Source organism: Streptomyces sp. NPDC058470 (genome assembly GCF_042721055.1).
GTDB lineage: Bacteria > Actinomycetota > Actinomycetes > Streptomycetales > Streptomycetaceae > Streptomyces.
In genome coordinates, this window is the sequence record NZ_JBHXMF010000029.1 from 55,779 (window position 1) to 113,449 (window position 57,671).

Sequence of the window (57,671 nt, forward strand, 5' to 3'; positions counted from 1 at the left end):
GTTCGGCGCGCTCACGCACATCGGCCAGGACGAGACGATCGCCGGTGAGGCCGTGGGCGACGAGCTGAACAAGCGGGGCAGGAAAAAGGCCCTGTGCATCCTGCACGAGCAGGGCAACGTCGGCCACGAGCAGCGCTGCGCGGGCATCAAGAAGACCTTCGACGGCACCGTGGAGAACCTCTACGTCACGGGCACGAGCATGCCCGACGTGCAGTCCTCCATCGGCGCCAAGCTCCAGGCCGACAGTTCCATCGACACGGTCGTCACGCTCGGCGCCCCGTACGCGGACACCGCGGTCAAGGCCAAGGCGGACGCGGGCAGCAAGGCCGAGATCGACACCTTCGACCTGAACGCGAAGGTCGCGATGGAGCTCAAGGACGGCACGCTCGGCTTCGCCGTCGACCAGCAGCCCTACCTCCAGGGGTACGAGGCCGTGGACCTGCTCTGGCTCTACAGGTACAACGCCGACGTGCTCGGTGGCGGCGAGCCGGTCCTCACCGGACCGCAGATCATCACCAAGGACATGGCCGCCGCACTGGAGAAGTACACCGAGCGGGGCACCCGGTGACCGCCACAGCACCTGCGCCTTCGCCCGGTGCCAAGTCCGATGAGCGCCTCCTCAAGACCTCGCCGCTGCGCAAGCTCCTGGGCCGGCCGGAACTCGGCTCGGTGGTCGGCGCGATCGCGGTCTTCCTCTTCTTCGCGATCTTCGCGGACAGCTTCGTACGGGCCGCCAGCCTCAGCACGGTCCTGTACGCCTCCTCGACCATCGGCATCATGGCCGTACCCGTCGCGCTGCTGATGATCGGCGGCGAGTTCGACCTGTCCGCCGGCGTCATGGTGACGTCCTCCGCGCTGATCTCCTCGATGTTCAGCTACCAGATGACCGCCAACGTCTGGGTCGGCGTCCTGGTCTCGCTGGTCGTCACACTGGCGATCGGCGTCTTCAACGGCGTCATGCTGACCCGCACCGACCCGCCCAGCTTCATCATCACGCTCGGCACCTTCCTGATGCTGACCGGCATGAACCTCGGCTTCACCAAGCTGATCAGCGGCACGGTCTCGACCAAGTCGATCTCCGACATGCAGGGTTTCTCCTCCGCCAGGGACGTCTTCGCCTCGACGCTCACCATCGGCGACGTCGACTTCAAGATCACCATCCTGTGGTGGCTGGGCCTGATCGTCGTCGCCACCTGGATCCTGCTGCGCACCCGCATCGGCAACTGGATCTTCGCCGTCGGCGGTGGCGAGGAAGCGGCCCGCGCGGTCGGCGTACCGGTCGACAAAACAAAAATCGGCCTCTACATGGGCGTCGCCTTCGGCGCCTGGATCTCCGGCCAGCACCTGCTGTTCTCGTTCGACGTAGTGCAGTCCGGCGAGGGCGTCGGCAACGAACTGACGTACATCATCGCGGCCGTCATCGGCGGCTGTCTGATCACCGGCGGCTACGGCTCCGCGGTCGGCGCGGCGGTCGGTGCCCTGATCTTCGGCATGGTCAGCAAGGGCATCGTGTTCGCCGAGTGGAACCCGGACTGGTTCAAGTTCTTCCTGGGAGTGATGTTGCTCCTGGCGACCCTGCTCAACCACTGGGTCCGCAAGCGCGCGGAGGCGACGAAATGACGACGGACGCGAAGATGACGAAGGACGCGGCCGCCCCGGAAGGTGCGGCACTCGTCGAGCTCGACGACGTCAGTAAGTACTACGGCAACATCCGCGCCCTCGAAGGCGTCTCACTGGAAGTCCACGCAGGCGAGATCTCCTGCGTCCTCGGCGACAACGGCGCGGGCAAGTCGACCCTCATCAAGATCATCGCGGGTCTGCACCAGCACGACGCGGGCACCCTGCGCATCGAGGGCGAGGAGACCCGCCTGTTGTCCCCGCGCGATGCCCTGGACCGCGGTATCGCCACGGTCTACCAGGACCTCGCCGTCGTCCCCCTGATGCCGGTCTGGCGGAACTTCTTCCTCGGCTCCGAGCCGTCCAAGGGCGTCGCCCCCTTCAAGCGCATGGACATCGAGTTCATGCGCCGGACCACCCACGCGGAACTCCTGCGTATGGGTATCGACCTCCGCGACGTCGACCAGCCCATCGGCACCCTCTCCGGCGGTGAACGCCAGTGCGTGGCGATCGCCCGCGCCGTCCACTTCGGCGCCAAGGTCCTCGTCCTCGACGAGCCCACCGCCGCCCTCGGCGTCAAGCAGTCCGGTGTGGTCCTCAAATATGTGGCCGCAGCACGGGATGCCGGGTTGGGCGTTGTCTTGATCACCCACAACCCGCATCACGCATACCTGGTGGGCGACCGCTTCGTGCTGTTGAAGAGGGGCACGATGTCCGGCAGCCATCTGCGCGACGAGATCACCCTGGACGAGCTGACCCGCCAGATGGCGGGCGGGAGTGAGCTGGACGACCTGCGTCACGAGCTGGAACGGGCGACGTGAGGAGGGCGCCCCGTAGGGGCGCGGGGCTGTGACATGTGCGGCCCCGCCGCGGGGCGCGACCAGCCACAGCGAGCCCGCGGTGTCCGCACCGGCCCGAAGCCCCTGCGGATTCCCCAAGCCCCTGCGTATTACGGATCGGCCCGGCGCACCGCCGGTCTCCCACCGTGCAGGCCAGCGCGTGCGTAGGGCACAATCGGCGCGATGAGCACCTACCGCGACCTCGCACACCGCGGCTCCGCGCGGGCCACCGTCCTGCGGACCGTGGGCACACGCGAGCGCCGTTCCCACCTGACTGCCCCGCGCGTCCCCACCGTCGGTATCGACATCGGCGGCACGAAGGTGATGGCGGGTGTCGTCGACGCCGACGGCAACATCCTGGAGAAGATCCGCGCCGAGACGCCGGACAAGTCCAAGAGCCCCAGGGTCGTCGAGGACACCATCGTCGAACTGGTCCTGGACCTCTCCGACCGGCACGACGTCCACGCGGTCGGCATCGGCGCGGCCGGCTGGGTCGACGCCGACCGCAACCGCATCCTGTTCGCCCCGCATCTGTCGTGGCGCAACGAGCCCCTTCGGGACCGCATCTCCAGCCGCCTCGCCGTCCCCGTCCTGGTCGACAACGACGCCAACGCCGCCGCCTGGGCCGAGTGGCGCTTCGGTGCGGGCCGCGGCGAGGACCACCTCGTCATGATCACGCTGGGCACCGGCATCGGCGGCTCGATACTGGAGGACGGCCAGGTCAAGCGCGGCAAGTTCGGCGTGGCGGGCGAGTTCGGCCATATGCAGGTCGTGCCCGGCGGCCATCGCTGCCCGTGCGGCAACCGCGGCTGCTGGGAGCAGTACAGCTCCGGCAACGCGCTGGTCCGCGAGGCCCGCGAACTCGCCGCCGCCGACTCCCCGGTGGCGTACGGCCTCATCGAGCGGGTCAAGGGCAGCATCCCCGACATCACCGGGCCGCTGATCACCGAACTGGCCCGCGAGGGCGACGCCATGTGTGTCGAGCTGCTCCAGGACATCGGACAGTGGCTGGGCGTCGGCATCGCCAACCTGGCGGCAGCCCTGGACCCCTCCTGCTTCGTGATCGGCGGCGGTGTCAGCGCGGCCGACGACCTGCTGATCGTCCCCGCGCGCGACGCGTTCCGCAGGCACCTCACCGGCCGCGGCTACCGCCCCGAGGCCCGCATCGCCCGCGCCCAGCTCGGTCCCGAGGCCGGCATGGTCGGCGCCGCCGACCTCGCCCGGCTCGTCGCCCGCCGCTTCCGCCGCGCCAACCGCCGCCGAGTGGAGCGCTACGAGCGGTACGAGCGCTTTGTGGAGTCCCGCCGTACGTCCCAGGAGTCGCTGTGACGGCCTCGCTGCCGCGCCAGGCGTCCCCGCCGGACGAGCCCGAACGGCCGCCCGAGAACCCGCGCCGCAAGTTCCGCCGCCGCGCCATCACCCTGCTGATCATCGGGCTGCTCATCGGCGTCCCGGCCGGCTATCTGGTGATCTCCGCCAACCAGAGCCGCGACGCCGGTAAGGAGAAGGAGGACAAGTACTCGGCGACCGGCCTCACCGCGGGCTGGCCGTCGCGCGTCCAGCGCCGCGTCTACCAGGTGACCATCCCGGGGGGCGCGACCGACATCGCCTACTACGAGACGAACAACTGGAAGACGAGCCGCCTGTACGTCCAGTTCGGCACCGACAGCGCGGGCCTGGACAGGTTCCTGGGCTACGTCGGCACCAGCCGCGCCGCCCTGCAGAAGGACGACTTCACCATCAGCGCCCACGACCAGGAGGTCGTCGGCTGGAAGTTCACCGGCGCCGGCCCGTGGTCGGGCCTCGTCCACACGCAGAAGGACCCGGCACCCACCCAGGACATCGTCGTGAACCTGTCCAACCCCGAGCGCCCCATGGTGTACCTGGTCTCGCGCACCACTCCCTGACCGGTGCCGCTGCCTGCCGGCGTCGCCGCCGAGGCCGATTGTCAGAGCCCGCCCGTACAGTCGAAGACAACTGATCGGACTGACGGGCTGGAGGTGACCGGGCGTATGGGGGACAGGATGGATGCGGTGGCCGAGAGGGTGGTCCCGGTGCGCCTCGCCGCGGTCTTCCTGCCCGCGCCGCTGCCGCGTGAGGGGCGGATCGCCTTCTGGGATCCGGACGCCGAGCCGCAGCCGCCCGAGGGACCCGCCGACGAACGGGGACCGTCTTCCGGCGAGAGCGTCGAGCGAGGCCCGTCCTTCGGTGAGCGTGTTGAGCGGGGACCGTCCGCGGAGCCGACCGAGCTGACGGTGGTACGGCGGCATGGTTCCGGAGTCCGCAGAGGCACCGTCCCCGCCGTGTGCCTGCCGATCGACGAGGCCCTGCCGCTGCTGGCCGGGGCGCGTCGCGACCCCGCCGCGCATCCCGCCACGGCCTGCTGGGGCGCGGCCGCGCTGCACGCGCTGCGGCTCGTCGCACGCGGGAGGCTGCTGCCGGGCCTGACCGCAGACGGCTTCGACGCCTGGCGCGCGGGCCCACTGGACCCGGACGACATCGCGCACCTGAGGGCGGTCGCCGCGGCCCTGCCGTACGAAGGACACGCCGTCCCCCTCCCCGGCAAGGGCCCGCTCCGGCTGCCGGAACCGGAAGCGCTGATGCGGTCCTTCCTGGACGCTGTCGCCGACACACTGCCGCGCACCCCGGCCGCGCGGTTCACCTCAGGCAAACCCTTCGCCGCGATCGCGCCGCAGCGGCTGCCCCGCGCCCATGACTGGGCCGCGGAGGTCGCCGCGGGCATGGACGCGGGCGTGCGGATCTCGCTCCGCCTGGACCTGTCGGCTTACCAGCTCTTCGACGACGGCGAGGGAGCGCGCCGCGCGGGTGCGGCCGTCGTGCAGGTGCACAGCCTCGCCGACCCCACCCTTGTCGTCGACGCCGCCGCGCTGTGGTCGGGCGACGCCGACGCGACGTTCGGTCCCCGCGCGCGCGTGGACGCCGCCCTGGCCGTCCGTCGCGCGGCCCGTGTCTGGCCGCCCCTGGATCGGCTGTCCGAGCAGGACGTGCCCGACGTACTCGCGCTCTCCGAAGAGGAGTTGTCCGACCTGCTCGGCATCGCGGCGAACCGGCTCGGTGCGGCCGGAGTTGCCGTGCACTGGCCCCGGGACCTCGCCCACGACCTGAGCGCGGCGGCGGTGGTGCGCCCGGCGCCCGGGTCGGCCACGGACGGCACCGGGTTCTTCGAGAGCGAGGAACTGCTCCAGTTCCGCTGGCAGTTGGCGCTCGGCGGTGACCCGCTCACCGAGGCCGAGATGGACACCCTGGCCGAGGCCCACCGTCCCGTCGTACGGCTGCGTGACCAGTGGGTGCTCGTCGACCCGGCCCTCGTCCGCAAGGCCCGCAAACGCGAACTGGGCCTGCTCGACCCGGTCGACGCGCTCTCCGTCGCGCTCAGCGGCAGCGCCGACGTCGACGGCGAGACCGTCGAGGCGGTGCCGGTCGGTGCACTGGCCGCGCTGCGCGACCGGCTGACGGCGGGCGTGACCCCCGTCGAGCCACCACCCGGTCTCCAGGCCAAGCTCCGGGACTACCAACTCCGCGGGCTCGCCTGGCTGGACCTCATGACCTCCCTCGGTCTCGGCGGCTGCCTTGCCGACGACATGGGGCTCGGAAAGACCGTCACCCTCATCGCACTGCACCTGCGCCGGGCCCGCCCCGAGCCGACCCTGGTCGTCTGCCCGGCCTCGCTGCTGGGCAACTGGCAGCGGGAGATCACCCGTTTTGCGCCCGGTGTCCCCGTCCGCCGCTTCCACGGACCCGACCGCACCCTGGAAGACCTCGACGGCGGCTTCGTCCTCACCACCTACGGCACGATGCGGTCGGCCGCGGCGCACCTCGCCCAGCAGACCTGGGGCATGGTCGTCGCCGACGAGGCACAGCACGTCAAGAACCCTTACTCGGCGACGGCGAAGGCGCTCCGGACGATCCCGGCCCCCGCGCGCGTGGCGCTGACCGGCACCCCCGTGGAGAACAACCTCTCCGAACTCTGGGCCCTGCTCGACTGGACCACCCCCGGTCTGCTCGGCCCCCTCAAGTCCTTCCGCGCCCGGCACGCGCGCGCCGTGGAGAACGGCGAGGACGAGGAGGCGGTGCACCGCCTGGCCCGGCTGATCCGCCCGTTCCTGCTCCGCCGCAAGAAGTCGGACCCCGGAATCGTCCCCGAACTCCCGCCCAAGACGGAGACGGACCACCCGGTCCCGCTGACCCGCGAACAGGCCTCCCTGTACGAGGCGGTGGTCCGCGAGTCCCTGCTCGCCATCGAGACCGCCGACGGCATCGCCCGACGAGGCCTGGTCCTGAAACTCCTCACCTCCCTCAAGCAGATCTGCAACCACCCGGCGCTCTACCTGAAGGAGGACGCTCGGGCGGCCGGCCACGGACCCTCCGCCCGGTCCGGCAAACTCGCCCTGCTCGACGAGCTGTTGGACACGCTGCTCGCCGAGGACGGCTCGGCACTCGTCTTCACGCAGTACGTCGGCATGGCTCGTCTCATCACCGCACACCTCGCCGCGCGCGCGGTCCCCGTGGAGCTCCTCCACGGCGGAACCGCGATCCCCGAGCGCGAGCACATGGTGGACCGTTTCCAGAGCGGTTCGACCCCGGTCCTGGTGCTCTCCCTCAAGGCCGCCGGTACCGGCCTGAACCTCACCCGGGCGGGCCACGTCGTCCACTTCGACCGTTGGTGGAACCCGGCCGTCGAGGAACAGGCCACCGACCGCGCCTACCGCATCGGTCAGACCCAGCCCGTCCAGGTCCACCGTCTCATCACCGAGGGCACCGTGGAGGACCGCATCGCCGAGATGCTCGAAGCGAAGCGGGCCCTCGCGGACGCGATCCTCGGATCCGGCGAGGCGTCCCTCACCGAGCTGACCGACCGCGAGCTGTCGGACCTGGTGTCCCTTCGGAGGTCCGCGTGAACGACGGCGTGGAGGAGACCCCTCCGGTGACCGAGGGTTCGGGCCCCGACCAGTCATGCCCTGCATCGGGGACGCGCCCCGCTGACGTGGCCCGTCGGGCGCTACGGGCCGCGCGGGAGCGCGAGGCCAGGGGAGACGAGGGGGCTGACGACTCAGCCCAGTCAGCTCATTCGGATCAGTCCGATCAGTCGGCTGAGCAGGTCGCTGCCGACGCGCCTCCCCAGAGGGCGTCCTCCCCGGGAGCGCGACCGGGCGACGTGGCACGTGAGGCGCTGCGACGGGCGGCCGCGGAGAGGTCCGCCTCCGGTACCGGAGCGGTTCAGGGTGCCCGCGCCGGTGCGGCTGAGGTGTTCGACGCTGCCGTGGACCCCAGCCAGGCACAGTCTCCTGCCGAGACCGGGACACCGGCCGAGATGTCGGCCGGGACACCGGTCGAGACGGAGGCGGAGACGTCGGGCATCCCGACGGGCAGTCCCGCCGCAGGGGGCTCGCGCCCGGGGGACATCGCGCGCGAGGCGTTGCGCGCCGCGCGGGGTGAGGCGAGGCAGGCGCGCACGGACGCCGGAACCAAGCGGGGAACGGACCCTGGAAACAGGGGGGTTGAGGCGGGGCGCCGGTCCACCGACCCGACGCGCGCCGCTTCCGGGGCCCGGCGGAACACCCGGAGCCAGAACCGGCCCACCCAGCCTCAAGACGTACGCGATCTGCTCGCCGCAGCCTTCCACCTGCCCTCCGACACAGCACCACGCGACGCGGCCGACCCCTCCGCCCCCGCTGACGCCGGGGCTGTGGGACGTCGGCCTGCACTCACGGACGACTGGCTCGACGGGGCCTCAAGTGCGGGCCCGGCGCGGCGCGGAGGCGGTGGTGAGGCAGTTCCTGGCTCGGGCTCGGTGCAGGCCGGGGACGCGCCCGAGGCGTCCAGGGATGCGTATTCCGCGCGAGCTGCTGCCGCGGGTGAGTCGATCCAGGACTTGCGGGCGCCACGGTCTGAAGACCCGCGCGACCCGACCTCGGATTCGCCTTGGGCGCCGCCCGAGGGGGTGGCGGTGGTGGTCCGGGGCGCGCACCCCGGGCCCGCACGCGAGGCGACCCCGGACTCGCACCCCGCCGCCCAGCCGGATTCCGCAGCCGTCGCCTCCCCGGAGGCCACGCCCCGGCGCGGAGCGCCCCAGACCCAGCGCCCCGCGCACCCCATGCCCGCAGAGCCACCTGCGACCATGGCCGCCCGGCTCCCGCGTTCCATGGGATCCCCTGGGCGCGACGGTGAGTTGCGCCGTACCTTCGAGGCCTTTCCGGCGCGGGCGTCAGGGGATGACGGCTTCGCGGAGACGTGGTGGGGAAACGCGTGGGTGAGGGCGTTGGAGGAGGGGGCGCTCGATGCGGCGCGGCTCGCTCGGGGGCGGGCGTATGCCGGGCGCGGGCACGTGGACGCGGTCACCGTCACACCGGGGCTGGTGCTCGCCTACGTGCACGGGAGCCGTCCGCGGCCCTATCGCGTACAGGTCGCCCTGGGGACACTGTCCGACGCCGACTGGGACAGATTCCTCGACACGGTCGCCGAGCGGCCCGGGGACATCGCCGCGCTGCTCGACAAGGAGATGCCCAAGTCGCTCGCCGAGTGCGGGGTCGCCCTGCTTCCCGGCCCCGGCGAGCTCGAACCGCACTGCAGCTGCCCCGACTTCGGGCACCCCTGCAAGCACGCGGCTGCCCTCTGCTACCAAACCGCACGGCTGCTGGACGAAGACCCCTTCGTGCTCCTCCTCCTGCGCGGCCGAGGCGAACGCGAACTGCTCGACGCGCTGTCCCGCCGCAACGCGACCCGGATCGCCCGCGCCGCCCAGGACCAGGAACCGGCCCCCGTCCCCGGCATCCGCGCCCGCGACGCCCTCGCGCGGCGTGTACTGCCACCCCTCCCGGCGCCGCTCCCACCGCCCACGCACCCCGAGCAGCCACCGACCTATCCGGACGCGCCGGGCGGCCCGGACCCGTTCGCGCTGGACCAGTTGGCCACCGACGCGGCCGCCCGCGCGCACGCGCTGCTCACCGCGGGCCGCGATCCGGTCGCGGGGCTGACGCTCTGGCAGGACGCGGTGCGCCTCGCCGCCGCCCGGCCCGGTTCCGGCCTCACCGCCGCGACCCGCACCCTGTACGCCTCGCTCGCCGCTGCCGCGGGACGCACCCGGGCCGACCTCGCCCGTGCGGTCGCCGCCTGGCGGCAGGGCGGTTTCGAAGGGCTCGCCGTCCTCGAAGAGCCCTGGGACCCACCGGCGGGCCGCTTCGACCGGGCCCGCCCGCTGCTCCTCGCCGCCGACCTCCCCGCCTTCCGCCCCTGGCGCAACCACCTCACCCACCCGCGAGGCCACGCCCAACTCCGCCTCGGCCACAGCGGCCTCTGGTACGCCTACGAATCCGAACCGGGCCAGGACGACTGGTGGCCCCGTGGCACCCCCGACCTCGACCCGGTGGGCGCGCTCACTGGCCTCGGCGCATCGGGCGACCTCTGACACGGGCGTCGGCGCTCGCCCGCCGTCCGCTGCCGACCAGTTGATGCTCCGGAACACCGACTGCCCGGAATTCTCGACGAGTTGGGCCACCGGCTCGTACCCTGGCGCTCATGTGCCTCAGTGACCACCGCCCCGCCCCGCGGTCCTGCGCGTGTTCCTCGCGCGGTTGTTGTTGCTGATCCTCACCACGGACACGGTCCGTGCCTTGGCCGTCGCGTCCCCGCTGCCGACGCCGCAACCCCTCTTGTAGTTAAGGCACCCCCTGGAGTGCCGCTCCCTCGCACGCTCACGGCGCGGCGCACCTCACCGTGCCCCGCGCCTTCGCCTCCCGCCCGAACGGCCCGAAAGGCAGGCCCCTCCATGCCCCAGTCGTCTCCCACGCCCGACTCCGAATCCGCCTACGACCGCCGCAGACTCCGTCAGTGGCTGGCGGGAGACGCGCGGGCCGACGGGGTGGCCCGTCGCGACATGCTCAGGCTGCTCGCCGCGGCCGGGCTCACCACGGCCGTGTCCACGGCCTTCGGCGCACCCGCAGCGGCCGCCACGGCTGCCAACGCGACATCGGTGTCTCCCTCCGCGACGGTTCCCGGGATCGTGAAACCCCTCCCGGACGAGTGGTTCACGGCCCGCGGCACGAACGCCGAGACCAGGTTCGCGTCCCTCGCCGGCACCGGCTACCACACCCCCAACGACCACTTCTTCGTACGCAATCACACCTCCACCCCCGTCCTGGACGCCAAGGCATGGAGCCTCACCCTCTGGGGAGACGGGCTCGCGCGCGAGCCCGTCGAGTTCACCCTCGCCGACCTCAAGCGGCTCCCCGCCACCACCCGTACCGCGTTCGTGGAGTGCGCGGGCAACGGCCGCAGCTTCTTCACGACGCAGCAGGGGCAGCCGGTCAGCGGCACCGCGTGGACGCTCGGCGCGATCGGCACGGCGCGCTGGAAAGGCGTACGGCTGGCCGAGGTACTGCGCAGGGCCGGACTCACGGACCGCGCCGTGGACGTCCTGCCCCGGGGCCTGGACGCCGAGTACGTCACCGCGGACGGCACGAACCTGGGTCATGTCCGCCGTCCGCTGCCGCTGTCGAAGGCACTGGACGACGTACTGCTCGCGTACGAGATGAACGGCGAACCGCTGCCGGTCGACCACGGTCACCCGGTGCGCGTCCTTGTGCCCTCCTGGGTGGGCATCGCCTCGATCAAGTGGGTCGGCGACATCGAGGTGTCCGCCCAGCCGCTCTACTCGCCGTGGAACACCGACTTCTACCGGCTGTTCGGCGCCGCGTACCCCGAGGGCGGCAGCGTGCCCCTCACCCGCCAGACCCTCAAGAGCGCCTTCGAGCTCGCCTGGAACGCGAGCCTCCCGGCCGGCACGGACCATCGGCTCACCGGCCGTTCCTGGTCGGGTGCCGGTGGCGTCCGCCGTGTCGACGTGAGCACCGACGGCGGGACGAACTGGCGACGTGCCCGGCTGTACGACGCCCCGAGCCGCGCGGGCTGGGTCCGCTGGTCCACCGACTGGCGTCCGAAGACTCCAGGGACGTACACCCTGCTGGCCCGGGCGACCGACACCACGGGCCGCACCCAGCCGGAGACGACCGTCCTCAACACCCAGGGTTACCTCTTCGACGCGGTGGTCCGACACCCCGTCCAGGTGTCCTGAGTGCATGTCCCGCATGTGGCGGACCCGTGTGGGCGGCGCGCACAGCCAGGGGCCTGTGTCCGCCCCCACAGGGACGGAAGTTGGCGTGGAACGGTGAGTGAGACGACGAGCCCTGCCCTCTCGTTTGTACAGGTGAGGGCTTCTTGGTCCCGGTGCATCGATAGTGTTCGTGATCGGAGTGTGGCAGAAGAGCACGATGCAGAACCCCCGTTGGCTCGCCCCGGCCGGGGGTTCGGTCGCGTGCTGAGTCGGGCCCGGCCGCATCTACGTCCCCCCGGAATTGGCACTGTTGTTGCCCTCATGTGCTGCCGCGGCGCGGCGAGGTGTTCCACCGGGCGGCGTGACGGGGCCTGGGCGTGGACGCATCCGCATCAACCGGATCCGACCGGTCGCGGTGGCGACCAGTGCGGCGCGGCGCTGACCGTCGGGGACTACGACGCCGTCGGCGACTACGACGCCGACGGCAAGGTCGTCGTCTTCGCCTTCTGCCCTGGCAGCTACGCCATGGGGGTCGTCGACGGCGCCACCTGCACCGTCAAGAACACCGCCCCGCAGGAGCTCACCGGCGCCGTTTCACAGCCCCTGTGAGCGGGGTCCTGGCGTGACCGCGCAGATCAACCGGCCGGTGAAGGCGACCGCGGGCCTGAACAGCGTTGCTTCCCTCACGACCGAGGGCCATGACCAGGGCGACCCCGAATATCCCAAAGTCGCTCTCGGTGATCCCGTGCTGCACGGCCTCTGACGGGCGGGGCCGCTCCGCCGTCGGGGTTCTTGTGGGGCGCATGTGATGCCCCATAAGGTGAATTGCTCTATGTGGCACGTGAGTTCGAGGTCGTCGGCCAGGGGAGAGTCGTGGAGATCAAAAAGGTAGTGATCCGCGAAGAGGAGCGCACGAACCGCAAGCCCGCCGTCATGGAGAAGCGCCCGCCGACCCGCTGACCGGGCGGGAACGTGAGCGTGAGGTGGATATCAAGGGGACGGTGACGGGGGAGAGTGGTGTGCGCGTACATCTGGTGACCATGCCGTGGCACCCGATCGATCTGCCCTCTCTCCAAGTGGGCTTGCTGCACCAGCTGTTGCGGCAGGTCCGCCCGGACGACGATGTGCGTGAGTTCCACGGCTCGCTGCGCTGGGCGGAGTTCCTCCTCGAGCGGTCCGGCGGGCGGCTGCGCCCCGGTGACTACGAGACGATCGGCAGCGATTCGATCTTCGACGGCCTCGGTGACTGGGTCTTCTCGGGTGTGCTGTACGAGGATGAGAACTGGGGCGTCGCCAGGCTGAAGGAGTACGCCGCACGTCGCGGTCTCTGCATCGACACCGCCGCCGACATGCGGGTCCACGCGGCCGAGTTCATCGACGAGTGCGCGAGAGAGGTGCTCGCCCAGGAACCGGACGTCGTCGGGTTCACCACCACGTTCATGCAGAACGTACCCTCGCTCGCGCTGGCCAGGGAGCTCAAGCGCCACCGTCCCGGGCTCACCGTGGTCTTCGGCGGCAGCAACTGCGACGGCCCGATGGGGCACGCCCTGCACCGCAACCATCCCTTCGTCGACCACGTGGTGCGCGGCGAGGGCGAGTACGCCTTCCCGGCGCTCCTGCGCCACCTGGACGCCGACACGCCACCTGCCGACGTACCGGGTCTGTGCTGGTGGGAAGGGCAGACGGACGGCCGGGTCTCGCGGGCGAACACCGAGTCCCGGCGCACCGTGGCGCCCTCCGACATCCCCGCGCCCGACTACGATCAGTGGCAGGCAGCCCTCGACGCCTCCCCCGTCCTCGAATACGTCTACCCGAAGCTGGTGGTCGAGGGGGCACGCGGCTGCTGGTGGGGCGAGAAACACCACTGCACCTTCTGCGGGCTCAACGGCTCCTCCATGGCGTTCCGCGCCAAGTCGGGCGAGCAGCTGTGGAGCGAGATCGACCACCTCGTACGGCGGCACCGCATCCTCGACGTCGTCACTGTCGACAACATCATCGACATGGCGTATTTCAAGGACTTCCTGCCTCTCGCCGCCGAGAGCGGCTGGGACCTGCGGATGCACTACGAGGTCAAGTCCAACCTCAATCGTGAACAGATCGCCCTCCTCGGGCGGGCCGGAGCCGTGCTCATCCAGCCCGGCATCGAAAGCCTGAGCAACCGGGTCCTCGACCTCATGGACAAGGGCGTCAGCGGCGCCCGCAACGTCCGCACACTCCGTGAGTGCGAGAACCACGCGCTGACCGTCACCTGGAACTACCTGTACGGCTTCCCGGGCGAGACCGCCGAGGACTACGCCCCGGTCGTCGACCAACTGCCCGCGCTCGTCCACCTGCAGCCCCCGGGCGGCGCCCACCGCATCCAACTGGAGCGGTTCAGCCCGAACTTCACGGACCCGGGGTTCGGCTTCGGCAACCGGCGCCCAGCCGAGATGTATCACCATGTCTACGAGCTGCCCGAGTCCGAACTCACCGACCTTGTCTACCTGTTCGCGACGGACGACGCGGGCATCGGCGGAGAGACCGAGAGCCGGCTCAAGCGGGCCGTCGCGGCATGGCGCGACGGCCATCACGGATCGAGCCTGGTGATGGAGGAAGCGGAACCGGAGGACGGCATGGACGTACTGCTCGTACACGACCGGCGCCACGGCTGGCCCCGCCGCACCCACCGGCTGACCGGCTGGCAGGCGCAAGCGCTGCGCCGCCTCGAGGACGGGCGGACGGAGCCCGCGCTGCGCCGGCTGCTCACCGGCGACGGACACGACATCCCGGCCGAGGAGCTGAACGGGTGGATCCAGCAGGCTCAGGCGACGGGGCTGGTGTTCCGCGACGGGCGGACGTACGTGTCCCTGCCTACGTGGGACGTACCGGACCGCATCGACCCCGACCCGGCTCCGCAGTTCACGGGCCGTCAGGAGGCGGCCGGATGACCGGGCTTCCCGAGACCGTCCCCCACCGCTTGATCGGCCGACAGGTCCACGTGGACGTGCCGCTGCGCCTGGGCGGGGCGGGACGCGAGACGGTGGTGGCGGTCCAGTTCCTGCGCGAGTGCCAGAGCCAACAGCTCCGTCCGCACTGGGAGATCGCCTACGAAGACCGGCCGCGAGGCGACGACGCGCCCGACACGCATGACACCCCGTACTTACGGATGCTGCACCACCTCCCGCCGCCCGTCGAACGGCCCGACGAACCAGGTGAGTTGAGCGCCTGGCGCGCCTCGCACGCCGCCTTCCCCGCCGGTATGCTCTACCACCGCCGCGGCCCGGACTTCATCACCGTCATGGACCGCAGAGAGCGGCCCGCCTCGGCGAGGTTCACCCTCGACCACCCGGATCTGGTCGCCACCTTCGCCAGGGTCCAGGAGCCCACGCCGCTAGGTGAACTCGACGCCGTGCAACGGGAGGCCGTCGACCTGCTCGCGGCCGAGCGGCTCGCTCTCGTCGCCGACGGTTGGGCGGTGGCCCTGCCGCCGCGGCTGCGCCGTTGGCCCGTTCCCTGCACGGGGATCTGAGGGGTGGGCGCGTCACGGGCCGACGGGACGGTCCTCCTGCGTCGCCACCGTCCCTTCGTGCTGCTGTGCGGCGAGCAGGTCGCCAGCTCTGTCGGGCGGCAGATCACCGCTCTCGCACTGACCCTGCTGGCAGTGACCGACCTCGGCGCGGGGCCGTTCGGGGCGGCCGCGCTGCTGGCGCTGACCTATCTGCCCGGCGCCGTGCTGAGCCCGCTGGCCGGAGCGATCGTCGACCGGATCAGGCTGCGCCGCCTCCTCGTGTGGGTGACCAGCCTGCAGACCCTGGTCGTCGGCTCGATCCCGTTGGCCGGCGCGGTGGGGCATGTCACCCTGGCGCACCTGTACGTGGTCGCAGGCGTCTCGGGCACCCTGACCTTCACGCTCACGGTCGCGCTCCAGGCAGCGCTGCCGCGCGTCGTCGGCGCGGAGCGGCTCCTCGCCGCCAACTCGGCGCTGACCGCGGCCCGTACGAGCGGACAGGTCGGCGGCCCTGCGCTCGGCGGTGTCATGGTCGGGCTCCTCGGAGCCGACGCGGCGCTCCTCGCGGGCAGTGTGGCCTACGCGATCGAGGCGCTCCTCCTGTTCGCGCTTCCCGTCGCGCTGAACGCCCTGACAGGCTCGCGGGAGCCCGCCCACGCGAAGTCCCTGGCCGGCTCACTGCGTACGGGACTCGCGGTGGTGCGTGCCGAGCGCCGGCTGCGCCGCATGGTCCTGGCGGGCGCCGGACTCAACCTCGGCAGCGGCGCGGCGGCCGCCCTCTACGTCTTCTACGCGACCCGTGATCTCGCCCTGCCTGCCTGGCAGTTGGGCGCGACGTACGCGGCCTACAGCGCGGCCACCCTGGCGGGCGCCCTGCTCGCAGGACGCTTCGCCAGGACCTCGGGGCTGTGGCGGGCCACGCAGATCTTCGGGCTCGCGGCAGGCACTGCCGTGTTCCTGATCCCAGCCGCGTCGCTGGGCCTCGCCTTCCCCGTGCTGCTCGCGTACCAGGTCTGCTACGGCCTCTCCGGCACCGTATGGATGATCTCCATGACGACCACGCAGCAACTGGTCACCCCTGACGGCATGCAGGGCCGCGTCGCGGGACTCGTGCAGGCGGTGCTGCTCACGACAGTGCCGGTCGGAGCCCTTGCGGGCGGTGCGCTGGCCGCCTGGCTCGGCAACGTGCCCATGCTCATGGGTGCGGCGGCCATAACCCTGCTCTCCGCGACGACCCTTTGGGCACCCATGGGGGCGGGCGGCACGGTGCCGGAGCGGGCCCTGGACGCGGAGGCGCAGAGCCGCCGCTAGTCACTCACGACGGCCTCCCGTTCGACCCTGTCCGGTACGCCGCCTGCTCCGAAGACCTGTCGTCGCCCTGCGGGGGAGGTGGTGCTGGGGGATGCGCGACCGGGCCAGGAACTGGGAAGTCGTGAGACGGCCCGGGAGGTCTTCCACCTGGTCAAACTGCTACAGCCAGGACCCCGCTCACAGGGATTGTGGAGCTGTAGAACCCCCGCTGGCCCGCCTCCGTCCGGCGGGGCTCCGTGATGTGAGGGGGCATGGTCCGTTAGCTGACTGGAAGGGAACGGCTGGCCCCGGGTGCTCGCTGAAGGCCCGGCCGACGCCGGGACGGCGAAAATCTTGGTGTGCGGGGCCGACGGGACCGGGTACCGTCTTGGTCATGTTCTTTCAGACGCCGATTTACGAGTGAGCGGGTGACGGGCCCCTGCTGACGTCCTTCGATGTCGCCGCGCCCGTCCCTCACCGATGAATCCGTAGATCACTTCATATCTTTGCCGGGAGAACCCGTGACCGTGAGCAAGAACATCAACAACCCCGTGGGCATGGGCGGCGGCAAGCGCAAGAAGCTGTCCCGCGCCGAACGGCAGAACCACGGTCCGCACCGCAACCTCGACCGCCAGGGTGCTGCCGACCAGAAGGCAGAGCTGGTGCGCAAGATGCGCGAGAAGGTCGGCGCAGCCGAGGACGCTGGGCAGACGAGCGACGACGCCGCACAGAGCTGACGCACCGCCGTCGCAGGGCGGCACCGCATGGGGTAGGGCCCGGACCGCGACGCGCGGTCCGGGCCCTCCTGCCGTACTGGGCGCCACCGGTCCCGCTCAGCTCTCGGCCGAGCACCCGCCGAACCCGACCCTTCGGGAGGAACTGGCCGGGCTGCAACCCGACACACTTCCGTACCTGCGCACGGTTCGCCGACGACAGCAAGAACGACGAGGACGCAGCAGGGACGGAGCTGCAGGCCACCCGCATCACCCTGTGTCTGCCGGCCCCACCGAATAGGACAGCTCACCGCGCAATCCAGGATTTGGACGGCCGCCTGCCCCGGCTCGTCGAACGCTGCGCCCCGCACCTGCTGACTGTGGTGGGCATCGGCACGGACATGGCCGTCACCTTGCTGATCACGGTGGGGGCCAACCCGGAACGCTTGGACAGTGCGGCGTCCTTCGCTGTGCTGTGCGGGGTCGGTCCCGCCGAGTGTTCCTCCGGACGCCGGCAGTACCGTCGCCTCAACCGCGGCGGCGACCGGCAGGCCAACGCTGCGCTCCATCGCATCGTGTTCACGCGTCTGCGGGTCGACCCGCAGACGCAGGACTCCTGGACGCGCTGCCCGGGGGAGCGGCGGCGGTGTGGCCACGGGTTGTACGGGTTGGCAGGGTGACAATGCCGAATACGACGACCGCCGCTTCGCCCGGGTGGCCGAGGCCGTGGGCGCGGCTCCGTGGTGGCGTCGCCTCAGGGGCGACGCCGTACGAAGCCCAGGTAGGCGAAGCCTTCGCCCTCACGGGGCGCCCGGGTCCAGGACCGGGTGGTGAACATGGGGAGGCTGCCCTGGGACAGGGCGAAACAGGGAAGCGAAATGCCCAGTTCGGCGTGCAGGGTCTCCAACAGGCATGTCTCTCGGTCAAGATGGGTGTCCGGTGAGCCGACAAAACGCGCGGGATCCAGGGTGTTGGGTATCGCACCCGAGCGCCGGATGTCGTTGCCCCGCACCGTGAACGCATAGAGTTCCACGCCGCGTTCGGCCACCGAGACATGGAATGCGGCCGGGTGATCAGCCGAGTGCCGCTGCGGCTCACGCCACACCACCACGGCGCGACCCGACGCGGAGGCGGCCGCGGCGGGGGACTGGAACAGGTGGTTGATGCCCTGGTGGGACTGGCCGTCGAAGGCGAAGGCCCACCCCTCGCTGCAGCGGCCGGCCATGACCGCGGCCCGGTCCTCCCAGAGCTCGACGCCCTCCCGCTCGTGGTTCTGCCTCAACGGCCGGTACGCCCTGGCTGCGTGCACGGGCGCACTCAGTTCGGCACCCTCGTCGCCTATCAGAGCGGGTAGGTCGGCGGGGTCGGCGCCCTCGACCCAGACGCAGCGGTACGCGTCGAACGGTCGCCCATGTATCCCGGTCGTCACCAGCCAGGTGAGACCCGGCGGGTCGAGATCGGGCGCCGGCTCGGGAGCGGGCCCGGACTCGCCTGCGCGCGGGGTCGCGAGGATCTCTCGCCCGCGCTGCGGGGTGATCAGCGACCCCAGAACCGGATCGGCGAGCAGGCCAAGGGGCGCGAGCAGCAAAGGCCCAGGTGGTGTCCACTGGGTAAGCGCGACACGCAGCATTCGCCACGCGGCATCGGTCGCTCCCCATCGGGCCGACTCCCGGGCCTCGTTGACGGCCCGGCCCCAATCACCCGGCGGCTCATAGCGATGGGTGCCGTCGCGCAGCGCGCTCAACAGGGCCTCGGCGATTTCCCGGTCGACCCCACGGGCGGCCATCATCCCCAGCCAGTGGTCGTCTCCGCCCAGTCGCCGTGCGCCGGAGGCCGGTTCGATGGCCGACACCGTAAGGAGCTCGGGTAGATAGCGGGGGTCAGCCACAAAGGAGCCGTAGTCCCGCTGAGCGCGGGGAGCCGCCAGATGCTGCAACTGGTTCAGCAGAATGGCGCTGTTCGGTCGTCCGAAGGACCGCGCCTCCTCGAGCAAGGGCAGGGCCTCCTCATGCTGTCCGCGCAGGGCGAGGAGGCGGGCCTCCTCGACCCGGGCGTCCTGGGCGCGCGTGGTGGCGTTCTCGAAGTCCGGCCGCCCCGCCCGGTCGCCGTGGAAGCTCCGGTACATGGCCTCCATGTAGGCACGGAACGACGGGTAGCGGTTCGGGTATTCACCGCTCCAGCCCTTGTAGATGTAGAGCGGCCACTCGCCGTGCTCGTCGCGGTCGCCCGGGTCGAGCAGAGCTAGCGTCATATCGGAGTCCGTCTCCAGGCGCAGCGATCGCTGCCACATGCCGGCGAGCAGGACTTCCTGCTCGCCCGGGTCGTCGCCCAGATTCTCTTCGTACATCTCGGTCAACCCGTACGGGTCCCGGGACCAGTCGATGTCCGCGATCCCACCGAGCTGATAGACCCCGGCCGTCTGCTCCACGCGCCATCCGTCGCTCGCGGCCAGGAACTGGCGGTAGGAGGGCGGCAGTCGCTTCCCCAGCCGCTTCTCGACCGTGGTGATCGCGGTCTCGTCCGCCCCGGGCCTGCCCAGCCTGACGGGACCCGGACCGGCGTCCCCGTCCTCCTGGTGCTCGGCGCGGGGAACCCACTCCTCCTGCCAACGGCCGAGGAAGTCATGCCAGTTGAAAGACTCGTCACTCATGACCGAGATCGTGCACCCCACCACTGACATTGATACTCGTAGCCGGGTTCCGGTGGTCGTGGCTCCACCACTGACTGACGCCCTGCTGGGCTGTCCTCGCGTTGTTCTGTCCGGCTGCCGGGACCCGTTCTTCATGGCTCCGGCCAGGTGGAACATGACCTGATAGGAGCTTGGTCAGAAGCCCCCTCAATGTCCTGTCCGCCCCACCCGGCCGGGCGCCACCTCCGGCTAGGAAGGCACCTTCAGCATGACAGCAGCGGGCACGACGGACACAGCGCACGAGACCGTGTACGGCGGAGTGGACTCCCACAAGGACACGATCCACGTGGCGGTCGTCACCGACCAGGGCAGCCACGTCACCGACACCGAGTTCCCCACCACGACCGCCGGCTTCGCCGCGGCCGTCGCTTTCCTGAACGCCCACGGCATCGTGGCCGCTGTCGGATTGGAGGGAACCTCCTCCTACGGCCTCGGGTTCACCCGCGCCGCCCGCCACGCGGGCCTGACGGTGGTGGAGGTCAACCGGCCCGACAGGGCAGAACGCCGCCGGATCGGCAAGTCCGACCCGATCGACGCCTACGCGGCCGCCCGCGCCGTCCTGTCCGGACGGGCGGCAGCCGCGCCGAAGGACGACACCGTCAGCGGCATACGCGCCCTCCACAACGCGGCCCGGTCCGCGATCAAGGCCCGCACCGCCACGCTGAACCAGATCGGGCACATCCTCATCACCGCCCCGGACAGCATCCGCGCCAAATACCGTGCCCTGCACGGAAAGGCACAGACCGACGCCCTCGCCCGCCTGCGTCCCACAGGCGACCAGCTGCATACCGCCGTGCTGACCGCGCTGAAGAGCCTCGCCCGGCGCGTCCAGGCCCTCACCACCGAGCACAATGCACTCACCGCGGCACTGGACGCAGCCGTCACCCAGGAGAATCCGGGCCTGCGCGCCGCCTACGGTGTCGGCCCCGACACAGGCGCCCAGCTCCTGATCACCGCCGGCGGCAACCCCGACCGCCTGCGCACCGAGGCATCCCTGGCAGCCCTGTGCGGCGCCGCCCCCGTCCCCGCCTCCAGCGGCAAAACCAACCGCCACCGTCTCTCCCGGGGCGGCGACCGCGCCGCCAACGCCGCTCTCTACCGGATAACCCTCGTACGGATGGCGAGCGATGGCCGCACCCGCGACTACGTGGCCCGGCAGACCGAAGCCGGACGGACCAAGAAGGAGATCATCCGACTCCTCAAACGCGCCATCGCCCGGGAAGTCTTCCGCTGTCTCACCACAGCGGTGGCCGTCCCCGCCATCGCCGACCTGCGACCCGCGCGCCAGGCCAAGAACATCACCCTCACCGCCGCCGCCCACCACTTCAACGTCTGGCCCGCAGTCATCTCCTGCATCGAACGCGGCACCCGCCGCGACGACACCCTCGCCAATGCCTACCGCGACTGGCTAACCGCCGCTTGACAGCCAATAGGAGCATCAACGAGTCACTCAGAAGACATACGCCGTCCGTTCTTGACGGCGGTCGGTCGGGGACGGTGCGTTGTCGGTGCCGGGCTGGCGGGGCGTGCCCGATAGGGGCCCGCCGATCGTTGTGGCGTCCTCACGATTCTGACCACCCGGTTGGCCCGGTACCGGCAACGCGACGCGCCGTCGGACCGGAAGGGGAACGGGCATGTCCAGTTCGACCATGTCCAGTACGCCACCTGTGCCGCAGACCCGTCGTCGTCGCCCGGCGGGGGAGGTGGTCCTGGGAGCGGATACGCAATCGGGCCAGGAAATGGGGAGCCGGCAGGTCTTCCACCTGCTCGGACAGCTGCAGCCAGGACCCCGCTCAAAGGGGCCGTGGAAGGAAGTGATCGGCGTGTCCGAACCGATGAGGATCGCCGGAGACATCGGGCGGCGGTTGGCAGCGCGGTGCGAGGAGTTGGGGGTCAGCAGGGAGCAGGTGGCCGCGCTTGCGGGTACAGCTCCGGATTACCTGAGGTACGTGGAGGAGCAGCCGACCGCGGCCCCGAGTACGGGCTTGCTGATCCGGCTGGCCGACGCACTGGCGACCACTGTTGCCCAACTGCGCGGCAGTAATGTCGACTTGCCGCCCGACATCGGGCAGGCGGCCTACCACCCAGAGTTGACGGAGCAGGGTCCCGGGGAGTGCTGGATCCGGCTGTCCACGCACGGTGTGGGACGCGTCTCGGTGTCCACACCCGGCGGACCCGCCATCGTCCCGGTCAACTACACGGTCGTGGACGGCGCGGTCGCCTTCAGGATCGCGCCCGGTGCCACGCCCGCCCTGGCTGCCGGAACCGAGGCCGCGTTGGTGGACCACATCGACGAGGCGCTGAGCCAGGGCTGGAGCGTTCTCGTCCTCGGCCGTGCCGAGTACGGGTCTGACCCCGCCGCCCGGCACCTCGTCGACACGGCCCGCTCCGCGCCGTGGGCGGGCGGCGATCGCGAACTGTGGGTGCGCATCGCCCCGGAGCGGGTCAGCGGACGCCGTATCAGCGTCCGCTGACCCGCTCCGGGGTCGTGGGTCCGTGGTGCCTGGGTCAGTCGTGCGGGACGACGGCGACCGGGGCGGCAGCGTGGTGCATCACCGCGTGGGCCACCGGGCCGAGGTGCGTACCGATCTCCGAGTCCCGGTTGCGGCGGCCGATGACCAGTAGACCGGCGCCGGAAGCGGCCTCCACCAGGTGGTGAGCGACTCCGCCGGTCAAAGACTTCTCCGTCACCTCGACTTCGGGGAACTTCTCCCGCCACGGGCGCAGCACGTCGGTCAGACCGATCACCTCCTGTGCGGCCAGTTCGCCGCCCAGGCCCGGAGTGACGGCGCCGGAGGTGTAGCCGAAGCCGGTGTCCATGCCGTAGTAGGCCGGCGGGGACCAGCCGTGAATGACACGAAGCGCCGATGCTCGACGGGCGGCGGCGTCGAAGGCGAACTCGATCAGCGCGTCGGCGGGCCGCCGCAGGTCCAGGCCGAGCACGACTTCGCCGAACGGGGGCTCCGCAGGGCGAGGGACGGAGGCGTTCGGCTCCTCGGCCCGTACCAGGACCACCGGGTGGCTTGCGCGGGCAACCACCGAGAGCGCCACCGAGCCGACCAGGAAACCGCCGATGCCGCTCAGCCCCCGCGATCCTATGACCAGCAGTTCGGCGTCGTCGTCGGCCGCCAGCAGCACCGGAACCGGCTGCCCGTTGACCTGGTCGGCGCTGACCCGCAGGTCGAGGTAGCGGTGACGCAGATCCTCCTCGGCCTCGCGCGGCACGCGCTCCGCCCAGTGGCGCTGCAGCCCCGGCCCAACCGACTGCGCGTAGGCAGTGGGGTAGTTGTACGACTGCATTTCCCATGCGTATACGAGGCGGCAGGGCAGATCACGGAGCAGGGACTCACGGGCCGCCCAGTCCGCCGCGGCCAGGCTTTCGCGCGAGCCGTCCAAGCCTACGGTGATGATGCGGGACATGCTGCCAACTTCCTTGTGGAGTGGGTGTGTTGCGGTTGGCAGCGAGGGAGGCCGAGCTGTCCGGCCCGGCCCCGGTGCGACCGCGCGGTGCCGTTGCTCTCTGCCAGAGGTGTGTCCGGGGGACCGGATTACCGGTCCCCCGTGTACGGGCGGCCGGGGTCAGCGGAGCCAGGAGTGGTCGCGGACCACAGGGAGGCTCGCCCAGGTCCTGCCGAGTCCCCAGGTAACGCCGGCGCCCGCGACCGCGAGGGCGATCAATACGACGGCGTACAGGACGTGGTAGTCGATGAGCGGGTTGCTGGACATGCTGGGCGAGCCGTCGGCGAGGTACTTGGCAGGCGGCCATTCGGCGATCCACATGAACGCCATCAGGGCTGTGCCGGCGACCGCGGCGAGCCGCAGTGCGATGCCGCTGACCAGCGCGACGCCGACGGCGAGCAGGCCGAGCATGAACAGCCAGTTCGCCCAGCCCGCTCCGGCCCAGGAGCGGAAGGTGGATTGCATGGGTCCGACGGCGACGCCGCTGAGGAAGCCCTGGGTGGGTGAGCCGCCGTCAATCCAGCTCTTGCCGGATGCGGTGGCGTAGCCGAGGCCGAAGGTCTTGTCGAGGAAGGCCCACAGGAAGACGAACCCGGTCACGATCCGCAGCCCCGCGAAGACCCGGGTGAAGGTCGCCGTGGCCGTCGTGTCGGTCGCGGTCTCGCCGGACCTCTGGGCCGTCCCGGCCCTGCGTCGCGACGGGAGGTGGAACCCCGTGTGCCGGCCGGAAGTTTCGTGTACAGCCATGATGTTCATCCCTGTCTGGGGTCTGGTAGGCGTAGCAGGTGTCGGTCCGCGTGCCGTCGTCGTCCTGCGCTCAATGTCCTGCCCGGACCGGTCGGACCGCAGGGGCCCACAGGTACCGTCACAGGGGCCGAACGTCCCTACCCCTCCCCACTCCGGAGCCGCACGGGTGCCGGAGAGGGTCCTGCCGTCCTGTGCCGCCGCCTACCCGTTCCGGGCGGACCCACTGCCTGGGCGGGAGGTGGGGGCCGTTCGGCCCCTGCCGTGGGCGGGGACACCGAGCGATGCTGGATCAACGGCAGGGCGGTTCGTCGCGTCGAGGTCACACCAGGCCACAGCGACAGCCCTGCGGACGGGCCCGGGCCGATCCCCTGCTCCGCCGACGTACTCCGGGACCTCGCGTGGATACGACGCGGTCCTCATTCTGAGGAGCAGCACCATGGAAGTTCTGATCTTCCTTCTGGCCATCGTGATCTTTCTGGTCCTGGTGGTACTCGCCATGGCCGTCAAGGTCGTCAAGCAGTACGAGCAAGGGGTGCTGTTCAGGTTCGGCCGGCTCGTCGGATCACGGGAACCGGGGCTGCGGGTCATCGTCCCGGTCGTGGATGTTCTGCACCGGGTGTCGCTGCGGATCGTGACGATGCCGATCCAGTCCCAGGGCATCATCACCAGGGACAACGTGAGCGTCGATGTGTCGGCGGTCGCCTACTTCCGGGTCGTGGACGCGGTGAAATCGGTCATCGCGATAGAGAACGTCCACACGGCGATCGACCAGATCGCGCAGACCACCCTGCGCAAGGTCGTCGGCCAGCACACTCTCGACGAGACACTCTCGGAGACCGACCGCATCAACCTCGACATTCGCGAGATCCTCGACGTCACGACCGCCGAGTGGGGCGTAGAGGTCACCCTGGTGGAGCTCAAGGACATCCAGCTCCCCGACAGCATGAAGCGGGCGATGGCCCGGCAGGCCGAGGCCGAGCGCGAGAAGCGCGCCAAAATCATCAACGCCGAGGGCGAGTCACTGGCCGCCGCGGCACTCGGCGACGCCTCGGACATCATGATGGACCACCCGCTCGCACTCCAACTCCGTAACCTCCAGAGCCTGGTGGAGATCGGCGTGGACAAGAACACCACCGTTGTCTTCCCCGCCCCCCTCATGAGCACGATCGGCGAACTCGGCTCCTTCCTCGCCCGCGAGACAGCAGCAGCCGCCACGCCCACCGCGCTGCCGTCGGCCGACGACACCAGGACCGCCACGCCCATCGCGCCGCCGTCTGCCGACGACACCGGGACCGATCCCGCCCCGGTACTGAACGGGGCAGCCAAGACCGTCTGATCAACCGCGTCGCCGTGGCGGTGACCTGCCAGGCCCGGTCATGGCAGGTCACCGCCACGGCGGCGCAGGGCGGTGGTCCCCTTGTGCCTGGTCCGGACGGGGCTACGTCGGCGCTCAGACGTCCTGGACCCTGGCGCTTACTGCCAGTTGACACGGATGCACCCGGGCGGCCCCTGTGCGGTCGCCCGATGCCTCCCCGCGGCCGCCGGTCCGATCCCGAACTCTCCCGCCGTACGGCCACATCCAGAGACACACGGCGCCGCGCCCGGAGTCCATGAACGAACTGGCCCGTATGCCTTTCCTGGTCGAATCCATGGGCCTCAAGCCTGCGGCCTGCCACCGCTCCACCGCGGGCCGCACCCACCGTACGGATGCCCGGCGTGATCCCGGACCGGTGAGCGAGTCCGTGCAGGCCACCGCGATGGAACAGGAACGCAGTTGACCCAGCAAACAGCCTCCGCCCCCGCCACCGGTGCGCCCGGTGCTGATCCTCCCGCTCCCGATCCCCGCGAACCGTTGGCCGACCTGTTCGCGGACCTGAACAGCTCCCCTGACGGGCTGTCGAGCCGCGAGGCGGCCCGCCGACTCATCGTCCACGGACCGAACGCTTTGGTACGGCGCGGCGGACGACGCTGGCCGGGCGAGCTGGCCCGGCAGTTCACCCACCCGCTGGCCTTGGTCCTGGCACTGGCCGCACTGCTGGCGGGGGTCACCGGATCGCTGAGCCTGGCGGTGGCGATCATCGTGGTCATCGTCCTCAACGCGGTGTTCGCGTTCGTTCAGGAGGCGCAGGCGGAGAAGGCCGTGGAAGCTCTGGCGGCGTTCTTGCCCGACCGCGCCCGGGTGATCCGCGACGGCAAGCAGCAGGAGGTGGCCGCCGGGGACCTGGTCCCCGGCGACCTGCTGGTATTGGAGGAGGGCGAACGTGTCTGCGCGGACGCGCGCCTGTCCACCGGCAGCCTGGAAGTCGACCTGTCGGCCCTGACCGGCGAGTCGGTACCGGTCTACCGGGCAGCCGATCTCCTGGACACCGATGGGCCGTTGCTCTACTGCCGTGACGTCGTCTTCAGCGGCACGGTCTGCACCGGCGGCCAGGCACACGCGGTGGTCACCGCCACCGGCATGCTCACCGAACTGGGAAAGGTCGCGGCGCTCAGCCAGCGCGTCCAGCAGGACGAGAGCCCGTTGGAGCATCAGGTCAAACGGGTCGCCTGGCTGATCGCCGCGGTGGGCCTTGGCGTGGCGGTCGCGTTCGTGCCGCTGGGTCTGGTCGCCGGACTGTCGATCGCGGCGGCGATCAGCTTCGCCATCGGCTTGCTGGTCGCCAACGTCCCGGAGGGACTGCTGCCCACGATCACGCTGGCGCTGGCCGTCGGCGTGCGCGACCTCGCCAAGCGCGGCGCGGTGGTCAAACGCCTCTCGGCGGTGGAGGCCCTGGGATCGACCACGGTGATCTGCACCGACAAGACCGGCACGCTGACCGAGAACCGGATGAAGATCACCCGGCTGTGGATCCTGACGGCAACCGTCGAACCGGACACCGCCACACCCGATGCCGGCGGGCCTGATACGGGTCAACTGCCGCCGTCCATGGAGGCGTTGATCCGCTCGGCCGCACTGTGCACCACTGCCACGCTCTCTCCGGACCCGGCCCTGCCCGCGCACGGCGACCCCACCGAGATCGCACTGCTCGAAATGGCCTCCGTCCTCGGCCGGGCGCTCGATCCGGCCGAACGGGATCGCCGTCGGCACACCCTGTTTCCCTTCGACCCGCGACTCAAGCTGATGTCCACCATCGACCGGGCCGGTGAGGATCAGGAAAGCTGGACCGCCCACGTCAAAGGTGCTCCCGAGGAGGTCCTGGCCCGATCCCGGTCCGTCCTGGACGGGGACGGAGACGAGGACCGGCCGCTGACCGCACGGGACCGTACCGCCATTGGCAAGGTGGTCGAGGAGTACGCCGGCCAGGGCCTGCGGGTCCTGGCCATCGCCCGCCGAGAATCCACCGCCGGTGAACCCGTGGCGACCGACCGCGCCACTATCGAGGACGGCCTGTGCCTGCTGGGCCTGGTGGCCATGCTCGACCCGCCCCGCCCGCACGTCGCCGCCGCGATCGAGCAGGCCCACCGGGCCGGCATCCGCGTCCACGTGGTCACCGGGGACAACGGCCTGACCGCCGCCGCGATCGCCCGCCGGGTCGGCATCGGCACAGGTCCCGAGGGCACCCGCGTGATCACTGACGCGGCGCTCGACACCCTCAGTGAAGCGGACCTGGACGCGCTGCTGAACTCTGGCCAGGAGCTGGTCTTCGCCCGGAGCGCACCGGAGGTGAAACTGCGGATCGCCGACGCCCTGCGCGCCCAGGGGCAGGTCATTGCCATGACCGGCGACGGGGTCAACGACGCACCCGCACTGCGCCGCGCGGACATCGGCATCGCCATGGGACGCTCCGGTACCGACGTGGCCCGGGAAGCCGCCACCATGGTGCTGACCGACGACGACTTCGCCACCATCATCGCCGCGATCGAAGCCGGACGCCGCGTCTATGACAACGTCCGCAAGTTCATCCTCTACATCTTCTCCCACCTGCTGCCCGAGATCGTCCCGTTCCTGGTGTTCGCCCTGTGCGGCGGCCTCGTACCGCTGCCGCTGACCGTGATGCAGATCCTTGCCATCGACCTGGGTACCGACACCCTGCCCGCACTCGCGCTGTCCCGCGAACCGGCCGAACCCGGCCTCATGGACCGCCCGCCCCGCAAGCGCACCGACGGTGTGATCGACCGGGCCCTGCTGGTCCGGGCCTGGGCCTTCCTCGGAATGATCTCGGCGACGCTCATGATGGCCGGCTACTTCCTCACACTCACCAGAGCCGGCTGGCACCCCGGCGACCCGGTCGGCGCGAACTCCCCGCTGCACCACGACTATCTCCAGGCCTCCACCACCGCCTGGCTGGGCATTGTCGCCTGCCAGATCGGCACCGCCTTCGCCGCCCGCACCGACCACGCCTCACTGCGCTCGGTCGGCTTCTTCACCAACCGCGCCCTGCTGGCCGGAATCGGCTTCACTCTGCTGTTCGCCGCAGCCGTGATCTATCTGCCGCTGGTCCAGTCGCTGTTCGGCACAGCCGCCCTGGGACCGGCCGAACTGGCCACGGTCGCACCGTTCCCCTTCATCGTGTGGGGCGCCGACGAACTCCGCCGCGCCCGACGCCGACGTCGTAAGGCGGTTCCCCGGCCCACGATGCGGAGCGAGTAGAAGCCCCGGACCGCTGCCGCAACAGAGGGCATACGGTCCCTGCCCACGGGTCGTGGGGACGCATGGGTTCCCGGCGGAGAGCGCCTGTGCCCTGGGCTGACGGCTGGGCCTCGCACCTCCCGGACGGACTCCGTCCCCGCCCACAGAGAGCCGATTGGCCCCGTCCGGGGACCTACGGCCCCTGCAGCGCGTCCGCTTCGGCCACGACGCTGGAGGCGGACCGTCCGACGCATCCGCACCGTCCCCGGGAACCTCGACGTACTGCGCACCCCGCCTGCCCGGACTCCGACGTCGGGAACTCGTCGAGCACACCGGCCTCGACTCCGGCGAAACCGGCACGCTCGTCGCCACACTGGAGGACTGACCCATGCGTATCGTCGTCGCCCTCGGCGGCAACGCCCTGCTGCACCGCGGCGAACGCCCCGACGCGGCCGTCCAGCAGGCGAACATCGACCGGGTGACCACCGCGCTCGCGGCCCTCGCCCACGATCACGAGATCGTCATCACGCACGGCAACGGGCCGCAGATCGGCCTGCTCGCCTTCGAGAGCGCGGCCGATCCCGCCCTGAGCGCCCCCTATCCGCTGGACATGCTCGGCGCCCAGACCCAGGGCCTGATCGGTTCCCTGCTGGCCCGCACGCTGCACAACGCCCTGCCCGGGCGCAGGATCGCCGCGCTGGTCACCCACACCCTGGTGCGGGCCGACGACCCCGCATTCGACCGGCCCACCAAGTTCGTCGGCCCGGTGTATCCGCGCGAGTCGGCGGTGTCTCTCGCCCGGGAACGGGGCTGGCACGTCGCGGCGGACGGCACGGGCCTGCGTCGCGTCGTCGCCTCTCCGGCGCCCGAGCGGATCCTGGAGGCCGAGATCGTCCACGAACTGCTGAACAGCGGCACGCTCGTCATCTGCGGGGGCGGCGGAGGAGTCCCCGTTACCGCCGACCCCGTCACCGGCGCGGTGACCGGCGTGGAAGCCGTCGTCGACAAGGACCTCACTGCGGCGCTGCTCGCCGAGGACCTGAAGGCCGACTTCCTGCTCATCCTCACGGACGTTCCCTGCGTCTATTCCGGTTACGGCACCCCGGCCCAGCGGCCCGTTCTCCACGCCACCCCTGCCGAGCTGCGCCGGGGCGGCTTCCCCGACGGTTCGATGGGGCCCAAGGCCGAGGCCGCCGCACGGTTCGTCGAGCGGACCGGCGGGCCGGCCGCGATCGGTGCCCTGGATGCGGCGTACGAGATCGTCCACGGCCGGTCGGGCACGCTCGTCCGGCCGGATCCGCCCGTCGGATGAGAAGCCGTGACGGGAGGACGGGCCGAACGGTCCCCACTTGGGGACGGACGGTGGAGTCCTGTGCACTGCCCGGCCCTCCCCGCGGGCCGCCGCGCGTCGCGAGGATCGAAGCGGAGACATTCCAGTACGAGGCAAGGAAGAACCGGCGATGACAGTGACAGTGACGGCCGGAACGCGGGCGCCCAGGGCATGGCGTGGCTTCGCTGGGACACGGTGGCGCGACGGTATCGACGTACGCGACTTCATCCAGGCCAACTACACGCCGTACGAGGGCGATTCGGCCTTCCTGGCAGGCCCGACAGACCGCACCCGAGCCGTGTGGGAGAAGGTCAGTGCACTGTTCCCGGAGGAGCGGCGCAGGGGCATCCTCGACGTCGACACCGCGACCCCGTCGACGATCACCTCGCACGCGCCCGGGTACATCGAACGGGAGCGGGAGCTGATCGTCGGCCTGCAGACCGATGCCCCGCTGAAGCGCGCGATCATGCCGAACGGCGGCCTGCGGATGGTCGAGAACAGTCTCAAGGCATATGGCTACGAGTCCGACCCCTTCGTCACGCGGGTCTTCGGGACGTACCGCAAGACCCACAACGACGGCGTCTTCGACGCCTATACCCCTGAGATGCGGGCCGCCCGCAAGGCGGGGATCATCACCGGGCTGCCGGACTCCTACGGCCGCGGCCGGATCATCGGCGACTACCGGCGCGTCGCGCTGTACGGCACCGCCTTCCTCGCGCACGCCAAGCGTGCAGAGCGCGCGCTCCTCGACGCCCGTCCTTCGACGGCGGACACCATCCGGGACCGTGAGGAACTCGCCGAGCAGATGCGGGCGTTGGGTGAGCTGACGCGGATGGCGGCCACGTACGGCTGTGACGTCTCGCGGCCCGCGACGACCGCCCACGAGGCTGTGCAGTGGCTCTACCTCGGCTACCTGGCCGCCGTGAAGGAGCAGAACGGCGCCGCGATGTCGCTGGGCCGCACTTCCACCTTCCTGGACGTCTACCTCCAGCGGGACCTGGACGATGGGGTCCTCGACGAGACCCGTGGCCAGGAGCTGATCGACGACTTCGTGATCAAGCTGCGGATCGTACGGTTCCTGCGCACCCCCGAGTACGACGCGCTGTTCTCCGGCGACCCGACCTGGGTGACCGAGTCCATCGGCGGCGTAGGCGAGGACGGCCGATCGCTGGTCACCCGCACTTCCTTCCGCTTCCTCCAGACGCTCTACAACCTCGGCCCCGCGCCGGAGCCCAACCTGACCGTGCTGTGGTCGCCCCGACTGCCGTCGGGATTCAAGGAGTTCTGTGCCCAGGTGTCGATCGACACCAGCGCCGTCCAGTACGAGTCCGACGACCTGATACGTCCGAACACCGGCGACGACACCGCGATCGCGTGCTGTGTGTCGGCGATGGCGGTGGGTAAGCAGATGCAGTTCTTCGGGGCCCGGGTCAACCTCGCCAAGGCGCTGCTTTACGCGATCAACGGTGGCCGGGACGAGATGAGCGGTGAGCAGGTAGCGCCCAACACGCCCGCATTGACCGGCGAGTACCTGGAGTACGCGGAACTGACAGCGGCGTACGACCGGATGCTGGACTGGCTTGCGGCGACGTACGTCAACACGCTCAACGTCATCCACTTCATGCACGACAAGTACGCCTACGAGCGCGTCGAGATGGCGCTGCACGACCACCCCGTCCACCGCTTCATGGCCTGCGGCATCGCCGGTCTGTCCGTCGCCGCCGACAGCCTTTCCGCGGTCAAGTACGCACGGGTGAAGGTGATCCGGGACGACACCGGGCTGGCCGTGGACTACGAGATCGAGGGCGACTGGCCGGCGTACGGCAACAACGACGACAGTGTCGACGCCATCGCGGTCGGGCTGGTCGAGTCGTTCATGGCCAAGGTGCGCGAGCACCCGACCTATCGGGACGCCGAGCACACCCAGTCGGTGCTGACGATCACCTCCAACGTCGTCTACGGCAAGCACACCGGCAACACCCCCGACGGCCGCCGCGCCGGACAGTCCTTCGCGCCCGGCGCCAACCCCATGAACGGCCGCGACCGGCACGGAGTGGCCGCCTCCGCGCTCTCGGTCGCCAAGCTGCCGTACGGGCAGGCCCGTGACGGCATCTCGCTGACCACGACGATCACCCCGGAAGGGCTGGGGCACGCGCCCGCCGAGCGCGCGGGCAACCTGGTCGGGATCCTCGACGCCTACACGGCCTCCGGCGGCTTCCACATGAACGTCAACGTCCTGGACCGGGCCACGCTGGAGGATGCGATGGAACACCCGGAGAAATACCCGGAGTTGACCATCCGGGTCTCCGGCTACGCCGTCAACTTCGTCCGGCTGACCCGCGAGCAGCAGCTCGACGTGATCAGCCGCACCTTCCACGGATCGCTGTGAAGACCACGCCGGCGGGCCGGATCCACTCCTGGGACCTGTCCACCGGCGTGGACGGTCCCGGGACCCGGTTCGTCCTCTTCGTCAGCGGTTGCCCGCTGCGCTGCCTGTACTGCGCCAACCCCGACACCTGGCACATGCGGGACGGGCGGGAGGTCACGGTCGACGAGGTGATGGCGGAGATCGAGAAGTACCGGGACTTCATCACCACGGCCGGCGGCGGGGTAACCATCACGGGCGGCGAGCCACTGCTCCAACCCGCCTTCACCGCCGCGATCCTGCGCCGCTGCAAGGAGGCGGGACTGCACACGGCCATCGACACCTCCGGCGTCCTCGGCGCCCGCGCCACCGACGAACTGCTCGCCGACACCGACCTGGTGCTGCTGGACATCAAGTCCTTCGACATCCGTACGTACCGGAAGCTGACCGGCGGAGAGCTCGCGCCCACTCTCAACTTCGCCACGCGTCTGGACCGCCTGGGGATCCCCGTGTGGATCCGCTATGTCCTGGTGCCCGGCTGGACCGATGACCAGCAGGCCGTCGCCGGGCTCGCCCGCTTCGTCGCCGGCCTCGGCAATGTCGGCCGGGTGGACGTTCTGCCGTTCCACAAGCTGGGCGCCTCGAAGTACGACGCTCTCGCGATCCCCTTCCCGCTGCGTGACAACCCGGCTCCCGAACCAGCGCTGACCGAGCGGGTGCGCGAGCAGTTCAGGGAGCAGGGGCTCACGGCCTTCTGAAGCCGGGGCCACTGGTGACCGGCGGCATAGCATGGACGGTGGTTGCGCCGGGCCCGCCGGAGCGGTACGAGGCGCTTGCAGGTCTGCTCCACCGACCGCCCTCGGGCGGTCGGTGGTTCTCGCTGCATCGCGTCTACACGGCCGCGGTGGGGACGATCACGACCGGGCAGTGGGAGTGGTTCAGCAAGGCGTGGGTGACCGGGCCCAGTTGTCGGCCGAGCCGGTGGGGTCCGCGGCGGGCGCTGACGATCACGACCGCGGCCCCGTGGGTCGCTTCCAGCAGTGCGGGTGCCGGACCGGTCCGGACCGTGCGGGTCCCTGCCTCGGCATGGGGGTACCACTGTCTTGGCCCGGCCACCGCGAGGCGGGGCGCGGTCTGTCCGGTTCGAACCTGTCGGATGCCGTCGTTCTCCATCTGACGCGAGTGCACCAGGGGCGGGAGTTCGGGCGCCAGGTAGCGACGTGGCCGGGCGTTCAGTACGCGCAGTCGGGCTCCGTGGCGCGCCGCCTCCGCGAAGGCGAACACGGCGGCATCCGCATCGGTGTTGCTCTCCAGGCCGAGCAACACCTCGCCACGACTCGCGGGCCCGCGATCCCCTCGTACGACGAGCAGCGGGCCGTACGTGTGCGCGGCCAGCCGCAGACTCACCGAGCCGAGCAGCAGACCGGCCACGCCGCCGAGCCCGCGGGTGCCGACCACGGTGAGCTCGGCGCCCCGGCCGTGACGCACCAGCGCCTGGACCGGTCCGCCCTCGACGGCACAGGCCGTGAACGGCAGGCCGGGGTGACGGTCACGCACCCGAGAGGCGGCGGAAGCCAGTATCGGACCGGCCTCGTCGAGGTCGGGCACGGCGTACACGATGTCCAGCACGGCGCCGCGCAGTACAGCCTCTTCACAGGCCCGGTCAAGGGCCCGTACGGCGACGAGCGAACCGTCCACGCCTACTGTCACATGACGGGTGGTCATGTCTGTCCCTCCCCTTGGCTGGTGCTGGCTAGGCGGCGGCCGACGCGCCGTCGGCCCGGTTCGCGAGGGCGGCTCGGCCCGCTTCGAGGCGGGCGGCCGGCACGCGGAACGGCGAGCAGGAGACGTAGTCGAGGCCGGTGTCGTGGAAGAAGCGGATGGAGTCGGGGTCGCCGCCGTGTTCTCCGCAGACGCCGATCTTCAGGCCGGGCTTCGTGGCGCGGCCCTCCTCGACGGCGATGCGGACCAGTCGGCCGACGCCCTCGCGGTCGAGGGTCTCGAAGGGGGAGGCGGCGAAGATGCCCTGGGACAGGTAGGCGGGGAAGAAGGACGCTTCGGCGTCGTCGCGGGACAGGCCCCAGGCGGTCTGGGTCAGGTCGTTGGTGCCGAAGGAGAAGAAGTCGGCGGCTTCGGCGATACGGCCGGCGGTCAGCGCGGCACGGGGCAGTTCGATCATCGTGCCGATGGGGCAGTGGACCGTGAGCTCGGAGGTGTCCGACACTTCGGCCAGCACGCGCTGCGCCGTGTCCCGCACGATCCGCAGTTCCTCGACCGTGCCGACCAGCGGCACCATGATCTCGGCCTGGGGGTCCCCGCCGGCCCGCAGCCGTTCCACGACGGCCTCGGCGATCGCCCGTACCTGCATCTCGACCAGACCCGGGACGACGAGTCCCAGGCGCACGCCGCGCAGCCCCAGCATGGGGTTGCTCTCGTGCATCCGCTCGACGGCTGTCAGCAGATGTCGGTCGCGGATGGTCGGGTGGGTGGCGACGCGTACGGCGAGTTCGGTGCGGTCGGGCAGGAACTCGTTCAGCGGCGGGTCGATGAGGCGGATCGTCACCGGCAGCCCGTCCATGGCGGCCAGGATTCCGGTGAAGTCGGCCCGTTGGAGCGGCAGGAGGGCGTCCAGGGCAGCGCGCCGACCGGTCTCGTCCTCGGCCAGGATCATCGCCTCGACGAGGCCACGCCGTTCACCGAGGAACATGTGCTCGGTGCGGCACAGGCCGATGCCCTCGGCTCCGTAGCGGCGGGCGCGGGCCGCGTCCTCGGGGGTGTCGGCGTTGGCATGCACTCCCAATCGCCTTACGGAGTCGGCGTGTTCGAGAGCGCGGGCCACGGCGTCGGTCAGAGCGCCGTCCCGCTCCCCGGTGTCCAGGAAGTGGCCGACGGGCGAGTCGGCCCGCGGCAGCGCGCCGAGGTGGACCGTGCCCGCGGTGCCGTCCACGGAGATCACCGTGCCTTCGGCGAGTACGGCCTGGTCGGGTGCGGTGAGCGTCCGTGCCCCGATGTCCACCGTCAGCTCGTCGGCGCCGCACACACAGACCTTGCCCATGCCGCGCGCCACGACGGCCGCGTGGCTGGTCTTGCCGCCGCGGCTGGTCAGTACGGCCTCGGCGGCGACCATTCCGGGCAGATCGTCGGGGGTGGTCTCACAGCGTACGAGGATCACCTTGTCCCCCGTCGCGGCACGGCGTACGGCCTCCGCCGAGTCGAAGACGATCGCGCCGACGGCCGCGCCGGGAGAGGCGGGGACGCCGTGCGCCAGCGGTTTCGTGTCCGCGTGGGCTTCGAAACGAGGGAACATCAGCCGGGCGAGCCGCGCCCCGCCGACGCGGGTCAGCGCCTCGTCCTCGTCGATCACCTTTTCGTCGACGAGTGCCTCGGCGATGCGGAACGCAGCCTCGGCGGTGCGCTTGCCGACCCGGGTCTGGAGCATCCAGAGCGTGCCGCGCTCGACCGTGAACTCGATGTCGCACAGGTCGCGGTACTGGTGCTCAAGGGTTCCCATGTGAGCGACGAGTTGCCGGTACGAGCTCGGGTCGAGGCGGTCCAGTTCGGCGAGCGGTACGGCGTTGCGGATACCGGCGACGACGTCCTCGCCCTGGGCGTTGGGCAGGTAGTCGCCGTAGACACCGCGGGCCCCGGTCGCCGGGTCGCGGGTGAAGGCGACGCCGGTGCCGGAGTCCGGGCCGAGGTTGCCGAAGACCATGACCTGGATGTTGACGGCGGTGCCCAGGTCGTCGGGGATGTTCTCGCGCCGCCGGTAGAGGCGGGCACGCTCGCTGTTCCAGGAGCGGAAGACCGCCCGGATCGCGCGGTACAGCTGCTCGGCCGGGTCCTGCGGGAACTCCTCACCGGTCGCGTCCCGGATCACCTTCTTGAAGTCCTCGACGAGCTGGGCGGGGTCGTCGGTGGGTCCGTGTCGGTCGAACAGTTCCGGAGCGATGCCGAGGACGGTACGGCCGTACATCTGGAGGAGCCGGCGGTAGGAGTCCCACGCGGAGCGCTCCCGGCCGGTGGCCTTGGCCAGGGCGAGGACGGACTCGTCGCCGAGGCCGATGTCGAGGATCGTCTCCATCATCCCGGGCATCGAGAACTTGCTGCCCGAGCGCACGGACAGCAGCAGCGGGTTGTCCCGCCCGCCCAGCCCGCGGCCCACCCGGCGCTCCAACTCGGCCAGGGCATCGGCGACCTGGGCGCCCAGCTCCTCGGGTTCCGCGCCGGTGGCCAGGTACTCCCGGCAGGCGCGCGTGGTGACGGTGAAGCCAGGGGGCACGGGCAGTCCCAGGCGGGTCATCTCCGCGAGGTTCGCCCCCTTGCCGCCGAGCACGTCGGCCATGTCACGGCCGCCCTCGGCGAAGGCGTACACGTACCTGGTCATCTCTCTCACCCTCCGGGCTTGTTCAGGCGTGCGGGACGACGGCGACGGGGCAGGGCGCGTGATGCAGCGCCGCGTGTGCGACGGGGCCGATGTGGGTGCCGAGACGGGTTTCGCGCCTGCGGCGTCCCACCACGAGGAGGGCCGCGCCGGCCGAGGCGCTGATCAGCTCGTCGGCCGCACGTCCTTCGGTGACGCTCTCGACGACGGCGACCTCGGAGAACTTCTCGCACCAGGGGCGAAGTACGGCGGTCACCGCGTGCTGGTGCTCGGCGAGCAGCTCCGGGCCCCTCACCGGGACGAGCGCGTCCATCGCCTCGAAGTCCGGCGGACGGCTGAAGGTGTGGATCACCTGCAGTGAGGAGTCCCGGCGCCCGGCGGCGTCGAAGGCGAACTCGATCAGTTCCTCGCAGGGCCGGCCGGTGTCGAGACCGAGTACGACATCGCGGTACGGGATCCCGGGTATCTCGTCCGGGGAAATGCCGTCCGGTGCCGAGAAGTGCTCATCGGCGGTGCTCCCGCCCACCCTCACCAACACCACGGGACGGGGTGCCCTGGCGGCGACTCGCTGTGACACCGACCCCATCAGGAACCCCGCGACGCCGCCGAATCCACGGGAACCGAGGACCAGTAGTTCGGACTCCTCGGCCGCCCTGAGAAGGACAGCGACCGGGGAGTCCGCCACCGCCTGGCCGGTGACCTGCAGACCTGGGTGCGCGGCGCGCATGCTGTCCGCCACCCGTTCCGGCAGGCCCTCGGCCCAGGCCCGTTGGGACATGTCCGCGGGCACGGACGGTGCCGGACGCGGATGCCACTCCCAGGCATGCACCAGACGCAGCGCGGTGCCCCGGCGCGCAGCTTCCCGGGCCGCCCAGTGCGCGGCGGCCAGGCTTTCGGGAGAGCCGTCGATCCCCGCGGTGACGTGTCGAAGCATGATCCGTACCTCCAGCGTTGCTGCCCGTGGGTTCCTCTTCCTCCATCGAGCCTGCTACCGGGGCGAGCACTGGCGCAGAGGCCGGGCAGGCCCTTGCGGTGGGCCCTTCGGCCCTGATGCTGTCCCGCCCCGTGCACGCCCCCAAGGACGGCCATGCCGATCGCCCTGGCCGATCGCCAAGCGGCCCGGCCCGGGGGGCCGGGTGGCCCATGGCGGAGGAGGGGGGACGGGCAGAGATTTGGAGTAGGCAGCGTCGCGCTCCGGGAAGAGGCAGGACCATGAACGCATCCCCTACATCCACCATGCTGCGGGCGTTGCCCGCCGAGCCCCGTGAACAGCTGATGCGCCTCGCCCGCGAGGTGTCGTTCCCGCAGGGCACCCGCCTCTTCAAGGAGGGCGGACGCGCCGACCGGTTCTGGATCATCCGCACCGGCACCATCGCCCTCGACATGCACGTGCCCGGTCGCCAAGCGGCCGTCATCGAGACACTCGGGCACAACGAACTCGTCGGCTGGTCCTGGCTGTTCGGACCGCACGCCTGGTGTCTGGGCGCCGAGACGCAGAGTCCGGTGCGTGCCTACGAGTTCGACGCCGAGGCGGTACGGGCCATGGGGCGGGCTGATCCCGCGCTGGGAATGGCCCTGACCCAGTGGGTGGGAGATGTCGTCGCCCGCCGGCTGCGGTCGGCGAGGACCCGCTTGCTGGACGTGTACGCGCCCTACGGCAGCGGCAACTCTCGCTGACCCGACCACGATGGAATCGTCGGAACCGACCAAGGAGTCACCGTGTGCGGCACCCCGCACATGGTGAGCGACGTGATGACCCATACCGTCGCCTCCATCGGCCGCAGCGCCGACTTCAAGGAGATCGTGCAGCTGATGGAACAGTGGAAGGTCAGCGCCCTTCCCGTTCTGGAGGGCAAGGGTGATGGCGAGGGCCGGGTGGTCGGAGTCGTCTCCGAAGCCGACCTGCTGTACAAGGAGGAGTTCCACGACGCGGACCCCGACGGCTACACACAGCTGCGGCGTTTCTCCGATCTGGCCAAGGCCGGCGCCGTGACCGCCGAGGAGCTGACGACGTCCCCGGCCCTGACCGTCCACACGACCGCGACCCTTGCGCAGGCCGCCCGCACCATGGCGCACGCCAAGGTCAAGCGGCTCCCTGTCGTCGATGACACAGGCCGGCTGGAAGGCGTTGTCAGCCGCGGAGATCTCCTGAAGGTGTTCCTGCGGGACGACGAGGAAGTCGCCGAGGAGGTCCGCAGGGAAGTCGTGTCGTATCGGTTCCCCGCGTCGTACTCGCTCGTCCGTGTGCAGGTGAAGGACGGGGTCGTCACCCTTGCCGGACGCGTCAGGGACACCTCTCTGGTGCCGGTGGCCACACGCCTGGTGCGGGCCGTCGAAGGTGTGGTGGACGTGAAGTGCGAGCTCACGCGCCCGGCGCGCCGCCCGGAGCAGTGACCGGCGGCCGAACCGAGGACCGCCGTCGGGTTGGACCGGTCGGCCCTAGTGCATCCGGACCGGAAGGGTGAGGATCGTTGTCACAGTCGGCATGTGGTCCGTACTCCGTAGTCCATCAGTGAGCGAGGGTCGTCATGGCCGAGGCGCGTACCTTCACGGCACAGAACCCGATCCGGGTCTTCCTGTTGGATGACCACGAAGTCGTACGACGCGGTCTCACCGACTTGCTGGACTCCGAGCCGGACATCTCGGTGGTCGGCGACGCGGACAGCGCCGAGCACGCGCTGGTGCGCGGGCCGGCACTGCGCCCGGACGTGGCCGTCCTCGACGTACGCCTGCCGGACGGTGACGGGATCAGTGTCTGCCGCGAGCTGCGCAGCCGGATGCCGGAGCTGGCCTGTCTGATGCTGACGTCGTTCGACGACGAGGAGGCCCTGCTCGACGCGATTATGGCCGGGGCGGCTGGCTATGTGCTCAAGCAGATCAAGGGGTCCGATCTCGTCTCGGCGGTCCGCACCGTCGCCTCCGGCCAGTCGATGCTGGATCCCACGACGACCGCCCGCCTGATGCGTTCCCTGCGCGCGGACCCCGCCGAGGGACCGGCGCTCGCACCCGAACTCGCCAGTCTGTCACCCCGTGAGCGGGACATCCTCGCGCTGATCGGGGACGGGCTCACCAACCGCGAGATCGGCAAGAAGCTCTATCTGTCGGAGAAGACGGTGAAGAACCACATCTCCCGTCTGCTGGCCAAACTCGGCGTCCAGCGCCGTGTCCAGGCGGCGGTCATGGCCAGCCATCTCGAACAGCCCGGCCCCACCGACCACCCGACGCGCTGAGTCCGGCTCCACCGGCCACCCCGGCGCGCTGAGTCCGCCCCGCCCCGACGTCCGGGCCTGCCATGGCGCATGACGCCGCGCCCTTCTGCGGTCAGCCTCTGCCCGCGGCACCGTCCGCGGTCACGGGAACCCGCCACACCAGCTGCGTACCGCCGCCCTCCGGCCGTTCGCCGAGCGTCAGCGCTCCGCCGAGGGTGACGGCCCGCTCCTCGATGTTCTTCAGCCCGCTGCGCCCGGCGTCCCCCGGCACCCCACAGCCGTCGTCCGTCACCGTGAGCGTCAACTCGCCCCTGGCGAACTGAAGACGGACGTCCACCGCCTGTGCCCCGGAGTGCCGGGCCGCATTGCTGAGCGCCTCGCCGAGCACCGCGACCGCATGGTCGGCGATGTCGCCGGGGACATCGGTCTCGACGAGCCCCTCGATGCGCAGCGCGGGCGGGAATCCGAGTGACGTGGTCGAGGACCTCACCGCCTCGGCCACCCGGCCGCGCAGGCCGTCGCTCTCCCGCCCGCCCCCGCCGTGGGTGCGGAGTCCGAAGATCGTGGACCTGATGATCTTGATGGTGTCGTCGAGGTCGTCGACGGTCCGTGTCAGCCGCTCCATGCCCTCGGGGTGCTCCATGAAGCGCTGGCTGCTCTGCAGGGTCATGCCGGCCGCGAAGAGCCGCTGGATGGCGAGGTCATGGAGGTCACGGGCGATGCGGTCCCGGTCCTGGAGCAGGATGATCTGTTCCGCGTCCCGCCGCCGCTCGGCCAGCTCCAGGGCCAGCGCCGCCTGGTCGGCGAACCCGAGCAGCGGCCCGGTGTCCACGTCGCCGAACGGCGTACCGCCCGGCACGCGCCCCAGCAGCAGCACGCCCCGCGGCTTCCCGCCGGCGCCCAGCGGCACCGCGACCACGGGTCCGAGCCCGGCCCACTGGGCTTCGCCTTCGCCGGTGCGGGAGTCGTGCTCGATGTCGGCGCTGACCACCGGCTCCGCCGCGCCGAGTGCCGCTCCGACGAAACCGTCCCGTGCGGACAACACCAGACCGCTGCGTTCCTCCCTGCCCAGGCCGACCGCCAGGGCCGGCCGCAGTGTCTCCTCGCCCGGTATGCGCTCCGCGATCAGCCCCATGTCGGCGGAGACGATCTTTCGGGCCTCGTCGACGATCAGTTCCATCACGTCCGGACTCGGCGCACCGGTCAGGAGCATGCTGGTGACCTTGCCGCTGGCCCGCTGCCAGCGCTCGCGCAGCCTGGTCTCCTCGTACAGCCGCGCGTTCTCGATGGCTACTCCGGCGGCCACTGCCAGCGTCGACAGGACGGACTCATCCTCCGCGTCGAACTCCCTGGCGCTGCGCTTCTCGGTGAGGTAGAGGTTTCCGAACACCTCCTCGCGCACCCGGATCGGTACGCCGAGGAAGGAATGCATCGGCGGATGGTTGGCCGGGAAGCCGTACGACGCCGGGTGCTCCGACAGCTCCGGCAGTCGCAGTGGCACCGGGTGCCGGATCAGCTCGCCGAGGAGCCCGTGCCCGCTGGGCAGCGCCCCGATCTCCGACCGCCCCTCTTCGCCGATGCCGACGGTCAGGAACTCGGACAGCTTCTGGTCCCCGCCGATCACGCCCAGCGCTCCGTACTCGGCGTCCACCAGCACCACCGCGGCCTCGACGATGCTGCGCAGCACCTGCGCCAGGTCGAGTTCCCGTCCGACCGAGAGGACGGCCTCCAGCAGGCTGTGCAGGCGGTCCCGGGTGCCGCGTACCGCGTCGATGCGCACCTGCAGCTCGCCCAGCAGTTCATCGAGCCGCAGCTTGGGCACATGCTCCTCGGAACCGCCGCGTCCATCCCCGCTCATTGCTTCCTCCGACCGGTACAGCAGACAAGGCGGGCTCGAACCACTTCCCCTGCCTTCACCGTACTGTCCGGAGGGCCTCGAAAGCGCCGTCGGACGGGTCGAAGACCGGTTGGCATCTCGGTGGCGCGGATCGTGTTGAGCGGCCTCGGGGAAGTGCGGGTGCGTTCCCGAGGCCGTTGCCCCTCAAACTGGCGTATGGGGACGGGGGGGAGGCCCGCATGGTTCAGCTCCTTTGCGGCTCGGCCGCGAACTCAGTGCCGATCCGCGTGGCCCACGCCTCGATCTGTCCGAAGTCGCGGAAGTCCCCGCCCTTTCCGGAGGAGACGATCTTCCGGGCGATGAATCCTGTCGCTCCCTCTTCGAGACAGCCTCCGAAGGTGACGTGTTCCTTGGCGTCGAGCCGGAGCATGGCCCGCTGGACACCGGGCACGGGCGGGATGTCCCGTGCCGAGGCCGTGGCGTCGAGCGGGCCGCTGCTGAAGAACCACAGCGGGCGCCCGGCCAGCGCGCGGCCGTGACGGCGGACGAAGCGGCGGGCGTCCTTGTGCCAGCGCCCCGCGTACAACCCACCACCCACCACCACGGCGTCGTACGACTCCACGTTCGTCACGGACCGGGCAGGAACCGCCTCGGCCGACACTCCCTCCTTGCGCAGGACTTCGGCGATGGTCTCGGCGATCCGTGCGGTCGAACCGTTCGTCGTTCCGTGGGCAACCAGCACTTTGCTCAGCATGACGGTGCGCCTTCCTTTCACGGCCTTCGCAGCCATTCCCCGGTCACACCGTGCATGGCCGGCTCGTCCGGCCTCAGGTGCGCGTCGTCCAGCCGGTACGTGAGCTTGTCGACCACCGCGACGACACCGTCGATGCGGTTGGTCATGGCGAGGGCGATCCCCGCCTCGCTCTTGCGCTCCACATGGCCCGTGAGCGTCACGACTCCTTCGTCCACACCGACCTCGACGCTCGACGGCGCCAGCCACAGCGAGCCGACCAGCACCTCGTCGATCACCACGCGGCGGATCTCGGCGTCGGGCTGCAGGAAGACCTGGATCAGGTCGCGGCGGGTGACGATGCCGACGACCCGGTCCTCCTCGTCCACCACCGGCAGTCGCTCCACACGGTGCCGTGCCATGGTCCGGGCGGCCTCGGCGATGGTGTTGTCGGCGTACACCGTGACCGGCGGCACGGACATCAGCTGTCCGGCGGTACGGGCATGCGCCTTCGCGGCCTGCCTGCGAGCGCCGCGGGTCAGCTCGGCGAGCCGGAAGCGGCGCTTGTGCCTGCCCGGGTCGGGTGTCTCCGCCTGCCGGACCATGAGGTCGGTCTCGGAGATCACCCCGATGACCTTCTCGTTCTCGTCGACCACCGGCAGTCCGCTGATGCGGTGCTTGGCGAGGAGCCCTGCCACCTCCTTGAACGGGGTGCCGTACAGCGCCCGGACGACCTCCGTCGCCATCACGGATCCGACCTGCTTGTGCTTCATGTCTGTTCCTCCTCAGCGCAGTCGGCGCAGATACGGGTCCTGAGCCCTGCGCGGCAGCAGGCGGACTCGTGCGTCCAGCACGGTGACCGCGTCAGGCGTCGCGAGGACGGGGTTGAAGTCGGCCTCGGCGAGTTGCGGCAACTCGCTCGACATACGGGACAGCCGCAGGAGCAGCTGTTCGAGGCTCTGGAGGTCGACGGGTCCGCTGCCGTGCGCGCCGAACAGGAGCGGTGCGCAGCGCGGGGCGGTGATCAGGTCGTGTACGTCGAGGTCGGTCAGCGGGGCGAGGCGGGCGATGGGGGTCCCCCCGGTCGAGCGAAGTCGAGACTGGGGGAGGTCGGCCAGGACCTCGGTCGCGGTGCCGCCGAGTCCGAAGAGCACGAGCGGGCCGAAGACCTCGTCCTGCACGACTCCCGCGAATAGTTCGGTGCCGCGCGCGGCCAGCGGCTGGACGACCACCCCGGTCATCAGGCCGGCGAACCGGTTCTCGAAGTCCCTGAAGGAGGCGCGCACTTGGGCGTCCCCTTCGAGGTCGAGGTGCACGGCGTGCTGTTCGCTCTTGTGGAGCTGGCCGGGCCAGTGGGCCTTCATGACCACCCGGCCGTCGGGGCCGCGCAGCCGTTCGGCTGCGATGACGGCGTCGTCCTCCGTCTCCGCCCAGGACCACGGGAGCTGGGGAATGCCGTAGCAGGCGAGGAGTTCGGCGCAGGTGCGCGGGTCGAGCCAGCCGCCGTCCGGGTGGGCGGCGAGATAGGTCTCGGCGACCGTGCGGGCCCGGGCAGTGTCGACCTCTGCGAGTTCCGGGACGGTGCCCGCGGGTCGGCTCAGCCAGGCCGCACGGCGGGAGGCGTGTGCCAACGCCCGCGCCGCCGAGCCCGGTTCGGCGTACGACGGGATGGCGCCGCCGTCCTGCGTCGGCAGCAGTCTGACCGGCAGGTCCTGCTCCAGGCGTACGACGGCGACCGGATGGGCGCGGCGTGCGGGGCCGCTGGTGAGGGCCCGCACGAGGTCGTCGCCGGTCGCGGCCGCGACGGCCGTGGGGACGAGGGCCAGCAGGACGGCGTCGATACCCGGGTGCCGCATGATCCGGTCCACGCAGTCGCCGAGCTCCTCCTCCGTGACGGCCGCGGTGACGTCGAGGGGGTTGCCCACGGTCGCGCCGTCGGGCAGTACGGCATGCAGGCTCTCGATCACCGAGGGTGTGAGCGGGGGAAGCGACAACCCCGCTTCCGCGCAGGCGTCCGCGGCCAGGACACCCACGCCGCCCGCATTGGTGACGATGGCCACGCGGGTCCCGGCCGGTAGCGGCTGGGAGTGCAACAGCGCCGCGGTTTCCAGGAGTTCGCCCACCGAGCGGGTGGCGGTGATGCCGGCCTGGGTGAACAGCGCCTGCCGGGTCATGGTCGGGGTCGCGGCCGCGGCGGTGTGCGAGGCGGCGGCGCGGCGGCCGGCGTCGGTGCGGCCCGCGTCGACCGTGAGTACCGGCATACGGCGCGTTACGCGCCGGGCGGTACGGGAGAACGCCCGCGGGTTGCCGAAGGACTCCAGGTGCAGCAGGGCGAGTTCGGTGCGGTTGTCGCTCTCCCACCACTGGAGCATGTCGTTGCCGCTGACGTCGTACTTGTCGCCGAGCGAGGCGAAGGACGAGACACCGATGCCGAGCCGGGACAGCCCGTCGAGCAGGGCGATGCCGACGCCGCCGGACTGCACGGCGACGCCCGCCGTGCCGGGGCGCGGATGATCCGCTGCGAAGGTGGCGTCGAGGGAGAGTGCCGGGTCGGTGTTGGTGATGCCGAGGCAGTTGGGTCCGACGAGCCGCATGCCGTACGTGCGGCACGTGGCCATGAGGGCTTCCGCCTGCCAGCTGTCGAGGCCGGCCGAGACGACGAGCAGTGCCCGTACTCCGGCCTTGCCGCACTCCTCCGCGGCATCGGGGAGGGCTGCCGCGGGCACCGCGAGGACCGCGAGATCCGGGACCTTGGGCAGTGCACTGACCGAGGGGTAGGACGGCACGCCGAGGATCGAGGTGGCCCGGGGGTTCACCGCGAAGAGGCGCCGGGTGAAGCCGCCCGCGTGCAGATGGTGGAGGAGAGCCCGCCCCACCGATCCGGGCCTGCGCCCGGCGCCCACCACGGCGATCGCGTTCGGCCGCAGCAGCGGTTCCAGACTGGCCACGTCGGCGGCCCCGCCGCGGGCCTCGACGGCGGAGAGATAGGTGTCGTCCTCGTCCAGTTCGATGGCGCAGCGCACCTCCGGGCCCTCGAAACGGCGTGTGGTGTGCAGGCCCAGGTCGGCGAAGAGCTGAAGCACTTCGTGGTTCTCGGAGAGCGCGTCCGCCGTGAACGTGGTGATGCCGTCCGCCCGGGCGGCGGAGACCAGGTGCTCGACGAGGAGCGTGCCGACGCCGTGGTGGTGCAGCGTGTCGTTGACGGCGATGGATATCTCGGCCGAGGTCGCGTCGTCGCCGACCTCGTACTCGGCCAGGCCGATCACCTGGTCCTTCGACTCGGCCATCAGCGCCCGGTATCCGGGGTGCGGCGGCGCGGAGGCCCGGTCGGCGGCCATCGCGGCGGAACGCCGGCTCGCCGCGAAGAACCGCAGCCGCAGATTCTCCGCGGACATCTCGTCGTAGAGCCCCTGCAGTTGCTCGTGATCGCCTTGCTGCACAGGACGTATGCACACGGTGGTGCCGTCCGAGAGCAGGGCATGGACCGTGGGTCGGCTGTGCGTGTCATCCGTCATCGTGGGTCTCCTTCAAAGCCTTTTGACCCTTCGAGCATCCAGCGGACGGGGCGGTGATCCCATGGGCTGTCCGGGGGTGCGTCGGGGGCCGGTCGGCCCTAAAGTCCGGTCCCGCACGTGCGACGGGCCCAGGCCGGCACCCGGCGGACATCGCGGGTGCGGGCGTGGGCCCGGGCGGGGTGACGGTGACCTACGGGTCGGTGTCCTCAGCTGTCGGCCACCAGTGCCGTGAGGTCGAGGAGGCGGTTGGTGTAGCCCCACTCGTTGTCGTACCAGCCGAAGACCTTGACCAGATTGCCGTGCGCCTGCGTCAGCGCCGGGTCGAAGACGCAGGACGCGGGGTCGCCGATGACGTCGCGGGAGACGATCGGCGCCTTCGACACGCGGAGGATGCCCTTCAACGGGCCCTGAGCGGCCTCGGCGAAGGCCGTATTGACTTCCTCCACCGTCGCCTCGCGCCGCAGCACCACCGCAAGGTCCGTGAGCGAACCGTCCTCGACGGGCACGCGGACCGCGATGCCGTCCAGCGCACCCGCGAGTTCCGGCAGCACCAGGCCGACGGCGCGGGCGGCGCCCGTGCTGGTCGGGATGATGCTCAGCGCCGCCGAGCGGGCCCGGCGCAGGTCCTTGTGCGGGCCGTCCAGCAGGGACTGGTCGTTGGTGTAACCGTGGATGGTGGTCATCATGCCGCGGTCGATGCCGAAGGTCTCGTGCAGCACCTTGACCATCGGGGCGACGCAGTTGGTGGTGCAGGAGGCCGCGGACACGATCCGGTCGTGGTGCCGGTCGTACGTGCCGTCGTTGACGCCCATCACGATGGTGGCGTCCGCGTTCTTGCCCGGGGCGGAGAGCAGGACCGTATGGGCGCCGCTCTTCAGGTGTAGGGCTGCGGAGTCGCGGTCACGGAAGTGCCCGGTGGACTCGATGACGATGTCCGCGCCACAGTCGCCCCACTGGAGGGCCGCCGGGTCGCGTTCGGCGGTGACGGCGATGCGCCGGCCGTCGACGGTGATCGAACTGTCGTCGTGGCTCACCTCGCGTCCGATGCGGCCGAACGTCGAGTCGTACTCCAGCAGATGGGCCAGGGTGGCGGGCGGCGCGATGTCGTTGACGGCGACCACCTCGACGTCCTGGGTGCCCGCTTCGGCGCGGTCGAGCGCCGCGCGCAGGTAGGTGCGGCCGATGCGGCCGAAGCCGTTGATGCCGACGCGTACGGTCATGGCGTTGAACTCCTTTGATGAACAGGGGTGTTCAGGCGGTCCAGGTCCAGTCCTCGACCTCCGGCAGGTCGGTGCCGTGCTCGCGGATCCAGGCGTGGTGGCGGGTGCGGGCGTCGGCCATCTCCTGCCGTACGGCAGCCGCGCGCACCGCCAGGCCGGGGACCCGGTCGATGACGTCCATGACGAGGCGGTAGCGGTCCATGTCGTTTCGGACGACCATGTCGAACGGCGTGGTGGTGGTGCCCATCTCCTTGTAGCCGCGGACGTGCAGGTTGCCGTGGCCGGTGCGGCGGTAGGCGAGGCGGTGGATCAGCCACGGATAGCCGTGGTACGCGAAGATCACCGGTTTGTCGGTGGTGAACAGGCCGTCGTACTCGAAGTCGCCCATCCCGTGCGGGTGTTCCTCGCGCGGCAGCAGCCGGGCCATGTCGACGACGTTGACGACCCGGACGGCGAGTTCCGGCAGATGGCGCCGCAGCAGATCGGACGCGGCCAGGATCTCCAGGGTCGGTACGTCTCCCGCGCAGGCCAGCACCACGTCGGGCTCGCCGCCGTTCTCGCTGCCCGCCCAGTCCCAGATCCCGGCGCCGCGCGCGCAGTGGGCGCGGGCCTCGTCCATGGAGAGCCAGTCGAAACAGGGCTGCTTCCCGGCGACGATCACGTTGACGTAGTCACGGCTGCGCAGGACGTGATCCGCCACGGACAGCAGGGTGTTGGCGTCCGGCGGCAGATAGACCCGGACGACCTCGGGACTCTTGTTGAGGACGTGGTCGACGAACCCGGGGTCCTGGTGGGAAAAACCGTTGTGGTCCTGCCGCCAGACATGCGACGTCAGAAGGTAGTTGAGGGAGGCGATCGGGGCCCGCCACGGCAACCCCCTCGATGTCTTGAGCCACTTGATGTGCTGGTTGACCATCGAGTCGACGATGTGGACGAACGCCTCGTAGCAGGAGAACAGCCCGTGCCGGCCGGTGAGCAGATAGCCCTCCAGCCAGCCCTGACAGAGGTGTTCGGAGAGGATCTCCATCACCCGGCCGTGCCGGTCCAGGTGTTCGTCCACCTGGAGGGTCTGGGCCTGCCAGGCCTTGCCGCTGGCGTTGAAGACGGCGCCCAGCCGGTTGGAGGCGGTCTCGTCGGGGCCCACCAGGCGGAAGTCGCGCCGTCCCGAGGTGTCATTCATGATCTGTTCGAGGAGGTCGCCGAGGACCCGGGTCGGCTCGTGCTGGGTGGCGCCCGGCTTGTCGACGGGGACGGCGAAGCGGTCGAGGGACGGCATCGGCAGGTCGCGCAGGAGCAGGCCGCCGTTGGCGTGCGGGCTGGCGCCGAGGCGGCGGGTCCCCTCGGGGATACAGGCGAGGACGTCGGCGACGGGCCGACCGTCGGCGCCGAAGAGCTCCTCGGGACGGTACGAGCGCAGCCAGGTCTCCAACTGGCGCAGGTGGTCCGGATTCTCGCGTACGCCGGACAGCGGGACCTGGTGGGCGCGCCACGTGCCCTCGACCGGGACGCCGTCGACCTCGGCGGGTCCCGTCCAGCCTTTCGGGGTGCGCAGCACGATCATGGGCCAGTGCACGCGTTCGGTCACGCCGTCCTCGCGGGCCGTGCTCTGCATCAGGGCGATGCGGTCCAGCGCCTGGTCGAAGGCGTCGGCCATGGCACGGTGGACCTGGTGCGGGTCGTCGCTGGTGACGTGGATCGGTTCGTGTCCGTATCCGCGCAGCAACTCGTCGAGCTCGGACTCCGGGAGACGGGACAGCACGGTCGGGTTGGCGATCTTGTAGCCGTTGAGATGGAGGATCGGCAACACGGCGCCGTCGTGGACCGGGTCGAGGAACTTGTTGGAGTGCCAGGACGCGGCCAGCGGCCCCGTCTCCGCCTCGCCGTCACCGATGACGCAGGCGACCAGCAGGTCCGGGTTGTCGAAGGCTGCGCCGTAGGCGTGCGCGAGCGAGTAGCCGAGCTCGCCTCCCTCATGGATCGAGCCGGGTGTCTCCGGGGCGACATGGCTGGGCACTCCGCCGGGGAACGAGAACTGCCGGAAGAGCCGGTCCATGCCCGCCGCGTCACGCGATACGTCCGGATAGGTCTCGCTGTAGCTGCCCTCCAGCCAGGAGTTGGCGAGGACGGCGGGCCCGCCGTGGCCGGGACCCCAGACACAGAGCGCGTCGAGACCACGCGTCTTGATCACCCGGTTGAGGTGGGTGTGCACGAGGTTGAGGCCCGGGGAGGTGCCCCAGTGGCCGAGCAGCCGCGGCTTGATGTGGGCGGGGGCGAGGGGTTCAGTCAGCAGTGGGTTGGCCAGCAGGTAGATCTGGCCGACGGCCAGGTAGTTCGCGGCCCGCCAGTGGGCGTCCAGGGTGCGCAGTTCCTCATCGGTCAGCACGGTGCTGTTCTGGTGTTCGACCTGGGGCATGGTGACTCCGTAAGTCATCGAGACGAGTCAGGCTTCAGGAAGGGGCGCGAACCGAGGGCGCCCGGCTCGTCGTGGTGTTCGAAGGGCCCCACGTTCACCGTGCCTCGGAGCACGTGAACCCGCGCGTCGCGCACACGGTGGCGCTCCGAGCCGTCACGCCCGCTGGGGTACGACGGCCACGGGGCAGGCGGAGTGGTGCAGGACCGCGTGGGCGACCCTGCCGATCTGGAGCCCGAAGTGACCGTGGCGTCGCTGGGCGCCGACAACGAGCAGGCCGGCGTCGGCGGAGGCGTCGAGCAGCACCTTGCGGGCGGGGCCTTCGGCGGTACGCCGGTGCAGTTCCACCCCCTCCGGGGCATCCCGCAGCGCCGCCTCCAGGATCTCCACGGCCCGCTCCTCGTGCAGCCGGGCGGGTTCGCCGGTCATCAGAGGGTGGTCGGTGGTCTGGTACCCGGGACACCGCCAGGCGCGTACGGCCTCCAGGGGCCCCCGGTGTTCCGCCGCCTCCTGGAAGGCGAGGCGCACGGCCGCCGAGTTCTCCGGCTCCTCGCCGACCCCCAACACGATGCGCCCGCGCCGCGCAGACTTCGCCCGGTTGTCGTGGCTGCCGCGCAGCACGATCACCGGGCAGTCGGCGCGGGCGGCGACTGCGAGGCTGACCGAGCCGAGCAGCAGTTCGGCGATGCCGCCGCGGCCGCGCGAGCCCAGGACCAGGGCGAAAGCGGCACTGCCCGCGCGCAACAGAGCGGGCACGGGCTCCTCGGGCAGTACCTCGGTGGAGATCTTCACGTCCGACGCCCGGCGTTGTGCACGCTTGGCGGCAGCCTCGACGATGCTGTCGGCCAGCATCTGTTCCGAGGAGCTGCCGAGCCCCGTGGCGAGTGCGGCACCTTCGTACCGCTCCCACAGCGAGGCGTACACCAGCCGCAGCGGCATCCCGCGCAGGGCGGCCTCGTCGGCCGCCCAGTCCACGGCGCGCAGACTCGGTTCGGAACCGTCGACGCCCACGACCAGCGGGAGTTCCATCGTCCTCACCTTCCCGCGGCCATGTCGAAGACGATCCGCGCCTTGATGTCGCCGCGCAGCACGTCGTCCATGGACTCATTGACGCTCGCGAGCGTCCGTGTCTCGTAGATGACCCTGGTGCGGCCGGCCGCGTGGATCTGGAAGACCTCGGCCAGGTCCTGCCGGGTACCCACGATGGAGCCGATCACCGAGGTGCCGTTCAGGACGGTGCCGAAGATCGGGACCTGGATCGTGCCGTGCGCCGGCATGGCCACCATCACGAGCTTCCCGCCGCGCCGCAGTAGTCCGGCGTACGCCGTCGAGAACGCCGCCTCGTTCACCGCGAGCGCGATGGCGGCATGTGCACCGCCGTGCCGCTGGAGCACCTCTCCCACATCGTGCTTGCGGGCGTCGATGACGAGGTCGGCGCCGAGTTCCGCGGCGAGTTCGAGCTTCTCGTCCGTGACGTCGATCGCGGCCACCTGCGCCCCGGCGATCTTCGCGTACTGCACTGCCAGGTGGCCCAGTCCTCCGACACCGGAGATGGCTACGAGCTGGGTCGGCCGGACGTCGGCGACCTTGAGGGCCTTGTACGTGGTCACGCCCGCGCAGGTCAGCGGAGCGGCCTCCAGGGCGCTGATGCCCTGGGGCACTGGTTGGGTGAAGTCGGCCCAGGCGAGCATCTTCTCGGCGTACCCGCCGTCGCACCCGTATCCGGTGTTGATCTGCTGCTCGCACAGCGTCTCCCAGCCGGACAGACAGTACTCGCACCGCCCGCACGTCTTGCCCAGCCAGGGCGCGGCAACGCGTTGCCCCAGTGCGAGGTGCGTGACGCCGTCACCGAGGGCCTCGACGAGGCCGACGCCCTCGTGGCCTGGGACGAACGGCGGATTCGGCTTGACCGGCCAGTCCCCTCGGGCGGCATGGATGTCGGTGTGGCACAGCCCGGAGGCCTCGACCCGGATACGGACCTGGCCGGGGCCGGGCTCGGGGTCGGGGCGCTCCTCGATGACCAGGGGCTCGCCGAAGGCTCGTACGACTGCTGCCTTCATGATGTCTTCTCCTCGGGGCAGGTCAGCCGTGTGCGACTACGGCGACGGGGGCGGTGGCGTGGTGCAGTACGGCGTGCGTGATCGGGCCGATGTGGACGCCGAGCGGGCCCCGGCGGATGCGGCGGCCGACGACGACCAGGGAGGCCTCGCGGGAGGCGTCGACCAGGTGAGTGGCGGCCGTTCCGTACTGGGACTCCTCGACGACCTCGACGGCGGGGAACTTCTGCCGCCACGGGCGCAGGATGTCGGTCAGGTCGGTGGCCTGCTGCCGGGACAGCTCGGTGTGGAGTTCGAGGTCGGAGGAGAGGCCGTAGGCGTAGTAGGGCGGCGGGTTCCAGCCGTGGACGACCCGCAGGGAGGTGGCGCGGCGGTCGGCCGCGTCGAAGGCGAACTCGACGAGAGTGGGGTCCGGGTCGTCGGTGGCCAGGCCCAGGACCACGGGCCGGTAGGGGGCCGCAGCGGACGGGATGCCGGACGGGTCCATCGTGTGCTCGTCGGCGGCCTGCTCCCCGGCCCGTACGAGGACCACTGGCCGCTCGGCGTGCGCCACGACGGCGAGGCCGACCGAGCCCACCAGGAACCCGCCGACCCCGCTCAGGCCGCGCGAGCCCAGGACGAGCAGCGCGGCGTCTTCGGCCAGGTGTGCCAGGACCTCACCGGGCCGGCCGGAGACCTGCTCCGCGGCGATCTCGATGCCGGGGTGCCGCAGCCTCAGTCCCTCTGCGGACTCAGGGGGGATCCTCCCCCAGCCTTCGGCCGGGGGTGCCCCCATCTCGTTTCGCCCGCTCCGGTGCCGCTGGGTCTCGGTGCCGAGGAGCGGGGCCTGTGCCATGGGTGCGGGAACCGGCTCCCAGACGTTGACGAGCTTCAGCGGCAGGCCGCGCAACCTGGCCTCCCTGGCCGCCCATTCGGCGGCGGCGCAGCTCTCGGGCGAGCCGTCGAAGCCCACGGTGACGCTGCGGGGCATGGTCTCCACCTCCTGAATCGGGATCGCACGATCCGATTCCAGAGTGGTGTCGATCGACTTCGCGGTGCAGGGGCCGCAGGTCCCTGGCAGGGGCCGATCGGCCCCTGCCGCGCCTTCTCGCGGTCAGCGCAGGCAGCCGTTGATGCGGACGAACGGCAGCCTGGCCCGGAGCTTGCCGACGCCCCAGGTGCCGTCGGCGGAGGCCAGGGAGGGGGCGATCAGAGCGACGGCGTGGACGCTCTGGTGGGCGGCGAACGGGTTCGCGGACATGCTCCCGACCGCGGCCCGTTACCTCCGCCCGCCGGACGAAGCACACCCGGGCGCCGCGCTGACGAGGCAGGCTTCGACTCGGTGAACCGGTCCATGCCGGATTGTCGTCCCCTCCGTGTTATCGCGTGGGGCGCCGCTGCGGGGAGCGGAGTATGAGCAGGGTGATCTCGCTGGGGGCGAAGACGCGGAACGGCGGGCCCCAGAAGCCGGTGCCGCGGCTGGTGTAGAGGAGGGTGCGGGTGCCGTGGCGGCTGAGGCCGGCGAGGGCGGGCTGGTCGATGCGGACGAGGTGGTGGAAGGGCCAGATCTGGCCGCCGTGGGTGTGGCCGGAGAGTTGGAGGTCGATGCCGCCTGCCGCGGCCCGGTCGACGAACTTGGGCTGGTGGGCCAGGAGCAGGACGGGCAGGTCGGGGTCGGCGCCGTTCAGGGCTCCGGCGAGGTGGGCGCGGTGGCCGGCCAGGCCGGAGGATTCGGCGGTGACGTCGTCCACGCCGGCGACCACGAGGGTGTCGCCGCCGCGTTCGATCAGCAGATGGCGGTTGCGCAGCGGCTCCCAGCCCAGCTCGTCCATCAGGTCGACCCAGCCCTGGGCCTCGCTGTAGTACTCGTGGTTTCCGGTGACGTAGACCCGGGCCCGGGTGGCTCGCACGGTGCCGAGCGGGGCGGCCTGGGCGCGGCGGCGTTCGGCCGTGCCGTCCGCGATGTCGCCGGTGTGGCAGACCAGGTCGGCCTCCAGGGTGTTGACCTTCGCGCAGACCTGCGCAGACCAGCGGGTGCGGTCGAGCGGGCCGTAGTGGGTGTCGGTGATGAGGACGACGCGGGTGCCGTCCAATCCGGCTCCCAGGCGCGGGAGTTGTACGTCGAGCTGGCGCACCCGTGGCACCCGGCGGGCCTCGGCGTACCCCCAGGCGAGCAGCACGGCGGCTACGCCGAGGACCGCCCAGGTGACGATCCGGGCCCGGTTCTGACCGTCGCCCACGCCGGCCACGGTCAGGGCGAGGCGCAGCAGGACGCCGAGCAGGACGGACCAGGTGAACAGCACCCAGCTGGCCCCAAGGAGGGTGTCCCCGACGATCGCCGCCCAGTCCTGCTGGCGCCTGCCGTGGCCGCGCACCATCGCGAGCGGCATGGCGATCAGACCGAGGACGAACAGGGCTGTGCCGCCCAGCGCCACGGGGAGCGGCCAGTGCTGGCCGGCGTGCAGTAGCACCCAGCAGGGCACGGTCCACAGCAGGACAGGGGCGATCAAAGGGATGTAGCGCATCAGGCGGCTCAGTCGGCTCTGCTGGGTCGCATGCGCTGCACTGTCCGCGGATCGGTCCTCGCTGGTGGCGGTCACGCTTCCCCTCCTCAAGTAACCGGACTGCCGGCGCGCGCACTGTATCCGGTCGTCCTGAGAGACGTCTTGCCGATCGCTGATGCCCATGTCATCGGCAACGTGCGCGACGGGGCGACCGGGGAACTGTGTCATCCCCTGGGGACGAAGGCGTCAACGCCGCGATCCCCAGGGCCAATTCTGGGGCGTCCACGGGGGGAGCATCGCCGTTCACACCTCGGGACACCGGCAGTACCGGCGCCTCAACCGTGGTGGTGACCGGCAGGCCAATGCCGCGCTCCGTCGCATCGTGTTCACTCGCCTTCGGGTCGATCCGCGCACCCAGGACTACTACGAGCGCCGGATCACGGAGGGCAAGACCGGCGCGGAATCGTCCGTTGCCTCAAACGCTACGCTGCCCGGGAGGTCTTCCACCTGGTTGGACAGCTACAGCCAGACCCCCGCTCAGAGGGTCTGCCGTGACAGATGAGAGGGTCAGGCGAGTGAGTGAGACACCGAAGAGCACCCTGCAATACCGCTTCGACGGGCCAGAAGACGCCCCTGTCCTCATCTTGGGCCCCTCGCTCGGCACCACTTGGCACATGTGGGATCGGCAGGTCCCGGAGCTGGCGAAGCACTGGCGGATCTTCCGCTTCGATCTGCCCGGGCACGGTGGCGCGCCCGCCTATCCGGCGGGTTCGGTCGCCGAAGTCGTCGAGCGGCTGCTCACCACGCTCGACGGGCTCGGCGTGCAGCGTTTCGGCTACGCGGGGTGCGCTTTCGGCGCCGCCATCGGGATCGAGCTGGCGTTGGGCCACCCGGAGCGGCTCGCCTCGCTCGGGGTGATCGCCGCCTCGCCGCGCTTCGGAACGGCGGACGAGTTCCGGCAACGCGGTGTGATCGTACGAACGAACGGGCTCGACCCGATCGCTCGGATGTCGCCCGAGCACTGGTTCACCGAAGGGTTCGCCGCCACCCAGCCCGCGATCACCGAGTGGGCCGTGCAGATGGTGCGCACCACCGACCCCGGCTGCTACATCGCCGCCTGCGAGGCGCTCGCCGCGTTCGACGTACGGGCCGAACTCACCCGCATCGGGGTGCCGATGCTCGTCCTGGTCGGCTCCGACGACCAGGTCACCGGGCCCGCGGAGGCCCGCACCCTGGTCGCCGGGATACCGGACGCCCGGCTCGCGGTCGTACCCGGCGCCTCGCACCTGGTCCCCGTGGAACAGCCCGCCGCGGTCACCGACCTGCTGGTACGGCACTTCACCAGCGCCTGGCAGCCCGCCTTCGACTCGGCGACCGGCCAGACGGCGATCCCGGCGGCCCCGGTCAAGCCGGTCTTCGTCCCGCCTGCTTCGGGGGCCCCGGTGGCCGAGATCGCGGGGCCCGGCGCCCGGGCCGAGACCGTGGGGCGACCCGACCCGTACGACGCCGGGATCAAGGTGCGCCGTGAGGTGCTCGGCGATGCGCACGTGGACCGGGCGCTGGCCTCGGCGGACGAGTTCTCCGGGGATTTCCAGGAATTCGTCACCCGGTACGCCTGGGGCGAGATCTGGGACCGGCCCGGTCTCGACCGGCGCTCGCGCAGCTGTGTCACGCTCACCGCGCTGGTCGCGGGCGGCCACCTCGACGAGCTCGTCTTCCACGTCCGCGCCGCCCTCCGCAACGGCCTCACCCCGGTGGAGATCAAGGAGGTGCTCCTCCAGGCGGCCGTCTACTGCGGAGTACCGGCCGCGAACAGCGCCTTCAAGGTGGCCCAGCAGGTCATCCGCGAAGAGACCACGCCCCCGGAGTGACCGCCCCCGTGATCTTCATCTGAGCCAGTAGGACCACCAGTCTGAGCAGGCGGTCGCCGGGTCGGTGGGGGGAGGATGGAGGCATGACTCTGATGAAGTTCACCAAGAAGTCGCACTCCTGCGTCCGCCTGGAGAAGGACGGGCGCACGCTCGTCATCGACCCGGGCATCTTCAGTGAGGAGGACGCCGCGGTCGGCGCGGACGCGATCCTGATCACCCACGAGCACGCCGACCACTTCAGCGAGGAGCGGCTGCGGGCCGGTCTGGAGGCCAACCCGGCCGCGGAGATCTGGACGCTGAAGTCGGTCGCCGACCAGATCTCGGCGGCGTTCCCGGGGCGCGTGCACACCGTCGGCCACGGTGACACCTTCACGGCCGCGGGCTTCGACGTCCAGGCGCACGGCGAACTGCACGCCGTGATCCACCCGGACATCCCGCGCATCACCAACGTCGGCTACCTCGTCGACGGCCGTGTCTTCCACCCGGGCGACGCCCTCACCGTCCCCGACCATCAGGTCGAGACGCTGCTGCTCCCCGTCATGGCCCCCTGGAGCAAGATCTCCGAGGTCATCGACTACGTGCGCGAGGTCAAGCCGCAGCGCGCGTACGACATCCACGACAGCCTGCTCACCGACCTCGCCCGGCCGATCTACGACAACCAGATCGGCGCCCTGGGCGGCTCCGAGCACCTGCGGCTCACGCCGGGGGCGTCCGCGGAGGTCTGAGCCACCGCGGATACGGGGGGGCTCCCGCACGGACACGGCCGCCCACGCACCAGGCCACGTACAAGGCGCCGCCGGGCTCGTTGTCGTACCCGCCCGGTAGGTTGTGAGTCATGCGCATCGCCACCTGGAACGTGAACTCGATCACCGCCCGTCTCCCGAGGCTGCTGGCCTGGCTGGAGAGCAGCGGCACGGACGTGCTGTGCATCCAGGAGACCAAGACCACCGCCGAGCAGTTCCCCACGGATGAGCTGCGAGAGCTGGGCTACGAGTCGGCGGTGAACGCCACGGGGCGGTGGAACGGCGTGGCGGTGGTCTCCCGAGTGGGTCTTGAGGACGTCGTCAAGGGCCTCCCCGGCGACCCCGGCTTCGACAGCGTCCAGGAGCCCCGCGCGGTCTCCGCGACCTGCGGCCCGGTCCGCGTCTGGTCGGTGTACGTGCCGAACGGACGCGAGGTGGACAACCCCCACTACGCGTACAAGATCCAGTGGTTCGAGGCACTCAAGGCGGCGATCGCGGGCGACGCGACCGGGAGCCGGCCGTTCGCGGTGCTGGGTGACTACAACGTGGCGCCGACGGACGAAGACGTCTGGGACATCACCCTCTTTGACGGTGCCACGCACGTCACGCCGGCCGAGCGCGCCGCTCTCGCCGCCCTGCGCGAGGCGGGCCTCTCGGACGTGGTCCCGCGCCCCCTCAAGTACGACCACCCGTTCACCTACTGGGACTACCGTCAGCTGGGCTTCCCGAAGAACCGCGGCATGCGCATCGACCTGGTCTACGGGAACGAGGCGTTCTCGAAGGCCGTCACCGACGCGTATGTGGACCGCGAGGAGCGCAAGGGCAAGGGCGCGTCGGATCATGCGCCCGTTGTGGTGGACCTGGACGTCTAGTTCCCGCCCTGGGGGGTCCCCTCAGCCCCCGTCCGTGCTGACGGGCCTGTTCTCAAACTCCGGACGAGCTGAACCCCGGCCGCGCGGGTCGTCCGACTTCACCGGCGCGGCACGACCCGCATCCCCCGGATGCGCATGGTGCCCGCTGTAGGACTCGGGCAGAATCC

At 70.8% G+C, this 57,671-nt stretch carries 49 protein-coding genes (2 of these 49 cut by a window edge); 31 read left to right on the forward strand and 18 right to left on the reverse strand.

Features of this window, described 5'->3' with window-relative positions; translation table 11 throughout:
- The 16 genes from ACFWP7_RS21925 to ACFWP7_RS22000 form a co-directional block, all read left to right on the forward strand.
- On the forward strand, window positions 1–568 hold the 3' portion of the coding sequence (locus tag ACFWP7_RS21925) for a sugar ABC transporter substrate-binding protein (RefSeq protein ID WP_384383297.1). It extends 437 nt beyond the left edge of the window; only the last 568 of its 1,005 coding nucleotides appear in the window; its start codon lies off the left edge, out of view; its stop codon occupies window positions 566–568.
- Entirely contained in the window at window positions 565–1,620 is a 1,056-nt protein-coding gene (locus ACFWP7_RS21930; protein WP_384383299.1) for an ABC transporter permease, read from the forward strand. Before ACFWP7_RS21925 ends, ACFWP7_RS21930 begins: the two co-directional genes overlap by 4 nt.
- Complete coding sequence (locus ACFWP7_RS21935) at window positions 1,617–2,438, forward strand: ATP-binding cassette domain-containing protein (protein WP_384383301.1); 822 nt, start codon at window positions 1,617–1,619, stop codon at window positions 2,436–2,438. Before ACFWP7_RS21930 ends, ACFWP7_RS21935 begins: the two co-directional genes overlap by 4 nt.
- Before the next feature lie 201 nt (window positions 2,439–2,639).
- Window positions 2,640–3,785, forward strand: a complete 1,146-nt coding sequence (locus tag ACFWP7_RS21940) for an ROK family glucokinase (protein WP_384383303.1) — start codon at window positions 2,640–2,642, stop codon at window positions 3,783–3,785.
- Window positions 3,782–4,363 (forward strand): sugar kinase, encoded by a 582-nt coding sequence (locus ACFWP7_RS21945; RefSeq protein ID WP_384383305.1) that lies wholly within the window; start codon window positions 3,782–3,784, stop codon window positions 4,361–4,363. Before ACFWP7_RS21940 ends, ACFWP7_RS21945 begins: the two co-directional genes overlap by 4 nt.
- 105 nt (window positions 4,364–4,468) lie before the next feature.
- Complete coding sequence (locus ACFWP7_RS21950; protein WP_384383307.1) at window positions 4,469–7,375, forward strand: SNF2-related protein; 2,907 nt, start codon at window positions 4,469–4,471, stop codon at window positions 7,373–7,375.
- Window positions 7,376–7,788: 413 nt separating this feature from the next.
- Window positions 7,789–9,882 carry an SWIM zinc finger family protein gene (locus ACFWP7_RS21955; RefSeq protein WP_384383400.1) on the forward strand — a complete coding sequence of 698 codons (2,094 nt, stop codon included), beginning with the start codon at window positions 7,789–7,791 and terminating at the stop codon, window positions 9,880–9,882.
- Window positions 9,883–10,242: 360 nt separating this feature from the next.
- On the forward strand, window positions 10,243–11,547 hold the full coding sequence (locus ACFWP7_RS21960) for a sulfite oxidase (RefSeq protein ID WP_384383308.1): 1,305 nt from the start codon (window positions 10,243–10,245) through the stop codon (window positions 11,545–11,547).
- A gap of 300 nt (window positions 11,548–11,847) precedes the next feature.
- On the forward strand, window positions 11,848–12,135 hold the full coding sequence (locus ACFWP7_RS21965; protein WP_384383309.1) for a hypothetical protein: 288 nt from the start codon (window positions 11,848–11,850) through the stop codon (window positions 12,133–12,135).
- Between the two features lie 13 nt (window positions 12,136–12,148).
- Window positions 12,149–12,289 (forward strand): hypothetical protein, encoded by a 141-nt coding sequence (locus ACFWP7_RS21970; protein WP_384383311.1) that lies wholly within the window; start codon window positions 12,149–12,151, stop codon window positions 12,287–12,289.
- Window positions 12,290–12,360: 71 nt separating this feature from the next.
- Window positions 12,361–12,486, forward strand: a complete 126-nt coding sequence (locus ACFWP7_RS21975; protein WP_384383313.1) for a hypothetical protein — start codon at window positions 12,361–12,363, stop codon at window positions 12,484–12,486.
- A gap of 59 nt (window positions 12,487–12,545) precedes the next feature.
- The gene (locus tag ACFWP7_RS21980; RefSeq protein ID WP_384383315.1) at window positions 12,546–14,453 is read left to right on the forward strand and encodes a RiPP maturation radical SAM C-methyltransferase; all 1,908 of its coding nucleotides are present in this window, start codon (window positions 12,546–12,548) and stop codon (window positions 14,451–14,453) included.
- Window positions 14,450–15,034, forward strand: coding sequence for a DUF5825 family protein (locus ACFWP7_RS21985; protein WP_384383316.1), 585 nt, complete (start codon window positions 14,450–14,452; stop codon window positions 15,032–15,034). The genes ACFWP7_RS21980 and ACFWP7_RS21985 overlap by 4 nt, the downstream gene beginning before the upstream one ends.
- Before the next feature lie 3 nt (window positions 15,035–15,037).
- Window positions 15,038–16,324, forward strand: a complete 1,287-nt coding sequence (locus ACFWP7_RS21990; RefSeq protein WP_384383318.1) for an MFS transporter — start codon at window positions 15,038–15,040, stop codon at window positions 16,322–16,324.
- Window positions 16,325–16,824: 500 nt separating this feature from the next.
- Window positions 16,825–17,040, forward strand: a complete 216-nt coding sequence (locus tag ACFWP7_RS21995; RefSeq protein ID WP_384383320.1) for a DUF6243 family protein — start codon at window positions 16,825–16,827, stop codon at window positions 17,038–17,040.
- A 302-nt stretch (window positions 17,041–17,342) separates the two neighbouring features.
- Window positions 17,343–17,696 carry a transposase gene (locus ACFWP7_RS22000; protein WP_384383322.1) on the forward strand — a complete coding sequence of 118 codons (354 nt, stop codon included), beginning with the start codon at window positions 17,343–17,345 and terminating at the stop codon, window positions 17,694–17,696.
- Window positions 17,697–17,770: 74 nt separating this feature from the next.
- Here ACFWP7_RS22000 and ACFWP7_RS22005 read toward each other — a convergent pair whose 3' ends face one another.
- A complete protein-coding gene (locus ACFWP7_RS22005; RefSeq protein WP_384383324.1) occupies window positions 17,771–19,666 on the reverse strand; it encodes an SMI1/KNR4 family protein in 1,896 nt (631 codons plus the stop codon).
- Window positions 19,667–19,913: 247 nt separating this feature from the next.
- Between ACFWP7_RS22005 and ACFWP7_RS22010 the strand changes: the two genes are divergently transcribed.
- The gene (locus ACFWP7_RS22010) at window positions 19,914–21,128 is read left to right on the forward strand and encodes an IS110 family transposase (protein WP_384383326.1); all 1,215 of its coding nucleotides are present in this window, start codon (window positions 19,914–19,916) and stop codon (window positions 21,126–21,128) included.
- 400 nt (window positions 21,129–21,528) lie between these two features.
- Window positions 21,529–22,179, forward strand: a complete 651-nt coding sequence (locus tag ACFWP7_RS22015) for a helix-turn-helix domain-containing protein (RefSeq protein WP_384383327.1) — start codon at window positions 21,529–21,531, stop codon at window positions 22,177–22,179.
- A gap of 34 nt (window positions 22,180–22,213) precedes the next feature.
- Here the strand turns inward: ACFWP7_RS22015 and ACFWP7_RS22020 are convergent, their stop codons facing one another.
- On the reverse strand, window positions 22,214–23,125 hold the full coding sequence (locus ACFWP7_RS22020; protein WP_384383329.1) for a universal stress protein: 912 nt from the start codon (window positions 23,123–23,125) through the stop codon (window positions 22,214–22,216).
- 159 nt (window positions 23,126–23,284) lie between these two features.
- On the reverse strand, window positions 23,285–23,911 hold the full coding sequence (locus tag ACFWP7_RS22025) for a DoxX family protein (protein ID WP_384383330.1): 627 nt from the start codon (window positions 23,909–23,911) through the stop codon (window positions 23,285–23,287).
- A gap of 436 nt (window positions 23,912–24,347) precedes the next feature.
- On the opposite strand from ACFWP7_RS22025, the gene ACFWP7_RS22030 reads away from it, so the two are divergent.
- The 6 genes from ACFWP7_RS22030 to pflA all read left to right on the forward strand — a co-directional run bounded on the left by ACFWP7_RS22030 (window position 24,348) and on the right by pflA (window position 32,934).
- A complete protein-coding gene (locus tag ACFWP7_RS22030) occupies window positions 24,348–25,247 on the forward strand; it encodes a slipin family protein (protein ID WP_384383332.1) in 900 nt (299 codons plus the stop codon).
- A 274-nt stretch (window positions 25,248–25,521) separates the two neighbouring features.
- Entirely contained in the window at window positions 25,522–25,689 is a 168-nt protein-coding gene (locus ACFWP7_RS22035; RefSeq protein WP_384383334.1) for a hypothetical protein, read from the forward strand.
- A complete protein-coding gene (locus tag ACFWP7_RS22040; RefSeq protein ID WP_384383335.1) occupies window positions 25,686–28,502 on the forward strand; it encodes a cation-translocating P-type ATPase in 2,817 nt (938 codons plus the stop codon). Before ACFWP7_RS22035 ends, ACFWP7_RS22040 begins: the two co-directional genes overlap by 4 nt.
- A gap of 367 nt (window positions 28,503–28,869) precedes the next feature.
- Entirely contained in the window at window positions 28,870–29,793 is a 924-nt protein-coding gene (locus ACFWP7_RS22045; protein ID WP_384383337.1) for a carbamate kinase, read from the forward strand.
- 148 nt (window positions 29,794–29,941) lie between these two features.
- Window positions 29,942–32,200: a formate C-acetyltransferase gene (gene pflB / locus ACFWP7_RS22050; protein WP_384383339.1), complete on the forward strand. Its 2,259-nt coding sequence runs from the start codon at window positions 29,942–29,944 to the stop codon at window positions 32,198–32,200.
- Window positions 32,191–32,934 (forward strand): pyruvate formate-lyase-activating protein, encoded by a 744-nt coding sequence (gene pflA / locus ACFWP7_RS22055; protein WP_384383403.1) that lies wholly within the window; start codon window positions 32,191–32,193, stop codon window positions 32,932–32,934. The genes pflB and pflA overlap by 10 nt, the downstream gene beginning before the upstream one ends.
- Before the next feature lie 133 nt (window positions 32,935–33,067).
- Here pflA and ACFWP7_RS22060 read toward each other — a convergent pair whose 3' ends face one another.
- From ACFWP7_RS22060 to ACFWP7_RS22070, 3 genes are read right to left on the reverse strand one after another with little or no spacing between them, the layout of a single operon-like run.
- Window positions 33,068–33,901, reverse strand: a complete 834-nt coding sequence (locus ACFWP7_RS22060) for a universal stress protein (protein WP_384383341.1) — start codon at window positions 33,899–33,901, stop codon at window positions 33,068–33,070.
- Between the two features lie 28 nt (window positions 33,902–33,929).
- Entirely contained in the window at window positions 33,930–36,560 is a 2,631-nt protein-coding gene (gene ppdK / locus ACFWP7_RS22065; protein ID WP_384383342.1) for a pyruvate, phosphate dikinase, read from the reverse strand.
- A 22-nt stretch (window positions 36,561–36,582) separates the two neighbouring features.
- Window positions 36,583–37,491, reverse strand: a complete 909-nt coding sequence (locus ACFWP7_RS22070) for a universal stress protein (protein WP_384383344.1) — start codon at window positions 37,489–37,491, stop codon at window positions 36,583–36,585.
- 278 nt (window positions 37,492–37,769) lie between these two features.
- Between ACFWP7_RS22070 and ACFWP7_RS22075 the strand changes: the two genes are divergently transcribed.
- From ACFWP7_RS22075 to ACFWP7_RS22085, 3 genes are all read left to right on the forward strand, one after another.
- Window positions 37,770–38,234, forward strand: coding sequence for a cyclic nucleotide-binding domain-containing protein (locus ACFWP7_RS22075; RefSeq protein WP_384383345.1), 465 nt, complete (start codon window positions 37,770–37,772; stop codon window positions 38,232–38,234).
- 42 nt (window positions 38,235–38,276) lie between these two features.
- The gene (locus ACFWP7_RS22080) at window positions 38,277–38,951 is read left to right on the forward strand and encodes a CBS domain-containing protein (protein WP_384383347.1); all 675 of its coding nucleotides are present in this window, start codon (window positions 38,277–38,279) and stop codon (window positions 38,949–38,951) included.
- A 134-nt stretch (window positions 38,952–39,085) separates the two neighbouring features.
- On the forward strand, window positions 39,086–39,787 hold the full coding sequence (locus tag ACFWP7_RS22085) for a response regulator (protein ID WP_384383348.1): 702 nt from the start codon (window positions 39,086–39,088) through the stop codon (window positions 39,785–39,787).
- Window positions 39,788–39,878: 91 nt separating this feature from the next.
- Here the strand turns inward: ACFWP7_RS22085 and ACFWP7_RS22090 are convergent, their stop codons facing one another.
- The 11 genes from ACFWP7_RS22090 to ACFWP7_RS22140 all read right to left on the reverse strand — a co-directional run bounded on the left by ACFWP7_RS22090 (window position 39,879) and on the right by ACFWP7_RS22140 (window position 54,114).
- The gene (locus ACFWP7_RS22090; RefSeq protein WP_384383350.1) at window positions 39,879–41,624 is read right to left on the reverse strand and encodes a GAF domain-containing protein; all 1,746 of its coding nucleotides are present in this window, start codon (window positions 41,622–41,624) and stop codon (window positions 39,879–39,881) included.
- Between the two features lie 223 nt (window positions 41,625–41,847).
- On the reverse strand, window positions 41,848–42,357 hold the full coding sequence (locus ACFWP7_RS22095) for a flavodoxin domain-containing protein (protein WP_384383352.1): 510 nt from the start codon (window positions 42,355–42,357) through the stop codon (window positions 41,848–41,850).
- Between the two features lie 17 nt (window positions 42,358–42,374).
- Window positions 42,375–43,106 (reverse strand): CBS domain-containing protein, encoded by a 732-nt coding sequence (locus ACFWP7_RS22100; RefSeq protein ID WP_384383354.1) that lies wholly within the window; start codon window positions 43,104–43,106, stop codon window positions 42,375–42,377.
- Between the two features lie 12 nt (window positions 43,107–43,118).
- Window positions 43,119–45,848, reverse strand: coding sequence for a GNAT family N-acetyltransferase (locus tag ACFWP7_RS22105; protein ID WP_384383356.1), 2,730 nt, complete (start codon window positions 45,846–45,848; stop codon window positions 43,119–43,121).
- Window positions 45,849–46,054: 206 nt separating this feature from the next.
- Window positions 46,055–47,068, reverse strand: coding sequence for a type I glyceraldehyde-3-phosphate dehydrogenase (gene gap, locus ACFWP7_RS22110; protein ID WP_384383357.1), 1,014 nt, complete (start codon window positions 47,066–47,068; stop codon window positions 46,055–46,057).
- Between the two features lie 31 nt (window positions 47,069–47,099).
- On the reverse strand, window positions 47,100–49,481 hold the full coding sequence (locus tag ACFWP7_RS22115) for a phosphoketolase (protein WP_384383359.1): 2,382 nt from the start codon (window positions 49,479–49,481) through the stop codon (window positions 47,100–47,102).
- A gap of 153 nt (window positions 49,482–49,634) precedes the next feature.
- Complete coding sequence (locus ACFWP7_RS22120; RefSeq protein WP_384383360.1) at window positions 49,635–50,507, reverse strand: universal stress protein; 873 nt, start codon at window positions 50,505–50,507, stop codon at window positions 49,635–49,637.
- Between the two features lie 5 nt (window positions 50,508–50,512).
- The gene (locus ACFWP7_RS22125; RefSeq protein ID WP_384383361.1) at window positions 50,513–51,538 is read right to left on the reverse strand and encodes a zinc-dependent alcohol dehydrogenase; all 1,026 of its coding nucleotides are present in this window, start codon (window positions 51,536–51,538) and stop codon (window positions 50,513–50,515) included.
- A gap of 22 nt (window positions 51,539–51,560) precedes the next feature.
- Window positions 51,561–52,505, reverse strand: a complete 945-nt coding sequence (locus ACFWP7_RS22130) for a universal stress protein (RefSeq protein ID WP_384383363.1) — start codon at window positions 52,503–52,505, stop codon at window positions 51,561–51,563.
- Between the two features lie 123 nt (window positions 52,506–52,628).
- Entirely contained in the window at window positions 52,629–52,775 is a 147-nt protein-coding gene (locus ACFWP7_RS22135; protein ID WP_384383365.1) for a hypothetical protein, read from the reverse strand.
- A 118-nt stretch (window positions 52,776–52,893) separates the two neighbouring features.
- Complete coding sequence (locus tag ACFWP7_RS22140) at window positions 52,894–54,114, reverse strand: metallophosphoesterase (RefSeq protein ID WP_384383368.1); 1,221 nt, start codon at window positions 54,112–54,114, stop codon at window positions 52,894–52,896.
- Between the two features lie 85 nt (window positions 54,115–54,199).
- Between ACFWP7_RS22140 and ACFWP7_RS22145 the strand changes: the two genes are divergently transcribed.
- The 4 genes from ACFWP7_RS22145 (at window position 54,200) to ACFWP7_RS22160 (ending at window position 57,504) form a co-directional block, all read left to right on the forward strand.
- Window positions 54,200–54,580: a transposase gene (locus ACFWP7_RS22145; RefSeq protein WP_384383371.1), complete on the forward strand. Its 381-nt coding sequence runs from the start codon at window positions 54,200–54,202 to the stop codon at window positions 54,578–54,580.
- Window positions 54,581–54,593: 13 nt separating this feature from the next.
- Window positions 54,594–55,889, forward strand: a complete 1,296-nt coding sequence (pcaC, locus tag ACFWP7_RS22150; protein ID WP_384383374.1) for a 4-carboxymuconolactone decarboxylase — start codon at window positions 54,594–54,596, stop codon at window positions 55,887–55,889.
- Window positions 55,890–55,981: 92 nt separating this feature from the next.
- On the forward strand, window positions 55,982–56,614 hold the full coding sequence (locus ACFWP7_RS22155; RefSeq protein WP_384383406.1) for an MBL fold metallo-hydrolase: 633 nt from the start codon (window positions 55,982–55,984) through the stop codon (window positions 56,612–56,614).
- A gap of 110 nt (window positions 56,615–56,724) precedes the next feature.
- Complete coding sequence (locus ACFWP7_RS22160; protein WP_384383377.1) at window positions 56,725–57,504, forward strand: exodeoxyribonuclease III; 780 nt, start codon at window positions 56,725–56,727, stop codon at window positions 57,502–57,504.
- Window positions 57,505–57,525: 21 nt separating this feature from the next.
- Here ACFWP7_RS22160 and ACFWP7_RS22165 read toward each other — a convergent pair whose 3' ends face one another.
- A protein-coding gene (locus tag ACFWP7_RS22165; protein ID WP_384383379.1) for a hypothetical protein crosses the window boundary here: on the reverse strand, window positions 57,526–57,671 show its 3' end. It continues 202 nt past the right edge of the window; the window shows 146 of its 348 coding nt (coding positions 203–348); its start codon lies beyond the right edge, outside the window; its stop codon occupies window positions 57,526–57,528.

Excerpts from the sequence above, each read along its gene's own strand:
- ACFWP7_RS21935 (WP_384383301.1), top strand. The coding sequence starts at position 1,617 with ATGACGACGGACGCGAAGATGACGAAGGACGCGGCCGCCCCGGAAGGT.
- ACFWP7_RS21940 (WP_384383303.1), top strand. The coding sequence starts at position 2,640 with ATGAGCACCTACCGCGACCTCGCACACCGCGGCTCCGCGCGGGCCACC.
- ACFWP7_RS21950 (WP_384383307.1), top strand. The coding sequence starts at position 4,469 with ATGGGGGACAGGATGGATGCGGTGGCCGAGAGGGTGGTCCCGGTGCGC.
- ACFWP7_RS21955 (WP_384383400.1), top strand. The coding sequence starts at position 7,789 with ATGTCGGCCGGGACACCGGTCGAGACGGAGGCGGAGACGTCGGGCATC.
- ACFWP7_RS21960 (WP_384383308.1), top strand. The coding sequence starts at position 10,243 with ATGCCCCAGTCGTCTCCCACGCCCGACTCCGAATCCGCCTACGACCGC.
- ACFWP7_RS21965 (WP_384383309.1), top strand. The coding sequence starts at position 11,848 with ATGTGCTGCCGCGGCGCGGCGAGGTGTTCCACCGGGCGGCGTGACGGG.
- ACFWP7_RS21985 (WP_384383316.1), top strand. The coding sequence starts at position 14,450 with ATGACCGGGCTTCCCGAGACCGTCCCCCACCGCTTGATCGGCCGACAG.
- ACFWP7_RS22005 (WP_384383324.1), bottom strand. The coding sequence starts at position 19,666 with ATGAGTGACGAGTCTTTCAACTGGCATGACTTCCTCGGCCGTTGGCAG.
- ACFWP7_RS22010 (WP_384383326.1), top strand. The coding sequence starts at position 19,914 with ATGACAGCAGCGGGCACGACGGACACAGCGCACGAGACCGTGTACGGC.
- ACFWP7_RS22020 (WP_384383329.1), bottom strand. The coding sequence starts at position 23,125 with ATGTCCCGCATCATCACCGTAGGCTTGGACGGCTCGCGCGAAAGCCTG.
- ACFWP7_RS22025 (WP_384383330.1), bottom strand. The coding sequence starts at position 23,911 with ATGGCTGTACACGAAACTTCCGGCCGGCACACGGGGTTCCACCTCCCG.
- ACFWP7_RS22030 (WP_384383332.1), top strand. The coding sequence starts at position 24,348 with ATGGAAGTTCTGATCTTCCTTCTGGCCATCGTGATCTTTCTGGTCCTG.
- ACFWP7_RS22035 (WP_384383334.1), top strand. The coding sequence starts at position 25,522 with ATGAACGAACTGGCCCGTATGCCTTTCCTGGTCGAATCCATGGGCCTC.
- ACFWP7_RS22045 (WP_384383337.1), top strand. The coding sequence starts at position 28,870 with ATGCGTATCGTCGTCGCCCTCGGCGGCAACGCCCTGCTGCACCGCGGC.
- pflB (WP_384383339.1), top strand. The coding sequence starts at position 29,942 with ATGACAGTGACAGTGACGGCCGGAACGCGGGCGCCCAGGGCATGGCGT.
- ACFWP7_RS22060 (WP_384383341.1), bottom strand. The coding sequence starts at position 33,901 with ATGACCACCCGTCATGTGACAGTAGGCGTGGACGGTTCGCTCGTCGCC.
- ppdK (WP_384383342.1), bottom strand. The coding sequence starts at position 36,560 with ATGACCAGGTACGTGTACGCCTTCGCCGAGGGCGGCCGTGACATGGCC.
- ACFWP7_RS22070 (WP_384383344.1), bottom strand. The coding sequence starts at position 37,491 with ATGCTTCGACACGTCACCGCGGGGATCGACGGCTCTCCCGAAAGCCTG.
- ACFWP7_RS22075 (WP_384383345.1), top strand. The coding sequence starts at position 37,770 with ATGAACGCATCCCCTACATCCACCATGCTGCGGGCGTTGCCCGCCGAG.
- ACFWP7_RS22085 (WP_384383348.1), top strand. The coding sequence starts at position 39,086 with ATGGCCGAGGCGCGTACCTTCACGGCACAGAACCCGATCCGGGTCTTC.
- ACFWP7_RS22090 (WP_384383350.1), bottom strand. The coding sequence starts at position 41,624 with ATGAGCGGGGATGGACGCGGCGGTTCCGAGGAGCATGTGCCCAAGCTG.
- ACFWP7_RS22095 (WP_384383352.1), bottom strand. The coding sequence starts at position 42,357 with ATGCTGAGCAAAGTGCTGGTTGCCCACGGAACGACGAACGGTTCGACC.
- ACFWP7_RS22100 (WP_384383354.1), bottom strand. The coding sequence starts at position 43,106 with ATGAAGCACAAGCAGGTCGGATCCGTGATGGCGACGGAGGTCGTCCGG.
- ACFWP7_RS22105 (WP_384383356.1), bottom strand. The coding sequence starts at position 45,848 with ATGACGGATGACACGCACAGCCGACCCACGGTCCATGCCCTGCTCTCG.
- gap (WP_384383357.1), bottom strand. The coding sequence starts at position 47,068 with ATGACCGTACGCGTCGGCATCAACGGCTTCGGCCGCATCGGCCGCACC.
- ACFWP7_RS22115 (WP_384383359.1), bottom strand. The coding sequence starts at position 49,481 with ATGCCCCAGGTCGAACACCAGAACAGCACCGTGCTGACCGATGAGGAA.
- ACFWP7_RS22120 (WP_384383360.1), bottom strand. The coding sequence starts at position 50,507 with ATGGAACTCCCGCTGGTCGTGGGCGTCGACGGTTCCGAACCGAGTCTG.
- ACFWP7_RS22125 (WP_384383361.1), bottom strand. The coding sequence starts at position 51,538 with ATGAAGGCAGCAGTCGTACGAGCCTTCGGCGAGCCCCTGGTCATCGAG.
- ACFWP7_RS22130 (WP_384383363.1), bottom strand. The coding sequence starts at position 52,505 with ATGCCCCGCAGCGTCACCGTGGGCTTCGACGGCTCGCCCGAGAGCTGC.
- ACFWP7_RS22135 (WP_384383365.1), bottom strand. The coding sequence starts at position 52,775 with ATGTCCGCGAACCCGTTCGCCGCCCACCAGAGCGTCCACGCCGTCGCT.
- ACFWP7_RS22145 (WP_384383371.1), top strand. The coding sequence starts at position 54,200 with ATGTCATCGGCAACGTGCGCGACGGGGCGACCGGGGAACTGTGTCATC.
- ACFWP7_RS22155 (WP_384383406.1), top strand. The coding sequence starts at position 55,982 with ATGAAGTTCACCAAGAAGTCGCACTCCTGCGTCCGCCTGGAGAAGGAC.
- ACFWP7_RS22160 (WP_384383377.1), top strand. The coding sequence starts at position 56,725 with ATGCGCATCGCCACCTGGAACGTGAACTCGATCACCGCCCGTCTCCCG.